At 66.0% G+C, this 49,589-nt stretch carries 47 protein-coding genes and 1 riboswitch; of the genes, 33 read left to right on the forward strand and 14 right to left on the reverse strand.

Annotation, left to right across the window (positions count from 1 at the left end):
• Window positions 1-70 precede the first annotated feature (70 nt).
• Complete coding sequence (locus HCZ97_RS16330; protein WP_167690091.1) at window positions 71-775, forward strand: VCBS repeat-containing protein; 705 nt, start codon at window positions 71-73, stop codon at window positions 773-775.
• A gap of 38 nt (window positions 776-813) precedes the next feature.
• Here the strand turns inward: HCZ97_RS16330 and HCZ97_RS16335 are convergent, their stop codons facing one another.
• Window positions 814-1,374 (reverse strand): hypothetical protein, encoded by a 561-nt coding sequence (locus HCZ97_RS16335; protein ID WP_167690025.1) that lies wholly within the window; start codon window positions 1,372-1,374, stop codon window positions 814-816.
• A gap of 285 nt (window positions 1,375-1,659) precedes the next feature.
• The gene (gene purD / locus HCZ97_RS16340; protein ID WP_167690027.1) at window positions 1,660-2,937 is read right to left on the reverse strand and encodes a phosphoribosylamine--glycine ligase; all 1,278 of its coding nucleotides are present in this window, start codon (window positions 2,935-2,937) and stop codon (window positions 1,660-1,662) included.
• Between the two features lie 398 nt (window positions 2,938-3,335).
• On the opposite strand from purD, the gene HCZ97_RS16345 reads away from it, so the two are divergent.
• A complete protein-coding gene (locus HCZ97_RS16345) occupies window positions 3,336-3,803 on the forward strand; it encodes a CHAP domain-containing protein (protein WP_167690093.1) in 468 nt (155 codons plus the stop codon).
• Window positions 3,804-3,931: 128 nt separating this feature from the next.
• Window positions 3,932-5,479 carry an exodeoxyribonuclease VII large subunit gene (gene xseA, locus HCZ97_RS16350; protein ID WP_167690029.1) on the forward strand — a complete coding sequence of 516 codons (1,548 nt, stop codon included), beginning with the start codon at window positions 3,932-3,934 and terminating at the stop codon, window positions 5,477-5,479.
• Here the strand turns inward: xseA and HCZ97_RS16355 are convergent, their stop codons facing one another.
• Window positions 5,480-5,884: a hypothetical protein gene (locus HCZ97_RS16355; protein WP_167690031.1), complete on the reverse strand. Its 405-nt coding sequence runs from the start codon at window positions 5,882-5,884 to the stop codon at window positions 5,480-5,482.
• Between the two features lie 52 nt (window positions 5,885-5,936).
• Window positions 5,937-7,004 (reverse strand): alkane 1-monooxygenase, encoded by a 1,068-nt coding sequence (locus HCZ97_RS16360; protein ID WP_167690032.1) that lies wholly within the window; start codon window positions 7,002-7,004, stop codon window positions 5,937-5,939.
• A 151-nt stretch (window positions 7,005-7,155) separates the two neighbouring features.
• Here HCZ97_RS16360 and ftsY point away from each other — a divergent pair, with 151 nt between their 5' ends.
• Complete coding sequence (gene ftsY, locus HCZ97_RS16365; protein ID WP_167690034.1) at window positions 7,156-8,487, forward strand: signal recognition particle-docking protein FtsY; 1,332 nt, start codon at window positions 7,156-7,158, stop codon at window positions 8,485-8,487.
• Between the two features lie 86 nt (window positions 8,488-8,573).
• On the opposite strand, the gene HCZ97_RS16370 is transcribed toward ftsY, so the two are convergent.
• On the reverse strand, window positions 8,574-9,053 hold the full coding sequence (locus HCZ97_RS16370; RefSeq protein ID WP_167690036.1) for an MgtC/SapB family protein: 480 nt from the start codon (window positions 9,051-9,053) through the stop codon (window positions 8,574-8,576).
• 223 nt (window positions 9,054-9,276) lie between these two features.
• Between HCZ97_RS16370 and HCZ97_RS16375 the strand changes: the two genes are divergently transcribed.
• The 5 genes from HCZ97_RS16375 to HCZ97_RS16395 all read left to right on the forward strand — a co-directional run bounded on the left by HCZ97_RS16375 (window position 9,277) and on the right by HCZ97_RS16395 (window position 13,452).
• Window positions 9,277-9,849 carry an inner membrane-spanning protein YciB gene (locus HCZ97_RS16375; RefSeq protein WP_167690094.1) on the forward strand — a complete coding sequence of 191 codons (573 nt, stop codon included), beginning with the start codon at window positions 9,277-9,279 and terminating at the stop codon, window positions 9,847-9,849.
• A 198-nt stretch (window positions 9,850-10,047) separates the two neighbouring features.
• The gene (locus HCZ97_RS16380; RefSeq protein WP_167690038.1) at window positions 10,048-11,079 is read left to right on the forward strand and encodes a TRAP transporter substrate-binding protein; all 1,032 of its coding nucleotides are present in this window, start codon (window positions 10,048-10,050) and stop codon (window positions 11,077-11,079) included.
• A 45-nt stretch (window positions 11,080-11,124) separates the two neighbouring features.
• Window positions 11,125-11,625 carry a TRAP transporter small permease subunit gene (locus HCZ97_RS16385; RefSeq protein ID WP_167690039.1) on the forward strand — a complete coding sequence of 167 codons (501 nt, stop codon included), beginning with the start codon at window positions 11,125-11,127 and terminating at the stop codon, window positions 11,623-11,625.
• Complete coding sequence (locus HCZ97_RS16390; protein ID WP_217701801.1) at window positions 11,625-12,977, forward strand: TRAP transporter large permease subunit; 1,353 nt, start codon at window positions 11,625-11,627, stop codon at window positions 12,975-12,977. Before HCZ97_RS16385 ends, HCZ97_RS16390 begins: the two co-directional genes overlap by 1 nt.
• Before the next feature lies 1 nt (window position 12,978).
• Complete coding sequence (locus tag HCZ97_RS16395) at window positions 12,979-13,452, forward strand: MarR family winged helix-turn-helix transcriptional regulator (protein WP_254871575.1); 474 nt, start codon at window positions 12,979-12,981, stop codon at window positions 13,450-13,452.
• Window positions 13,453-13,543: 91 nt separating this feature from the next.
• On the opposite strand, the gene HCZ97_RS16400 is transcribed toward HCZ97_RS16395, so the two are convergent.
• Window positions 13,544-14,248 carry a glutathione S-transferase N-terminal domain-containing protein gene (locus HCZ97_RS16400; protein WP_167690041.1) on the reverse strand — a complete coding sequence of 235 codons (705 nt, stop codon included), beginning with the start codon at window positions 14,246-14,248 and terminating at the stop codon, window positions 13,544-13,546.
• Between the two features lie 23 nt (window positions 14,249-14,271).
• A complete protein-coding gene (locus tag HCZ97_RS16405; protein WP_217701802.1) occupies window positions 14,272-15,186 on the reverse strand; it encodes an alpha/beta hydrolase in 915 nt (304 codons plus the stop codon).
• Between the two features lie 129 nt (window positions 15,187-15,315).
• Window positions 15,316-15,393: riboswitch (SAM riboswitch) on the forward strand.
• 63 nt (window positions 15,394-15,456) lie between these two features.
• Between HCZ97_RS16405 and metZ the strand changes: the two genes are divergently transcribed.
• The 13 genes from metZ (at window position 15,457) to HCZ97_RS16470 (ending at window position 26,314) form a co-directional block, all read left to right on the forward strand.
• Window positions 15,457-16,641: an O-succinylhomoserine sulfhydrylase gene (gene metZ / locus HCZ97_RS16410; protein WP_167690044.1), complete on the forward strand. Its 1,185-nt coding sequence runs from the start codon at window positions 15,457-15,459 to the stop codon at window positions 16,639-16,641.
• Between the two features lie 180 nt (window positions 16,642-16,821).
• Entirely contained in the window at window positions 16,822-17,910 is a 1,089-nt protein-coding gene (gene folE2, locus HCZ97_RS16415; RefSeq protein WP_167690046.1) for a GTP cyclohydrolase FolE2, read from the forward strand.
• Window positions 17,911-18,052: 142 nt separating this feature from the next.
• On the forward strand, window positions 18,053-18,844 hold the full coding sequence (locus HCZ97_RS16420; RefSeq protein WP_167690048.1) for an urease accessory protein UreD: 792 nt from the start codon (window positions 18,053-18,055) through the stop codon (window positions 18,842-18,844).
• A 1-nt stretch (window position 18,845) separates the two neighbouring features.
• On the forward strand, window positions 18,846-19,148 hold the full coding sequence (locus HCZ97_RS16425) for an urease subunit gamma (protein ID WP_167690049.1): 303 nt from the start codon (window positions 18,846-18,848) through the stop codon (window positions 19,146-19,148).
• Between the two features lie 186 nt (window positions 19,149-19,334).
• Complete coding sequence (locus tag HCZ97_RS16430) at window positions 19,335-19,640, forward strand: urease subunit beta (protein WP_167690051.1); 306 nt, start codon at window positions 19,335-19,337, stop codon at window positions 19,638-19,640.
• Between the two features lie 52 nt (window positions 19,641-19,692).
• Window positions 19,693-20,016, forward strand: coding sequence for a hypothetical protein (locus HCZ97_RS16435; RefSeq protein WP_167690053.1), 324 nt, complete (start codon window positions 19,693-19,695; stop codon window positions 20,014-20,016).
• Between the two features lie 76 nt (window positions 20,017-20,092).
• Window positions 20,093-21,802, forward strand: a complete 1,710-nt coding sequence (gene ureC, locus HCZ97_RS16440; RefSeq protein WP_167690055.1) for an urease subunit alpha — start codon at window positions 20,093-20,095, stop codon at window positions 21,800-21,802.
• Window positions 21,802-22,443, forward strand: coding sequence for a hypothetical protein (locus HCZ97_RS16445; protein ID WP_217701803.1), 642 nt, complete (start codon window positions 21,802-21,804; stop codon window positions 22,441-22,443). The genes ureC and HCZ97_RS16445 overlap by 1 nt, the downstream gene beginning before the upstream one ends.
• A 252-nt stretch (window positions 22,444-22,695) precedes the next feature.
• Window positions 22,696-22,923: a DUF1127 domain-containing protein gene (locus HCZ97_RS16450; protein ID WP_167690058.1), complete on the forward strand. Its 228-nt coding sequence runs from the start codon at window positions 22,696-22,698 to the stop codon at window positions 22,921-22,923.
• A 40-nt stretch (window positions 22,924-22,963) separates the two neighbouring features.
• Window positions 22,964-23,524: an urease accessory protein UreE gene (locus HCZ97_RS16455; protein WP_167690059.1), complete on the forward strand. Its 561-nt coding sequence runs from the start codon at window positions 22,964-22,966 to the stop codon at window positions 23,522-23,524.
• A complete protein-coding gene (locus tag HCZ97_RS16460; protein ID WP_167690100.1) occupies window positions 23,514-24,155 on the forward strand; it encodes an urease accessory protein UreF in 642 nt (213 codons plus the stop codon). The genes HCZ97_RS16455 and HCZ97_RS16460 overlap by 11 nt, the downstream gene beginning before the upstream one ends.
• A 50-nt stretch (window positions 24,156-24,205) precedes the next feature.
• Window positions 24,206-24,829 carry an urease accessory protein UreG gene (gene ureG / locus HCZ97_RS16465; protein WP_167690061.1) on the forward strand — a complete coding sequence of 208 codons (624 nt, stop codon included), beginning with the start codon at window positions 24,206-24,208 and terminating at the stop codon, window positions 24,827-24,829.
• Window positions 24,830-24,838: 9 nt separating this feature from the next.
• Complete coding sequence (locus tag HCZ97_RS16470) at window positions 24,839-26,314, forward strand: TrkH family potassium uptake protein (RefSeq protein ID WP_254871576.1); 1,476 nt, start codon at window positions 24,839-24,841, stop codon at window positions 26,312-26,314.
• 110 nt (window positions 26,315-26,424) lie between these two features.
• Here HCZ97_RS16470 and HCZ97_RS16475 read toward each other — a convergent pair whose 3' ends face one another.
• Window positions 26,425-27,519 (reverse strand): choloylglycine hydrolase family protein, encoded by a 1,095-nt coding sequence (locus HCZ97_RS16475; RefSeq protein ID WP_217701804.1) that lies wholly within the window; start codon window positions 27,517-27,519, stop codon window positions 26,425-26,427.
• Window positions 27,520-28,008: 489 nt separating this feature from the next.
• Here HCZ97_RS16475 and cysG point away from each other — a divergent pair, with 489 nt between their 5' ends.
• Window positions 28,009-29,412 (forward strand): siroheme synthase CysG, encoded by a 1,404-nt coding sequence (gene cysG / locus HCZ97_RS16480; RefSeq protein ID WP_167690063.1) that lies wholly within the window; start codon window positions 28,009-28,011, stop codon window positions 29,410-29,412.
• Between the two features lie 212 nt (window positions 29,413-29,624).
• Here the strand turns inward: cysG and HCZ97_RS16485 are convergent, their stop codons facing one another.
• Complete coding sequence (locus HCZ97_RS16485; protein WP_167690064.1) at window positions 29,625-31,349, reverse strand: serine protease; 1,725 nt, start codon at window positions 31,347-31,349, stop codon at window positions 29,625-29,627.
• Window positions 31,350-31,582: 233 nt separating this feature from the next.
• On the opposite strand from HCZ97_RS16485, the gene HCZ97_RS16490 reads away from it, so the two are divergent.
• On the forward strand, window positions 31,583-32,524 hold the full coding sequence (locus tag HCZ97_RS16490; RefSeq protein ID WP_167690066.1) for a glycine--tRNA ligase subunit alpha: 942 nt from the start codon (window positions 31,583-31,585) through the stop codon (window positions 32,522-32,524).
• 80 nt (window positions 32,525-32,604) lie between these two features.
• On the opposite strand, the gene HCZ97_RS16495 is transcribed toward HCZ97_RS16490, so the two are convergent.
• On the reverse strand, window positions 32,605-33,243 hold the full coding sequence (locus HCZ97_RS16495) for a MarC family protein (RefSeq protein ID WP_167690068.1): 639 nt from the start codon (window positions 33,241-33,243) through the stop codon (window positions 32,605-32,607).
• 314 nt (window positions 33,244-33,557) lie between these two features.
• Between HCZ97_RS16495 and HCZ97_RS16500 the strand changes: the two genes are divergently transcribed.
• Window positions 33,558-34,436 (forward strand): DUF1206 domain-containing protein, encoded by an 879-nt coding sequence (locus HCZ97_RS16500; protein ID WP_167690070.1) that lies wholly within the window; start codon window positions 33,558-33,560, stop codon window positions 34,434-34,436.
• A 168-nt stretch (window positions 34,437-34,604) separates the two neighbouring features.
• Window positions 34,605-35,120 carry a DUF6446 family protein gene (locus HCZ97_RS16505; RefSeq protein WP_167690072.1) on the forward strand — a complete coding sequence of 172 codons (516 nt, stop codon included), beginning with the start codon at window positions 34,605-34,607 and terminating at the stop codon, window positions 35,118-35,120.
• 139 nt (window positions 35,121-35,259) lie between these two features.
• Here the strand turns inward: HCZ97_RS16505 and HCZ97_RS16510 are convergent, their stop codons facing one another.
• Window positions 35,260-35,820, reverse strand: a complete 561-nt coding sequence (locus HCZ97_RS16510) for an outer membrane protein (protein ID WP_167690073.1) — start codon at window positions 35,818-35,820, stop codon at window positions 35,260-35,262.
• Between the two features lie 537 nt (window positions 35,821-36,357).
• Here HCZ97_RS16510 and glyS point away from each other — a divergent pair.
• From glyS to folP, 5 genes are all read left to right on the forward strand, one after another.
• Window positions 36,358-38,622 (forward strand): glycine--tRNA ligase subunit beta, encoded by a 2,265-nt coding sequence (glyS, locus tag HCZ97_RS16515; protein ID WP_167690075.1) that lies wholly within the window; start codon window positions 36,358-36,360, stop codon window positions 38,620-38,622.
• 849 nt (window positions 38,623-39,471) lie between these two features.
• Window positions 39,472-42,066: a putative PEP-binding protein gene (locus HCZ97_RS16525; protein WP_167690077.1), complete on the forward strand. Its 2,595-nt coding sequence runs from the start codon at window positions 39,472-39,474 to the stop codon at window positions 42,064-42,066.
• Window positions 42,067-42,223: 157 nt separating this feature from the next.
• Window positions 42,224-42,859 carry a cell wall hydrolase gene (locus tag HCZ97_RS16530; RefSeq protein WP_254871577.1) on the forward strand — a complete coding sequence of 212 codons (636 nt, stop codon included), beginning with the start codon at window positions 42,224-42,226 and terminating at the stop codon, window positions 42,857-42,859.
• A gap of 232 nt (window positions 42,860-43,091) precedes the next feature.
• Window positions 43,092-44,021: a dihydroneopterin aldolase gene (locus HCZ97_RS16535; protein WP_167690080.1), complete on the forward strand. Its 930-nt coding sequence runs from the start codon at window positions 43,092-43,094 to the stop codon at window positions 44,019-44,021.
• A complete protein-coding gene (folP, locus tag HCZ97_RS16540; RefSeq protein ID WP_167690082.1) occupies window positions 44,018-45,034 on the forward strand; it encodes a dihydropteroate synthase in 1,017 nt (338 codons plus the stop codon). Before HCZ97_RS16535 ends, folP begins: the two co-directional genes overlap by 4 nt.
• Before the next feature lie 68 nt (window positions 45,035-45,102).
• Here folP and HCZ97_RS16545 read toward each other — a convergent pair whose 3' ends face one another.
• Complete coding sequence (locus HCZ97_RS16545; protein ID WP_167690084.1) at window positions 45,103-46,356, reverse strand: Hsp70 family protein; 1,254 nt, start codon at window positions 46,354-46,356, stop codon at window positions 45,103-45,105.
• A 292-nt stretch (window positions 46,357-46,648) separates the two neighbouring features.
• Window positions 46,649-47,671 carry a ketol-acid reductoisomerase gene (ilvC, locus tag HCZ97_RS16550; RefSeq protein WP_167690086.1) on the reverse strand — a complete coding sequence of 341 codons (1,023 nt, stop codon included), beginning with the start codon at window positions 47,669-47,671 and terminating at the stop codon, window positions 46,649-46,651.
• 147 nt (window positions 47,672-47,818) lie between these two features.
• On the opposite strand from ilvC, the gene HCZ97_RS16555 reads away from it, so the two are divergent.
• Together HCZ97_RS16555 and HCZ97_RS16560 are read left to right on the forward strand one after the other, a co-directional pair.
• Window positions 47,819-48,274, forward strand: a complete 456-nt coding sequence (locus HCZ97_RS16555) for an Lrp/AsnC family transcriptional regulator (RefSeq protein WP_167690088.1) — start codon at window positions 47,819-47,821, stop codon at window positions 48,272-48,274.
• An 85-nt stretch (window positions 48,275-48,359) separates the two neighbouring features.
• Window positions 48,360-48,818, forward strand: a complete 459-nt coding sequence (locus HCZ97_RS16560; RefSeq protein WP_167690089.1) for an Lrp/AsnC family transcriptional regulator — start codon at window positions 48,360-48,362, stop codon at window positions 48,816-48,818.
• Window positions 48,819-48,825: 7 nt separating this feature from the next.
• Here HCZ97_RS16560 and HCZ97_RS16565 read toward each other — a convergent pair.
• Window positions 48,826-49,589: FAD-dependent monooxygenase (locus HCZ97_RS16565; RefSeq protein ID WP_175581752.1), on the reverse strand; the 764-nt coding region annotated here is incomplete at its 5' end.

Genomic DNA, 49,589 nt, shown 5'->3' on the forward strand with positions numbered 1-49,589 from the left:
GGCAACCGGATCCGGGGCGCGGCGTCTGCCGCTGCGCTCACGGCCCGGTGCCGCCCGCCGCGCCGGTCGGATGGCCCGCCTGTTGCTGGCCGCGCTGGCGCTTTCGGCGCCCGCCGCCCCCCTGGCGGCAGAGATCCTGTCGGCCCGGTTTGCAGGTGAGACGGATCGCTACCCCCACGGCGTTCTGGGGGATAAGATCGAATATTCCATCCTTGAACTGGCGCTCTCTGACGGTCGGGTAAAGCGCTTTGTGCTGCCGCCCCAGAGGGTGTTCGAGGATACCGCACCCCGGCTGCAGGACCTGGATGGCGATGGCGCGCCGGAGGTTCTGGCGGTGGAAAGCAGCGCCACGGCAGGCGCGCGGCTGACCATCTGGACCGAGGAGGGGCTGCTGACGGCCACGCCCGCGATCGGGCGCCCCTTTCGCTGGCTTGCGCCCCTGGGTGCGGCGGATCTGGACGGGGATGGCCGGATGGAGATCGCCTATGTCGATCGCCCCCACCTGGCAAAGACCCTGCGGATCTGGCGCCTTGACGGCAGCCGCCTGACAGAGATCGCCGCGCGCCCGGGCTTCAGCAATCATCGGATCGGCTGGGATTTCATCCCCGGCGGGATCCGCGATTGCCCCGGCCGCGCGCCGGAGATGATCTTGGCCGATGGTGATTGGCAGCGGGTGATGGCGGTGACCCTGACGCCGGGCGGCGAGCTGCGGCAAAGAGGGATTGCCGCCTATGCCGGGCCGGAGAGCCTGCGGGACCAGATGGCCTGCGATTAGGGGGCTACGACTAGGGCCACGTGATTATGGGCCAGAGACTAGGGACCAGTGGGCCGGGTCTGATCGGCGGGAAGGCCCAGCGGCCTTGGCCCGCCCATGGTCCAGAGGATGTAGGGCAGGCTGGCGATCGGCAAGGCATCCGGCTGGCGGAAGGGCCAGAACTTCCAGATCAGCACCGCGCCGCAGACCTTCGTGGCCGCCAGGAAGGGCAGGGCGGCCAGCAGAAGGACGATCCGGTCAAGGAGGCTCAGGAAGGCTGCGCCGGTCAGCGCCAGCCCGATGGTGAGCACCCCCAGCCCGATCAGGAACAGGACCAGCCTGCGGCGGCCCGTCTCTTCCATCTGGTACGTGAGGGTGGGGCGGAGCTCTGATAGGCGCACGGCCAGGGCAGAGAGCATCGCCAGAAACTGCTGCTGATCCTCCTCCGGCCCCCCCGCACGCGGCGACAGGACGACCGTCTGCCGGATCTGCCGCGTCGGGGTGTGCAGGGTAAAGCGCAGAAGACGGCGGCGCCCCCGCCGCATCTGGACCAGTTCTGCGCCGTCAATCCGGGTCAGATCGATCTCTGTTCCCGGGCCGCTCAGGTGGTCCGGCGACAATTTCCATGTCTCTGCCGACCGGCCTGGAGCGGGTCGGAAGACAAAGGTCCTAGCCGGAAGAGGGGGCGGTGAGTCCATTTGCCTGCAGGTTACGCAAAAGCCGTTATCGCGCAAGTTGTGAGAGCGATTAATCGGTACTGAGAGGGTTTTTGCACGGGAATCATGCCGCGATCCTAGCTCTTTCTCGCGTGATCTGACCATGCCCCCATGAAAAAAGCCGGCGCTGTCGCACCGGCTTTGATTGCATGTGGTTCCCGCTATGCGGTCGGGACGGCCCGCTTCAGGTCAGTCAGATGCCTGGCCCAGGGCGCGCCAGCCGATGTCGGACCTGCAGAAGCCATCGGGCCAATCCAAGTCTTCGACCATCGCATAGGCCCTGTCGCGGGCCTCTTGCAGGGAGGCGCCGCGCGCGGTGAGGTTCAGCACACGGCCGCCATTGGCCAGGACCTTGCCGCCCTCTGTCCGGGTGCCGGCGTGGAAGCACATCTGCGTGGCGCTTTCCGGCAGATCGTCCAGGCCCGCGATCACGGTGCCTTTCTCATAGGCGCCGGGGTAGCCCTTCGCGGCCATGACCACGGTCATGGCGTGATCGTCGGACCAGTTGACGCTGGCCTCGGCCAGGCGCCCTTCGGCGGCGGCCTGCAGCAGATCCAGCACCTGGCCGCCCAGGCGCATCATCAGCACCTGGCATTCGGGATCGCCGAAGCGGCAGTTGTATTCCACCAGCCGCGCCTGGTCGTCCTTGATCATGAAGCCGGCGTAGAGCACCCCCTGGTAGGGCGTGCCGCGCCGGGCCATCTCTGCCAGGGTGGGGCGGATGATCTCTGCCATGGCGCGCTCGACGATGGCATCGGTCAGCACCGGGGCGGGGGAATAGGCCCCCATGCCGCCGGTATTGGGCCCTTCGTCACCGTCGAAGACGCGCTTGTGATCCTGGGCGGTGCCGATGGGCAGGGCGTTTTCTCCGTCGCAGAGCACGAAGAAGGAGGCCTCTTCGCCCTCCATGAATTCCTCGATCACGACCTCGGCACCGGCGGCGCCGAACTCACCGCCGAACATGTCGTCGATGGCGGCCAGGGCCTCTTCCTCGGTCATGGCGACGATGACGCCCTTGCCGGCGGCCAACCCGTCCGCCTTGACCACGATGGGCGCGCCCTGCTCGCGGATATAGGCGCGCGCGGGTTCGGGTTCATCGAATTTCGCATAGGCGGCTGTGGGGGCATTGGCCGCGTCGCAGACCGCCTTGGTGAACCCCTTGGAGGCTTCAAGCTGGGCGGCGGCCTGGCTGGGGCCGAAGGTCAGGATGCCCGCATCGCGCAGCGCATCGGCGACACCTGCGGCCAGCGGCGCCTCGGGGCCGATGATCACGAAATCCACCGTCTGGGCTTCGGCGAATTCCACCACGGCGCCGCTGTCTTCGATGTCCAGTTCGGCGCATTCGGCCACGCGGGCGATCCCGGCATTGCCTGGGGCCACGATCAGCCGGTCGCATTTCGGGTTCTGGACAACGGCCCAGGCCAGCGCGTGTTCGCGCCCGCCGCCACCGAGAATGAGAATGTTCATGAGGCCTCCGCTGCGTTCCTGCGCGGTTTAGCGGCAGGCAGCATCCGGGGCAAGCACAGAGGGGCGCGGGCCCGGTGGCACAGGGCTGCGCGGGGTCGGCGGGGCAGGGGCATTGGAAGGATAAGGGGGCGCTGTGGAGCCGATGCGGGGCCCGTCATGAGCCCCCGAACCAGGGCGTGAAATCGGGCGCCGCCGTGGGCGGCTTTGGGGCAATTGTGGCAAAATCCCGCCAACGCCGGGGCAAGCCCCTTGGCAGATCACAATTGATGTCAGAGTGTTTACCAAGCCGGACGGGACATCCGGTCACAAGCACTCGAGGGACAACGGGGAATTAATCCGTGAATTTGACACGCCTGAAGCTGCCCTTGCGCGGCCTGTCGGTGATTGGACTTCTCAGCATGGCTGCCTGCAGCCAGGTTGGGGAGGACATGTCGGGCCTTGACCCGAACCGCCTTTCCTTTGCCATGCAGGAGGTTGAGACCCTGCAATCGCGCGGTGCCCGCGTCTGGTGCGTGCCCTTCGCGCGCAACGCCTCTGGAATCGACATCTTCGGGGACGCCCGCACCTGGTGGTCCCAGGCCAAGGAACGCTTCCACCGCACCGAAGACCCCCATGTCGGATCCGTGATGAGCTTCACGGCCACGCGATCGATGCCGCTGGGCCATGTCGCCGTGGTGTCGGAGGTGATCTCGGACCGCGAAATGCGGGTCGATCACGCCAACTGGCACCGCAACAAGGTGTCCCTGGGGATGCGGGTCGTCGATGTCTCTAAGGACAACGACTGGAGCCGCGTGCGCCTGGAAAGCAATCCCGGTGCGCTTGGCAGTGTCTACCCGGTGAACGGTTTCATCCTGCCCAACGGCTGAGCGCCCCGAAGGGGGATCGGCGCAGCGGGTGCAAGGTTCTGCACCCCAACACCCCCCAACACCGCAGGGCGGGGCTTTTGGTCCGCGCCCGCTCTGGTATGGTGGCACCAAGAGCAAAGAGGTGGGCAGTGGATCTGTTTGAAGAGGACGCACCGGGCAACGCGCCGGAATTCACCGTCACGGAGATTTCCGGGGCGATCAAGCGGGTGATCGAAGGCGAATTCGGCCATGTCCACATCCGTGGAGAGATCGGCCGCGTCAGCTTTCCCCGCTCCGGCCATGTCTACCTGGACCTCAAGGACGACCGGAACGTCATCTCTGCCGTGATCTGGAAGGGCGTCGCCTCGCGCTTGGAAACCCGCCCCGAAGAGGGGCTTGAGGTTGTCGCAGTGGGGCGGATCACCACCTTTGGCGGTCAGTCCAAGTACCAGCTGGTGATCGAGGACCTGAAGCCCGCCGGCATGGGCGCGCTGATGGCCATGCTGGAAAAGCGCAAGGCGGCGCTGCAGGCGGAGGGGTTGTTCGCCCCTGAACGCAAGAAGGCGCTGCCCTACCTGCCAGAGGTCATCGGGGTGGTCACCTCGCCCTCTGGCGCCGTGATCCGCGACATCCTGCACCGCCTGCGGGATCGCTTTCCCCGCAAGGTGATGATCTGGCCGGTGGCCGTGCAGGGCAAGAACTGCGCGCCCGAGGTCACCCGCGCCATCGAAGGTTTCAACCGCATGAGCCCCGGCGGCGCGATGCCCCGGCCCGATCTTCTGATCGTGGCTCGCGGGGGCGGCTCGATCGAGGATCTCTGGGGCTTCAACGAGGAAATCGTGGCGCGGGCCGCGGCGGCTTCTGAGATCCCGCTGATCTCTGCCGTGGGGCATGAGACGGATACCACCCTGATCGATTTCGTCAGCGACCGACGCGCACCCACGCCCACGGCGGCGGCGGAACTGGCGGTGCCGGTGCGCGGTGAGCTCTTGGGCTGGGTGGCCGAACAGGGCGCGCGCCTGGTGCGCGCCGAAACCCAGGCGCTGGACCTGCGCAGCCAGCGCTTGCGCGACCTGGGCCGCGGTCTGCCGCGCAAGGACAGCCTGCTGGAAGGGCCGCAACAGAAGTTGGACCACCTGGGTGAGCGCCTGCCACGGGCGCTGGTCGGCCTGGCCCAGGCCCGCCAGGTGAAGCTGAGTGAAAGCGCCGGCAGCCTGCGCCCCGGTATCCTGACCCGCCGCCTGGCCGAAGATTCGCGCCGGCTGGAGGCCCTGTCGGCCCGGCTGGAACCGGCGCTGTCCCGCGCGGTGGATGCCAAGAGCGAAGCCCTTGGCCGGCGCGCGGACCGCCTGAGCCTGGGGCCGATCCGGCGTGAAATCGACCGGCAGGGCCGGGACTTCGCCCGCGTGGTGCAACAGATCCGCCAGTTCGCGGAAGCTGACCTGCAACGCCGCCGCGACCGGCTGGACAGCCTTGATCGCCTCATGTCCTCGGTCAGCTACAAGGCGACGCTGGCGCGGGGCTATGCCATGGTGCGCGATGGTGAGGGCCGGATCCTGCGCAGCAAGGCAGAGGCCGGCAAGGCCGCCGCGCTTGAGCTTGAATTCGCGGATGGCCGGGTGGCCGTGGGCGGCGGCAAAGCCGCCCCCAAGGCGCGCAAGGGCGATGAACCGCCAGAGCAGGGCTCTCTTTTCTGATCAGACGCCAACTTCCGGCCCCATGCATTGCATGGGCTCGGGGGTTTTCTGGATCTCGTAGAGCTCCGTCGTGCTTTCGCCGCTCTGAAAGCTGGCAGAGATCCCGTCGGGCCCCTGGAAGAAAAGCCAGCACTGCGGATCGCCCGGGTCCTCGTAGACGAAGCAGATCTGCCCGTCCTGTTCATACCAGCTGCCGTCCTTGCAGTCGCCGTCCAGGAAGGACCAGCGCACGCGGCGGCCGGGCAGGTATTCCTCTACCCCGTAGGGCTGGCCGCCGGAGCCATAGTAGAAGGTCTTGCCACGGGAGTACTCGTCAAATTCGCTTGCGGTCATAGGGGATTGCGCTGCCAGCGGCGCGGCACTGAGCAACAGGATCATGGCGGAGCGGAACAGGGGGCGTGTCATGGGCAGAGCCTGACAGAAGCGCGTCGAGTCGGGAACACCCATGCGCGGGGGATCACGCAGTTGGCATGGGCGTGCCGGAATTCCCGGCGGTGCGGCGCCACTCCGCCAATCGGGGATCCATGACGCGCCGCCAGCCCCGGGGCCAGAGCGCCAGGGTGGCCATCACCGGCAGGCCGCGCGGCAGGATCGGCATGGAGCGGTCCAGCTGCAGCCCGGGATACAGTCGCCCGGCATGCAGGTGGTGATCCGAATGGCGCGGCGCGTTCAGCATCATCGCCTGGCTGGCCGCCTGCGGCGCGTTCCAGGAATGGCGCATCGCCACTGGCTCGTAACGGCCATCGGCGCGCCGGGTGCGCTCAAGCCCGTAGTGCTGCACGTAATCAGAGAGCAGGATCTGCCCCTGCGCCAGCAGGCAGAGCGCGATCCAGAGCGCCAGCCCCCGGAGACCGCCAAGCAGAAGCGCCGCCGCCAGGATCCCCACCGCCACGGCGATATCGCCCAGGTAGGGATTGCGCCAGACGGACCGGCCCGCGCGCTTGAGGTCACGCCGCTCTGCCGCCAGGCCGGCGCGGAAGGATCCGACCCAGGCGCGGGGGAAATAGTGCCAGAACCCTTCTCCACGCCGGGCAGTATTGGGGTCTTCGGGCGTGGCCACCCAGACATGGTGCACCTTGGGATGGGCAGAGGCATGGTGCCCAAAGAGCATCGTGGCATAGAGCAGCCGGCCCAGCCGCCGCAGCGGGCGGGCAGGGCGGTGGATCAGCTCATGCGCATTGGGGTGGGTGACCTGGCCGAACCAGTTGGCGAAAGCCAAAAGCGTGGGCAGCACGGCCCAGCCGCTGACGCCCGGGGTGTTGAGGGTGCCCGCGCCGCAGACCCAGACCAGGGCCAGCACCACCAGCCCCAGGTGAGCCAGAGCCAGCAGGAGGGAGAGCCACGCTCCGGCGGTGAAATCAGCCTCTGGATCGCCGTTGTGCCAGTTCGGCGGCAACAGCCGATCCATCAGCGCCACGCCGAGGGTCATCCACAGGAAGGCCGCCCAGCTCCAGCCACCGCCAAGGGCAGCCGCCGCGACAAGCAGCGACAGGGGCAGGCAGGTGGCAATGAGAAAGCGCGTCATGGCCCCCTCCCTGGGGTTGTTTCCGGCTGGGCAAGCCGCATCTTCCGGTCCATCGTGGTTCTCAGCCCCTTGCCGGCCAGATTGCGGTGGGGGGCCTTCCATCACTGGTCATTACGCACTACTTCTTCCTCAAATCACAGGCGGATCCAAGATGGCTCTTTTCACCAAGCTGCGCGAGCGGCTCTTCAAATCCTCTTCCAAGCTCGAAGCCGGGCTGGATGCGATCGTCGAGGATGGCGGAACGACGGAACCGGACACCCGGCCGGAGCCGACGCCTGACCCGGCCCCGGAACCCACGCCGGTTCCCGAACCCCAGCCGGAGCCCGAACCGAAACCGGACCCCGCGCCGCAGCCTCAGCCCGAACCGGATCCCCAGCCGGAACCCGAGCCCACGCCAATCCCGCAGCCCGAACCGGACCTGCCGCCGCGACCCAGCACGCCGCCCGCGCCCGATCTGCCGGAGCCCGAGTTGCCCTCGCCCGGCCCGCAGGAGGTACCCGCGCCGGGGCCTGACATGGTGCCGACACCGGTCCGGGAAACGCCGCGCCCCGCGCCGCTGGAAATGCCCATCGAGCAACCGCAGGAGCTGCCAAGGGAAACCAGCGGGCTGATGTCGCGGCTGTTCCGGCGCGATGGCGGCGTGCCGGTGGTGCGCCGGGAGCTGGATGACGACATGCTTGAGCAGCTCGAAGAGCTGCTGATCGCGTCGGACATGGGGGTGGATACCGCCCTGCGCGTGACGGCGAACATGGCCGAAGGGCGCTTTGGCCAGAAGGTCTCCACCCGCGAGATCAAGACAATGCTGGCGAACGAAGTCACCCGGATCATGGAGCCGGTTGCCCGCCCGATGCCGCTTTATGCCAAGAAGCCGCAGGTGGTGCTGGTCGTGGGCGTGAACGGGTCCGGCAAGACGACGACCATAGGCAAGCTGGCGTCCCAGTTCAACGCGGCCGGAAAGAAGGTGATCATCGCCGCCGGCGACACCTTCCGCGCGGCGGCCGTGGAGCAGCTTCAGGTCTGGGGCGATCGGGCCGGCGTGCCGGTGATGAAGGCCGATCAGGGCACCGATCCTGCCAGCCTGGCCTTCGACGCCATGACCCGGGCCGAGGCCGAAGGCGCGGACCTGCTGATGATCGACACCGCCGGGCGGCTGCAGAACCGCGCCGACCTGATGGAGGAACTCTCCAAGATCGTGCGCGTCATCCGCAAGAAGGATCCCGAGGCGCCGCACAATACGCTGCTGGTGCTGGATGCGACCACGGGCCAGAACGCCCTGAGCCAGGTGGAGACCTTCCGCAAGCTGGCCGATGTTTCCGGCCTGGTGATGACCAAGCTGGATGGCACGGCCAAGGGCGGTGTGCTGGTGGCGCTGGCGGACAAGTTCGGCCTGCCGATCCATGCCATCGGCGTCGGTGAGCAGCTGGACGACCTGGCCCCCTTCGATCCCGATGATTTCGCCCGTGCGCTTACGGGCCTCGACTGACAGGTTTCGACAGACTGGCTCGGCGCCAGCCCCCCAGGCAGATCCGGACAGGGCCAGGGCAGGGCCCGCGCCCTAGATGTTAAGGATTAACCGTTCCGGGCTGCGATGCCGACTTTCAGCAGATACAGAACCACCACCGCCAGAAGAGAGGCCAGCGCGGCCAGGGCGATATTGCCCATCCCGCAGCACAGGCCCACGGCCCCGGCCAGCCACAGCCCGGCCCCGGTGGTCACGCCCTGAACCTTGTCCTCTGCGGTAAAGATCGACCCACCGGCCAGGAAGGCGACGCCTGCGGTCACGGCCTCGATAACACGGATGGGATCCTTGCGGATCGAATCGTCATCCGCCAGCGGGTCCATCAGCAGCCCCAGCATGATCAGCGTGAACAGGCAGGCGGCCAGCGCGACCATGATATGGGTGCGCAAGCCGGCCGATTTACGCTGGTACTCGCGTTCCCAGCCGATCACGCCGCCCAGGATGATGGCGGCCCCAAGGCGCAGGATCACGGTGGACCAGCCAAAGCCGGCGACGGGGGAGGCGAGCTGTACGGTGAGAAATTCTTCCATGCGCAGTCAACGCCGCAGCCCGCCAAGAGGTTTCACGCGATGGGTGCCGGGCTGGCAATCGGGGGGCACCCTGGCCGCCGCCGCGAAGACGTGAACGCCTCCATGTCCCCTTGCGATTGATCCCGGCCCCGCCCGTGGTACTAGGGACATCAGACGGCGGACAACCAAGGAGAGCCACGTGGCCGACGACAGCGCAGCGCGCAAGATCCACCCGATCCTGAAGATGGGCCTGGAACTGGGCCCGATCCTCTTGTTCTTCGCCGCCTATATCAAGGTGAAGGACCAGAGCTATGTCATCGCCGGCAGCAGCTATGACGGCTTCATCCTGGTCACCGCCGCCTTCATCCCGCTGGTGCTGCTGTGCACGGGGATCCTATGGGCGCTGACGGGCAAGCTGTCCAAGATGCAGCTGGTGACGGCGGTGCTGATCACCGTCTTCGGCGGGCTTTCCGTCTGGCTCAACGATGACCGTTTCTTCAAGATGAAGCCGACGCTGATCTACCTGCTCTTCGGGGGGGCGCTTGGCCTTGGGCTGCTGCGCGGGGAAAGCTGGCTGCAATCGGTGATGGATGACGTAATGCCGCTGAAACGCGAAGGCTGGATGATCCTGACCCGCCGTCTCTGCGCCTTCTTCCTGGTGCTTGCCGTCCTGAACGAACTGATCTGGCGCACCCAAAGCACCGAGATTTGGGTCTATTTCAAGACATTCGGCCTGACTGCTGCAATTTTCGTCTTCTTCATGACCCAGGGCAAGGTGTTCCAGGACTACGCGGTCGAGGATGAAGAAACCTCCTGATTTCCCCGGATTTTCCGGAAAAAGGCTTCGCGCTGAAAGGCGGCGGGTGGGCATAGGCCCTCCGCCGCCTTTGTGTTTTTTAAAAATTTAAGTGAACATTCATATGAAATTTCCTCTACCATGAGGGCACGCGGCCGGAACCGGCACAGAGAATCGTCGGAGCGGTCGGACAACGTCCAACAGAACAGAGGTGTCCCAATGTCGCTGAATTCTTCGCTCAAATTCCCCCTCGCACTGGCCTTCGGGGCCGTCATGGCCGGCAATGCGCTGGCCGCTGACAAGATCGACCTGCAATCGGCTTGGCCGCTGACCCTGCCGGCCTCTGGTCAGAACGCCGCCCACGTGGCCGAACAGATCAATGCCATCGGGAGCGACCTGCTTGAGGTCAAGGTCTACGACGCGGGCAAGCTTGTCCCCTCGCTTCAGATCTTCGACGCGGTGCAGCAGGGCACGCTGGATGCCGGCTATACCTCTCCGCTCTACGTCGCGGGCCGCTTCCCCGGCGTGCAGCTGTTCGGCGGCATTCCCTTCGGGCCGGATGCCTTTGATTACCTTGGCTGGATCTACAACGGCGGCGGGCTGGAGATCTGGGAAAAGATCTACGAGGCTCAGGGCGTCCACCCCGTGCCCTGCGGGCTGATGGATAGCGAAGCCGGCGGCTGGTACAACTTTGAGATCGACAGCACCGAAGCCCTTCAGGGCAAGAAGATCCGCTTTGCCGGCCTTGCCGGTGAGGTGATGAAGAAGATGGGTGCCTCCATCGTCCTGCTGGGCGGCGGCGACATCTATCCCAACCTCGAACGCGGCGTAATCGACGGTACGGAATTCTCCATGCCCGCCATCGATGTCGCCATGGGCTTCGAGGACGTGGCCGATTACTACTACCTGCCCGGCTGGCACCAGCCGGCGGCCTTCAACGAGCTCATCATCAACAAGCGCGTCTGGGACGACATGTCCGAGGCCCAGCAAGGCCTGATCGAGAGCACCTGCCGCGAGACCCACGTCTGGTCCATCACCTCGACCCTGCAGAGCAACGGCGAGGCGATCGAGAAGTTCAAGGCGGCAGGCACCCAGATCATGGAGTTCCCGCCGGAGGTGCTGGCCGATTTCCAGACCGCCACGGATGAGGTCATGGCAGACATGGCGGCCTCTGACCCGGAATTCGCCGAGGTCTGGAATTCGCTCCAGGATTACCTGGCCACCACGGCCGACTGGTCCGCGACGCGCTAAGGGGGCAGGGGCCGGGCAACCGGCCCCGCCTTCGGCCAGACCGCCATGCTGACATTCGCCACATTAATCGACCGGTTGGCAGCCGCCATCGGCAAGGCCGGTGCGCTGGTCCTGCCGCTGCTGGTGCTGACCATCTGCATCAACGTGCTGCTGCGCTACGTCTTCAACCTTGGCCTGATCGAGCTTGAGGAACTGCAGTGGCACCTGAACGCGCTGACCGTCATGTGTTGCCTCGCCTGGGCCTACCAATGCGATGACCACGTGCGCGTGGATGCGCTGCACGCGCGTTTCTCTTCCCGGAAAAAGGACTGGGTGGAGCTTCTGGGAGTGATCTTCCTGCTGCTGCCCTTCACCTGGCTGGTGGCGAAGAACGGCTGGACGATCTTCTCCTTCTCCTGGGCGATCAAGGAAGGCTCTCCCATGCCTTCCGGCCTGCCGGCACGCTACCTGGTCAAGGGCGTGATGGCGGCGGGCTTTTCGCTGCTGGTGCTGCAGGGCATCGCCATCGGGCTGCGCGCCCTCTCCCGTATCGTGAGGTCGCAATGATGTCCGAACTCGCCCTGGAAGCCCTGCCGATCTTCCTGATCTTTGCCACCTTCATGGTGGTGCTCTTTTCCGGCTACCCGGTGGCCTTCGTGCTGGGCGGCACCGGCGTGGCCTTTGCCGCGCTTGGCACGGTCATCGAGCCCTTCGACATCTTCCCTGACGTGGCAGAGCTGCGCATGGTGGGCTTTGTCGCCAACCGGATTTTCGACACGATCTCAAGCTATTCGCTGGTGCCGATGTCGATGTTCATCTTCATGGGCTACATGCTGGACCGCTCCGGCATCGCCGAACGGCTGCTGAAGGCGATGCGCCGCGTGCTGGGACCGATGCCCGGCGGGCTGGCGATTTCTGTCGTACTGATCGGCATGGTGCTGGCGGCCTCTACCGGGATCATCGGGGCCTCTGTCGTGCTGCTGGCCACCATCGCCCTGCCGACGATGTTCGAAGCGGGCTACGCGCGCTGGCTGTCGCTGGGCACGGTGGGGGCAACGGGCTGCCTTGGCATCCTGATCCCACCCTCCATCATGCTGGTGGTCATGGGCGACCAGCTGAGGATCTCTGTCGGGGACCTCTTCATGGGGGCGATGATCCCAGGGGCCCTGCTGGCCATGGCTTTCGTGGTCTTTCTGGTCATCGTGGCGCTGGTCAAGCCCTCTGCCATGCCGCCCTACCGCAAGGAAGCCGGCGCACCGGGCGCGATGCGCGAATTCGTCACCGCCCTTGTCGCGCCGCTGGCGCTGGTCCTGGCGGTACTGGGCTCCATCGTGGCGGGCATCGCCTCTCCCACCGAAGCTTCGGGGATCGGCGCGGCGGGGGCGACCCTGCTGGCGTTGGCCAACCGCAAGCTCAGCTGGAACGACTTGCGCCAGGTCTGCTACGCCACGGGGCGCACCACCGCCTTCCTTTACCTGTTGATCTTCGGGGCCTCCTGTTTCTCCGTCGTGCTGCGCGGCTATGGCGGCGACGAGGTGATCGAGGATCTTCTCTATGCGCTGCCGCTTGGCCCCTATGGGCTGCTGGCCTTCGTGCTGGGGGTGATCTTCGCGCTTGGCTTCTTCCTGGACTGGATGGAGATCGTGCTGATCGTCGCGCCGCTGGTGCTGCCGATCCTGACGGCCTCCGGCTTTGATCCGGTCTGGGTGGCGATCCTCTTTGCGCTCTGCCTGCAAAGCTCCTTCCTGACGCCGCCGGTGGGCATGGCGCTGTTCTACCTCAGGAATGCCAGCCCGGAGGTGAAGATGTCGGAAATCTACCTGGGTGCCTTGCCCTTCGTCGCGATACAGCTTCTGGTATTGCTGATCGTGGCATTGGTACCGGGGCTGGCGCTCTGGCTACCGCAGGCAGGGGGGTGACATGGCCGATCCGATGACCGACGCCAGCGGGCAGCTGGCCATCCTGACGCATATGAAGCGCAACTGGCCCTATTACTGGGTCAGTCGCGTCAACGCGGGCTACGTGCAGGTGCTGGAGCGTCGGCTGAAGCCGCTGGGGCTGGACATGCCGCGCTGGCGGGTGCTGATTTCGCTCTACGAAGAGGAATACCTGTCTGTCTCCCAGATCGCGGAGATCTCGACCATGCGGCTCAACACGACCACCAAGGTCGTGCAGCGGATGCAGGCCGATGGCCTGATCACCACTCGGATCAGCCCGCTGGATCGCCGCGTGACCCAGGTGCGCCTGACGCCCGAAGGCGATGTGCTGCGGGTTCGTGGCCTGGAAGAGGCCAACCGGGTGCTGGCAGCGTCTTTCGTGGATGTCTCTGCTGATGAGCTGGCCCAGCTCAACGCGACGCTGGAAAAAGTCTTCGGGCAGTTGCAGCGGATCTGATCCGGGCTGCCCTGGTGGCCCTTGATCGCCCCGCGCAGGCGGGACGATCGGGGCAGGTCATTTCAGCTTGCCTGCGTCAACCTCAATGGCGTCAGCCCTTCTGGCCGAACAGGATCTTCTGTTCCTCTGCGCTGCTGATGCTGGCGCGCTTCTCTTCTGCCAGAGCCTTGCCCTTCTGGACCGCGGGGCGGTTGCCCACCAGGTCGAGCCAACGCTGCAGGTTGGGCTTGTCCGAGATATCCTGCTGCTGGCCTTCCCAGAGGCAGGCCCAGGGCCAGATCGCCATGTCGGCGATGGAGTAGAAATCGCCCGCCACGTATTCGGTCTTGCCCAGCTGGGTGTCGAGCACCCGGTGCAGGCGGCCGACCTCGTTGCGGTAGCGGTCCTTGGCATAGGGCAGGTCCTGCGGGGGTTCCATGCCGGGGGCGTACTTCAGGAAGTGATGCGCCTGGCCGGCCATCGGGCCCAGCCCGCCCATCTGCCACATCAGCCATTGATCCACGGCGATCCGGTCGCGCTGCGTGGGGCCGCAGAACTGGCCGGTCTTGCGCGCCAGGTACTGCAGGATCGCGCCGCTCTCGAAGATGGAGATCGGTTCACCGTCCGGCCCCTCGGGATCGACGATCGCGGGCATCCGGTTGTTGGGCGAAATCCGCAGGAAGGCGGGCTCGAACTGCTCGCCCTTGCCGATGTTCACAAGGTTGAGGTTGTAGGGCAGCTCCATTTCCTCAAGCGCGATGGAGATCTTCCATCCGTTGGGGGTGGGCCAGTAGAAAAGCTCTATGGGTGCGGTCATGAGGGTCCTCCGTTCCCCACCCATCATGAGGCATTGGCGCCCCAAGGCAAGGGGATGGACCAACTGCGCGGCGGCGTAAATGTGCATTCGTGCAGGGTAAGGCCTGTCACTTCGGCGTGAAGGGCCGCGCCGCCCCGCCCGGTCAGGTCGCGGTAGAGGTCGAAAACGCCGGGGCGCAGGTAGCTGGACCAATGGCAGATCCGGCGCTGCGGCGGGGCAATGTCGTAGCCCATGGCCAGCAGCCCGGCCAGGTGCTCCGGCGCGTCGAGCCGCAGGGTGGGCAGGCCGGGCAGGCGGGCCAGTCCCAGCACCATGTCCCCCGGTGCAGCCGGCGGCATGACGGAGCCGAGCATCCTGTCGTAGACCCGGTTTTCCGCGCTGGTGACATGCAGGCAACGCGCCGTGCGCCCGGCGGGGCTGTCCAGGGCCGCCTCTGCTACGCTGGCATATTCGGCCGCCGCCAGCAGCAACACCCGGCCCAGCGTGCCCGGCGCAAGCGCGGGCAGGGCGGAAAGGATCACCCGCGCGCCCAGCGAATGGCCGATCGCGTGGATCTCGCGCTGCGGATCGTGCTCGTGAATGGTTCGCAGCAGCCCGGTCAGTGCCAGCCCGGCGCGCGCGGCTTCCTCATGGGCCTGCCAGATTGATCCTCTTGCGCCCCAGCCGAAGGCCAGCCCGTGGCGCTGCCCACCGATCTGGCCATAAAGCTGCCGCGGGCCGGCACAGTCGATCCCGAGCCCTCGCGGCCAACTGCGCGCCTTGTAGCTGGGGTGGGCGTCGTGACTGGCAAAGATGTGCTGATGCGGGCAGTGACGGGGCTGCGCGGGATCAAAGCGATAGCCGTGCACCATGACCACCAGCGGCCCCGGTGTGCTCAGAGCCTCTTGCGGTAAGGGACCGGCCCCGTGGCGGCGCCCCTTGGTCCCGATTGCGTCCATCCTGATCAAGGCCATTTTTTCATGCCTGCTGCCCGATGCTGACCAGGACATACCGCAAAACTGCAAACCGGTGATGAAGAGGGCGTAACGGTCGGGTGACGCCTTGACCCGACTCGACGGCGGGGGTAATCGACCCCTCGTGGCGCTTTGTTACCGGATTGCGGGCCACGTTAAACACACCGCTAAAGAGGTCGAGGATGGGAAACCCCTTTCGCTTGACCGCGTCTGGGGTTTTTTTGTGCCCGATTTGGCAGGGCTGGAAGGAAGAGCATGAGCACCGATTGGAAGCAAAGCACGAAGCTTGTCCATGGCGGCATCCGCCGTTCGCAATATGGCGAGGTGGCAGAGGCCATCTACATGACCCAGGGCTTCGTCTATGACACCGCAGAGGCCGCTCAGGCCCGGTTCGAGGAAGCCGGACCGGACGAATTCATCTATGCCCGCTACGGCAACCCCACCGTCGACATGTTCGAAAAACGCATCGCCGCCCTGGAAGGGGCAGAGGATGCCTTTGCCACGGCCTCCGGCATGGCGGCCGTCAACGGCGCGCTCATGTCCGTCTGCTCTGCCGGGGATCACGTGGTCGCGGCGCGGGCGCTCTTCGGCTCCTGTCTTTACATCCTGCAGAACGTGCTGGGCCGCTACGGGGTCGAAATCACGCTGGTCGACGGCACCGACCTTGACCAGTGGAAGGCGGCGATCCGTCCGGACACCAAGGCGGTGTTCTTCGAATCCACCTCCAATCCGACGCTGGAAGTCATCGACATCAAGGGCGTTTCGGAACTGGCCCATGCGGTGGGCGCGCTGGTGCTGGTGGACAATGTCTTTGCCACCCCGGTCTATTCCCGCGCCATCGAATTGGGGGCGGACGTTGTGATCTATTCCGCGACCAAGCATATCGACGGGCAGGGCCGGGCCCTAGGCGGCGTGGTGCTGGGCACGCAGGAATTCATCCGCGAGACCCTTATGCCCTACCTCAAGCATACCGGCGCGGCGCTTTCGCCCTTCAACGCCTGGCTGATGCTCAAGGGGCTTGAAACGATCAAGCTGCGCGTCGACGCCCAGTCACGCAATGCCGCCGCCGTGGCAAAGGCCATCCAGGGGCATGAGAAACTGGCCCGCGTGATCTATCCCGGCCTTGAGGACCATGCCCAGCACGCGCTGGTGCAGACCCAGACCAGCGGCAATGGCGGCACGGTGATCGCCATCGACATGAAAGAGGGCAAGGAGGCCGCCTTCCGCTTCCTCAACGCGATCCGGGTCGGCGTGATCTCCAATAACCTGGGCGATGCCAAGTCGATCCTGACCCATCCGGCCACCACCACCCATGCCTCGCTCTCGGATGAGCAGCGCGAGGTCCTGGGGATCACCCCCGGCCTCATCCGTTTCTCCCTTGGGATCGAGGATGAATCCGACCTGGTGGCCGATGTGCTTCAGGCGCTCGAGCAGGCCTGACAGGCCGCTGACAGACGGTCTGGGCGGGCGCCACGCGCGGCCCGCCCTGACCGGCCCCAATCCCGCGATTTAGTGATCCGTTAGGCACTGCCCCCCGTAAGCCCTCTTGAGGTTGGAAATATGTGTTAACCGCGCATATATCTGGGACGGCGCCGGCCGGCGCGCAAAGGAGGGTCACGCATGAACATCCATCAGAGCGATCTGACACCCGAGGATGACGACGCCAAGGCGGCGCTGGATCTGCTGCGGCAATGGGCAAGCCATGCCAGTGACGCAGAGATCAATGCCTTGGATCCCGCGATCGGCCGCCTGCTGCCGGGACAGGGGGATTATCCCCTTCTGTCAAATGATTACCCGGCAGAGTTCACGGCGGGCGCGAACTATCGCGCGACCCTTCCTGACCTTCAGAACGGGCCGGCCAGCCTGATCCGGGGGGCCAACAAGCCGATCCAGCACGTGGGGATTTCGAACTTCCGCCTGCCGATCCGCTACCATGATCCCCAGGGCACGCCGCTGACGCTTGAAACCTCCATCACGGGGACAGTTAGCCTTGAGGCTGACAAAAAGGGCATCAACATGTCCCGCATCATGCGCAGCTTCTATGCCCATGCGGAAAAACAGTTTTCCTTCGCGGTGATCGAAGCCGCCCTTGATGATTACAAGGCGGATCTGGAAAGCCTGGATGCGCGGATCATGATGCGTTTCTCCTACCCGGTGAAGCGCAAGAGCCTGCGGTCGGGGTTGGAAGGCTACCAGTACTACGACATCGCGCTTGAACTTGTGGATGAGGGTGGCACCCGCAACCGCTTCATGCATCTCGATTACGTCTATTCCTCGACCTGCCCCTGCTCTCTGGAGCTGTCCGAGCACGCCCGGCGCGAACGGGGGCAGCTGGCCACGCCGCATTCGCAGCGCTCCGTCGCGCGGATCGCGGTGCAGGTGCTGCCGGGTCAGGTGCTCTGGTTCGAAGATCTGATCGACATGGCGCGCCTTGCCGTGCCGACCGAGACCCAGGTCATGGTCAAGCGCGAGGATGAACAGGCCTTTGCAGAGCTGAACGCGGCCAATCCGATCTTCGTCGAGGATGCGGCGCGTCTGTTTTGCGAGCAATTGCAGGACGACCCACGCATCGGTGACTACCGCGTGGCCGCCAGCCACCAGGAAAGCCTGCACAGCCATGACGCGGTCTCCATCCTGACAGAGGGCGAAAGCTTCCGTTCGGGCAGCCTGGATCCGCGCTTCCTGGCCACATTGCACCACGCCGGCTGACGCCCAAATAGCGGGCATTGCGGCGCTTTTCCGGGCGGGGTCCGGAAATTGCACTTACATCCCCCCGGCGGCTTGCTAGATTGCAAGCCAAGGGAGGCACGCTGCCATCAACGCCGAAGTACAAGACCTGCGCCCGATTGCGATGCGTCAGCCCCGTGCCCGCGGGGTCCTGCGGCTGTCGGCCAAGCCCGGCGCACGCATTGCCGATCTGCATCAATCCGGCTCCCTCAAGGCGCTGTTTCCGGCCTCTCGCCATGGCATCCTGAACGCGGTCTTCCTGAATACCGCCGGGGGGATGACCGGTGGGGATCGCTATGCCATTCAGGCCGAAGCGCTGGAGGGCGCGGGGCTTTGCGTGACCTCGCAGGCGGCCGAACGGCTTTACCGCGCCCAGCCCGATGAGATCGGCCAGATGGAGGTCAGCCTGCGCGTCGGCGCGGGCGGGCGGCTGGACTGGCTGCCGCAGGAAACGATCTTCTTCGATGCCGCCCGCGTGCGCCGCCGCTTCGACGTGACGCTGGACCCGGGGGCCCGTTTCCTGGCGGTAGAGCCGCTGGTCTTCGGTCGCGTCGCCATGGGCGAGGTCGTGCGCGAGGGGCGGCTGACGGACATCTGGCGCCTGCGCCGCGGTGGCAAGCTGCTGTTCGCGGACAACATTTCCTTTGCCGGGGACGTGCAGGCGGTGCTGCAACGCCCCGCTGTCGGGGCAGGGGCCGGCGCCCTTGCATCGCTGCTCTTCTCGGCGCCGGGGGCCGAAACCCTGCTGGCCCCGCTGCGCGACCTCCTTGGCCCCACTGGCGGCGTCAGCCTTGTCGCCCCCGATCTTCTTTTCGCCCGGATCACCGCAGAGGATGGCTTTGAGCTGCGCAAGCGCCTCATCCCCGCCATCACCCGCCTGTCCGGGCAGGACATTCCCAAAACCTGGACGCTCTGACATGCAACTGACCCCCAGAGAAAAAGACAAGCTGCTGATCTCCATGGCGGCAGAGGTGGCGCGCAAGCGGCTCTCTCGCGGCGTGAAGCTGAACCATCCGGAGGCGATCGCCCTGATCACCGACGCGGTGGTCGAAGGCGCGCGCGACGGCCGTACCGTGGCCGAGATGATGGAGGCCGGCGCCAAGGTCATCACCGCTGAGCAATGCATGGAAGGCGTGCCCGAGATGATCCACGAGGTGCAGGTCGAAGCGACCTTCCCCGATGGCACCAAGCTGGTGACCGTCCATAACCCCATCCGCTGAAGGCGGTTCGGGACACAGGTTCACGCGCGAGATGAAGATTCATGAATCCTCGCGCGGCAGATTAGGAAAGGAGCATACCGCGATGACTTTTCTGGAGAAACTCCTCGGCTTCCTGGGCATGATGCCGGAAGCCAGCCCCGTCCAGGTCCGCGCCACGCGCCGCCGGGAGTTCTGGGAGAAACGCCCATGATCCCCGGTGAGCTTTTCCCGGCAGAGGGCAGCCTGACCCTGAACGAAGGCACAGAGGCCCTGACGCTGATGGTGGCCAATACCGGCGACCGGCCGGTGCAGATCGGAAGCCATTACCACTTTGCCGAAGCCAACGAGGCGCTGGATTTCGATCGTGACGCGGCCCGTGGGTTGCGCCTGGACATCGCCGCCGGCACTGCCGTGCGCTTTGAGCCGGGTCAGCGGCGCGAAGTGAACCTGATCCCCATCGGCGGGGATCGCAGGATCTATGGTTTCAATCAGAAGGTCATGGGCCCGCTCTGACGCGGCGGGCCGTGGCGATTTTCAACGGGAGCGTTCACGAAGAGGCGTGGCAATGATGGACCCGACGACACTGATGATCCGGCAGGGCTACATGATGCACAGCGTCCTGCTGGGGGCGGCGCAATTGGCGGCCTGGCAGACTCGCTTCGCTCGGGGCTTCGTCGCGGCGCCGGTGCGGGAGGAAATGTCCCGGCCAGCGCCTGAAGGGTCCGTGCGGCGCGCAGAGGCCCCACAGAAGACGCAGCCCAAGACCGCCACCCGCGCCAGACAAGCCTCAGCCGGGCGCCGGCCCCACCGGGCCATGCGCAAACACGGACCGGCCGCGCAGCGCATCGGCCGGCTGTCCTCGCACCCCGGGCCCGCCCGCCCGCATTAATGCGCCCACCGGCCCAAGCCCGGCGCGCCAATCCATTTCCGGGGGTCTCCCCCGCCCGACCTGTCAGGAGCCTTCAATGCCCACCCAGATTTCCCGCGCCGATTATGGCGCGATGTTCGGCCCCACCACCGGGGACCGCCTGCGCCTTGCCGATACCGACCTGATCATCGAGGTCGAAAAGGATCTCACGACCTACGGCGAAGAGGTGAAGTTCGGCGGCGGCAAGGTGATCCGCGACGGCATGGGCCAGTCCCAGGCGACCCGCGCCGAAGGGGCGGTGGACACGGTGATCACCAATGCGCTGATCGTCGACTGGAGTGGCATCTACAAGGCAGACGTGGGCCTGCGCGACGGGCGCATTCAGAAAATCGGCAAGGCGGGCAACCCCGATACCCAATCCGGCGTCGACATCATCGTCGGGCCTGGAACAGAGGTCATCGCGGCAGAGGGCCGGATCCTTACCGCCGGCGGAATCGACAGCCACATTCACTTCATCTGCCCGCAGCAGATCGAAGACGCGCTGCATTCCGGTCTGACCTGCATGATCGGCGGCGGCACCGGCCCAGCCCATGGCACGCTGGCGACCACCGTGACCCCCGGCCCCTGGCACATGGGGCGGATGTTGCAGGCCGCGGATGCCTTCCCGATGAACCTGGCCTTCGCGGGCAAGGGCAATGCCTCTCTTCCTGCCGCGCTGGAAGAACAGATCAAGGGCGGGGCCTCCTGCCTGAAACTGCATGAGGATTGGGGGACCACGCCCGCGACCATCGACAACTGCCTTTCGGTCGCCGATGACTACGACGTGCAGGTGATGATCCACACCGACACGCTGAATGAATCCGGCTTCGTCGAGAACACCGTGAAGGCCATGAAGGGCCGCACCATCCACGCCTTCCACACCGAAGGGGCAGGGGGCGGCCACGCGCCCGATATCATCAAGATCTGCGGCGAAGAGCACGTTCTGCCCTCCTCCACCAACCCCACGCGTCCCTTCACCCGCAACACCATCGATGAGCACCTGGACATGCTCATGGTCTGTCACCACCTCGACAAGGCCATCCCCGAGGACGTCGCCTTTGCCGAAAGCCGGATCCGGCGCGAGACCATCGCGGCCGAGGACATCCTGCACGACATGGGCGCCTTTTCGATCATCGCCAGCGACAGCCAGGCCATGGGCCGCGTGGGCGAGGTGATGATCCGCACCTGGCAGACCGCCGACAAGATGCGCAAACAACGCGGTCGACTGCCCGAAGAGACCGGCGAAAACGACAACTTCCGCGTCCGCCGCTATATCGCCAAGTACACGATCAACCCCGCGCTGGCCCACGGGCTGTCCCACCAGATCGGCTCGATCGAGGAAGGCAAGCGCGCCGACCTGGTCTTGTGGAACCCGGCCTTCTTCGGCGTGAAGCCGGAAATGGTCCTGATCGGTGGCACCATCGTCTGTGCGCAGATGGGTGATCCCAATGCCTCCATCCCGACGCCGCAGCCGGTCTATACCCGTCCCATGTTCGGCGCCTATGGCCGCTCGGTCGAAAACTCGGCCGTTACCTTCGTCTCTGCCGCGGCCCAGGCTGAAGGCATCCGCGACACGCTGGGCCTGGCCAAGCAGACCGTGCCGGTTCTCAACACCCGCAGCATCGGCAAGAAAGACCTGAAGCTGAACTCCGCGACGCCGAAGGTAGAGGTGAACCCCGAAACCTACGAGGTGCGCGCCGACGGAGAGCTGCTGACCTGCGAACCGGCAGAGGTGCTGCCGATGGCGCAGCGCTACTTCCTGTTCTGATGCCGGCCCGCCCCGTGACCCGCCTGCTGAAGACCGCCATCCATGCCATGCCCCTGGCGCTGCTGTTGCCGGCGGCTGCCCAGGCGGCCTGTCCGATGTATTCCGATCTTGAGATCGGCATCGTCCTGGTCACGCGGGAAGAGGACAACGTGCTGACAGAGGTCTTTCGCAGCATTTCCTCGCAGCTCATCAGCTATCACATGATGAACGACGGAGTGGCCGGCTATACAGAGCTGACCGGCCACGGCGTGCATCCGATGGTGACCACCGATCTCTATGACGGCAAGGTCCTGTCTTCCGTCTACAGCTACGACACGCCCTTCCCGCAGATCCCCGAGCCCGCACCGGGACTGGAATGGCAGGGAAGCTATGACGTGGTGGATGCCGACGGCAGCGCCCGTGGCACCCGGCAGATGACGGTGGGCGATTACGAGACGATCTCTTTCGGGGACTGCACCTATCGGGCGCTGCCCGTGCGCTTCGATATCGTCGAAGGCGATGACGAAGCGACTCACGATGTCTTCCTCTACCTGCCCGAAATCGCCGTCTCCGTGCTGGTGAGCGGTGGCGTGGGGGAAGAAAGCTATGACTATGAACTGCCCGGCGAAATTCGTGTGCTGGGCGACGGAGCATCGGAATGACCGGAATTTCAGCAGCTGGCGCGGGGTTTGCCGGCTCTTGCCGCACTGCGGAAACCACGAGAGGCGTAGCCATGCATCCCTTGCAAGGCGGACCTGCAAGGGCTTCAATTAACAGGCTTTTTACCACATTTTCTGCATTGCAGCGGGTGCATGGCGGCTCTTCTGCAATGGCTGTAGTAAGGACGCAATCACTGACCTATCTCTTTGGCAACGGAGCGAAACGCCCCGAAGCAACATCGAAAGAGGTCTCCCATGGCAAACGCAACGCATATCTCCCCCGCCCATACGTCCGGTTTCGGCGCGAAGCTGAACAGCTTCTTCGCTGGCCTGAGCAACGGCATGGTTGCCTACATGGAGCGCCGCACGCGCTTCGATCAGATCGCGGCCCTGCAAGCCAAGTCCGACGCGGAGCTGGCCAAGCTCGGCATCAATCGCGACCAGATCCCCGCGCACGTCTTCCGCGATCTGTTCTACGTCTGATCGCCGCTCCTGATGTTGCTTTCGGGGCAGGGGGCGCGGCATGAACCGCGCTCTCTCCACCCTCCGCAAGGGCAGCATCCCAGAAGACGCGAACGTCGCCGATAGCGTGACGCTCGACTACGAAGCCCGGTTCATCCGGCGCAAGGGCCTTCAGACCGACGCGGGCGAACGCCTGCTTGTCGACCTGGCTCAGACGACATCGCTGGAAGACGGCGATGCCTTGCAGCTGGAGGATGGCCGCCTGATCGCCATCCGCGCTGCTGCCGAACCCCTGCTACGCGTGACCGGTGACCAGATCACCCGCCTCGCCTGGCATATCGGCAACCGCCATACCCCCTGCCAGATCGCGCCGGACCACCTTCTGATCCGCCAGGACAAGGTGATCGCCGCCATGCTTGCCCACCTTGGCGCGCAGGTAGAGCCCGTGACGGCCCCCTTCATTCCCGAGGGTGGCGCCTATGGCCACGGCCGCACCCATTCCCATGAACATGGCAAGACCCTGCATGACGGCTCCGCGCATGATCATGACCACGGGCATGACCATGATCACGCCCATGATCACGGGCACAGCCATTCCCACAGCCATACCCATGACCACTGACCCGGCGCTGATCCTGCACCGCTGGCTCTCTCCGGCCTACCCGGTGGGGGCTTTCGCCTATTCCCACGGGATCGAGGCGGCGGTGGCCGAAGGCTGGATCGTGGATGCCGTTACCGCGGGTGACTGGATCACCGATGTGCTGACCCACGGGGCAGGGCGCAACGATGCGATCCTGCTGGCGGCGGCCTTCCACGCCGAAACCGCTGCCCTGCCGGAGATCGCAGAGCTTGCCACGGCGCTTGCGCCCTCTGCCTCCCGTCGGCTCGAGACAGAGGCCCAGGGCGCCGCCTTCGCCGCCACCACGGCAGAGATCCACGGGCTGACACTGCCGGCCATGCCCTACCCGGTGGCGCTTGGCCGCGCGGCGCGGCTCATGGGGCTGCCGCTGGACCTGACGCTGCGGCTTTTCCTGATGGCCTTCGCCTCCACGCTGACCTCTGCCGCCATTCGCCTGGTGCCCCTTGGGCAGACCGATGGGCAGCGGACCCTCTCCGGGCTTGAACAGCTCTGCGAAACACTGGCACAAGAGGCCAGGTCCGGCGATCTGGACGGGCTGGGCTCCCGTGCCGTACTGTCGGATATCGCCGCCATGCGGCAAGAGGCCCTGACCACGCGGATCTTCCGCTCCTGACCCTGACCAGCGGTCCCCGGACCGCCCCGCACCACAAGGATCGCTCGCGCATGCCCTCACCCCATGGTCCCCTTCGCATCGGCCTCGGCGGCCCAGTCGGCGCTGGCAAGACCACGCTGACTGCCGCGCTGTGCCGCGCGCTGCGCGATCGCCTGTCGATCGCCGTGGTGACGAACGACATCTACACCCAGGAAGATGCCCAGGCCCTGGTGCGGATGCAGGCGCTGACCTCTGACCGGATTCGCGGCGTGGAGACCGGCGGCTGCCCCCATACGGCGATCCGCGAAGATGCCTCGATCAACCTGGCGGCCATCGCGGAGCTCAACCGCGATTTCCCGGACCTGGACCTGGTGCTGGTGGAATCGGGGGGCGACAACCTTTCGGCCACCTTCAGCCCGGAACTGGTGGACATGACGATCTACGTCATCGATGTGGCCGCCGGCGAAGAGATCCCGCGCAAGGGTGGCCCGGCCATCACCCGGTCCGATATCCTTGTCATCAACAAGACCGACCTTGCCCCCCATGTCGGCTCTGACCTCTCGGTCATGGAGCGCGATGCCACCGCCCAACGCCAGGGCCGGCCCTTTGTCTTCACCAATCTCAAGACCGGCGCGGGGATCGACCAGATCCTGGCCCTGATCGAAGAGATCGGTGGCCTAGCCCACGCCGCCTGATCCAGCGCCATGGCCAGCGCCACAACCAGATCGCACCTGATCGACATCCGCCCCATCGGCTACGTGATCGGCCTGCTTGTCGCGGTGCTGGGGCTGACCATGCTCCTGCCGCTGATCGTCGATATCGTCGAGGGGCGCGGCCATTGGCATGCCTTTGCTGAAAGCGCCATCATCACCTTCGTCGCCGGGTCGTTGACGGCGCTGGCCTGCCAGAACGGCACCCGCGAGGGGCTGAGCCTGCAACAGACCTTCCTGCTGACCTCGGGCGTCTGGGCCACGCTGCCGATCTTCGGCTCTCTGCCCTTCATGCTGGGCGCGACCGAAGCCAGCTTTACCGATGCCTATTTCGAGGCCATGTCGGGCATGACCACGACCGGCTCCACCGTGTTCTCCGGGCTGGACGAGATGCCCCGCGGGCTGCTGCTCTGGCGGGGGATCCTGCAATGGCTGGGCGGGATCGGCATCATCGTCGTCGCCATGGTCTTCCTGCCTGAACTGCGGGTCGGGGGGATGCAGGTGTTCCGCTCCGAAGCCTTTGAAACCATGGGCAAGATCCTGCCCCGCGCCACGGCCATTGCAAGCCAGATCTCCGTGATCTACGTCGGTCTGACCCTCGCCTGCCTGCTGACCTACATCCTGCTGGGCATGGGGGTCTTCGATGCCACGGTCCATGCGCTGACCACGCTGTCCACGGGCGGATTCTCCACCAAGGATGCCAGCTTCGGCGCCTTCTCGGGGCGGATGGAATACGCGGCCTCCATCTTCATGGTGCTGGCCGCGTTGCCCTTCGTGCGCTACGTGCAGATGCTTCACGGCAACAAGATCGCGATCTTCCGGGACGTCCAGGTCAGGGGCTTCATGCTGACCATCGGCGTGCTGGTGCTGGTCTCTTCCGTGGCGCTGCTGCACATCTTCCCGCACCACTGGGAACAGGCGGTGCGCGAAAGCCTGTTCAACATCGTCTCCATCATCTCGGGCACGGGCTATGCCTCGGTGGACTACATGCAATGGGGCCCCTTCCTGATCACGATGTTCTTCTTCATCGGGCTGATCGGGGGCTGTGCGGGCTCAACCGCCTGTTCGGTAAAGATCTTCCGCTACCAGATCCTGCTGGCCTCCATCGGGGCGCAGATCCGCCGCATCCATGCGCCCCACGCGGTCTTCCAGCCGCGCTACGAGGGGCGCTCCCTGGATGAAGAGGTCCTGGGCTCCGTGATGTCCTTCTTCGTCTACTTCACGGTCTCGCTTGGCGTCTTTTCGGTGCTGCTGGCGCTGACGGGGCTCGATTTCGTCACGGCGCTCTCAGGCGCCGCCACCGCGCTGGCCAATATCGGCCCCGGGCTGGGAGAGATCATTGGTCCGGCCGGCAATTTCGCCCCGCTGAACGACACCGCGAAATGGATCCTAAGCATCGGGATGTTCTGCGGCCGGCTTGAGCTGATGGTGGTCTATGCCATGCTGACAGTGCAGTTCTGGCGCGGCTGACGCGGGGCGGTTTCGCCCGGGCGTGACGGGCCCGCGATGCCCTGGGGCCCACGGGCCCGTGTCATTCCGGCAGAGGTGCCCCTGCCGGAATGGTCTTCATCTGGTCGGGATCAGAATTCAGAGGTCCGGTCGGTCACCACGAAGCCGGTTTCCATCTTCAGGGTCGCCGGTTTGTCCAGCCCTTCCAGGACCTTGCGCACATCGATGCTTTCCACCGACTGGCTGTCGTAGGTCTTGTAGTAATAGACGCGGTTCTTGGTATCCGACGCCGAGGTCCAGATCGTGTAATCCGTGATCACCTGGCCCTGGTCCTCCTGGCGGATGGAGCCCTTCGGAATGTCGAAGTTGTTGAGGATGTGGAAGGCATCGAAGATCGCGTCATCGGCAGTTGCCGCCGGCAGCGCCGTATTGGCGAAGGCCACGGCCCGCACGAAGCGCGAGGGCGAGGTCGAATTGCCCGGCAGTCCCACAAGGCCGGTGCCCTGGCCGAAGGGTTTCAGCGTCTGTCGCCCGACGGTGATTTCCTCGAAGTTATCTGCCTGCAGGCCGATGTAGTTCTGCAGGTTGGTCAGGTGCCAGTCATAGGGCGGGTTGTTGGTCATGACGTTGACCGTGTTGTCGAAGATCCGCAGACCGTCCTTGGTGTACTCGATCACGATCGAGTCGCCGGAAGCATCCGTCACCCCGTAGTGGACAGGGGCGGGGCCGCCGATCTGCTCGATGTCGGTTCCCACGACGGTCAGGGAGGGGATCGCCTTGCGGACTTCTTCCACCGTGGCGAACTGACCCAGGATCCAGTTGCCCATCTCTTCAGAGGAGATCGCGTGTTCACGGTTGTCATCCGTCAGCTTCGACATCACTGCCGGGCCGGCGAAATAGAACACCCCGAAGTAGAGCCCTTCGGAGTTCATGCCGTCCACCACGATCGGTGCGCCAAAGCCGTTTGCGCCGGCAAAGCCGTACTTCGTCTCGTAGGTGAAGCCCGATTCCTTGGGGTTCATCACAAGCGTCGTGATTTCGGTGCCAGCGGGCACGGCCACGAGATCCGAATGCAGGTTGAAACCGAATTCCATCGTGCGCGCGGGCACCGTCGTGCCATCCTCCGCATGCAGAATGATCGCCGTACAGGCGGTTGCAGACTGGCCTGCCAGGGCCACTGAAATGGCGGCTGCCGCCACCCGAGACATGAATTTCCCGAATTTCACCTTCTAATCCTCCGTTTCACGCCGCCCCTCCAATCATTGGACGACTCAAATTGATGCAGGTTTCTTGACCGTAGCGTCAGCTATATTGATGTGCGATTTAAATCATGGGGATACGAAGGATTGTGTTTTTTTTGTCGCGCTGTTTCGGCACCCCCTGGCACGCTTCGACGGCCAGGATGCTCGGTCTGGAGGCAGCACGGACCGCGGCCCTCTGTCGAAGGGTTCCCGCGCTCGGCAGTCCGGGGAACGCCCTGCAACTCGTCCCGGTGGCGGCGTCGAAAACATGCGCGGAGGACATGCTTTTTGCGAGCCCTGCTGCCAAATCTCTTGCGTGGCCCGGTCCCGGAATGGCATAATTGACCTACGCAGCGGCAACGGAGCCGGGCGCTCTCCCGTCGATTGGGATTTCCTGAGCATGGCCGCTCGACCCGCGTTCGCGTCGCGTGACGTGTGTCGATGGCCCTTTTCCCGATCCGGCAAGAGGCTGATATGAAAACCTTTCCGATCTTCCTGACCATGGCCGGCCGGCGCGTGGTGATCTGCGGCTCCGGTGCGGAAGCCGCCCGCAAGGCCCGTCTTGTCCTCAAGACGGAGGCAGAGATCCTGCTTGTCGGCCGTGACCTTGATCCTGAACTCTCGGGCCTTGTTGCCAGCGGGCGTGCGCTGCACCAGCCCGAAGCTGACACCCACACTTTCACAAATTGCGCACTCGCCTTCATCGCCACGGGGGAAGAAGACATCGACCTTGCGCTCGCCGCCCAGGCGCGCGCCGCCGGCGCGGTCGTCAACGTGGTCGACCGCCCCGAACATTGTGATGGCTTCACGCCCTCCATCGTGGATCGCGACCCGGTCGTCGTGGCCATCGGGACAGAGGGCAACGCGCCCGTCCTGGGGCGGATGATCAAGACAGAGATAGAGACGATGCTGACCCCGCGGCTTGGGTCCTTCGTCGCGCTTGCCGGTCGCCTGCGCGACGCGGTGGCAGAGGCTGTCCCGCCGAAATCACGCCGGGGGTTCTGGGAATGGGTCTTTACCGGAGAGGCCTTTGCCAAGCATCGGCGCGGCGATGAACATGCCGCCGCCGACATGCTGAAAGCGGCCATCGCGGCGGGCGAGGCACCAGAAGAAAAGGGCCTGATCTCTCTTGTCGGGGCAGGGCCTGGCGCCCGCGATCTGCTGACCCTGCGTGCGGTGCGCCGCCTGCAGGAAGCCGATGTGATCTTCTACGACCGGCTGGTCGAACCGGAAGTGCTTGAGCTTGCCCGCCGCGATGCGGACCGCGTCTATGTCGGCAAGGAGGTCGGCGCACATGCCTGGCCCCAGGCCCAGATCGACCGCGTGATCGTGGCAGAGGCCGCCAAGGGGCGCCGCGTTGTGCGGCTGAAATCCGGGGATCCTTCGATCTTCGGTCGCGCGGCAGAAGAAATTGCCGCCGCCCGCGAGGCCGGGATAGAAATAGAGATCATCCCCGGCATCACGGCCGCCGCCGCTGTGGCCGCCGCCACGACGCGGCCCCTGACCGAACGCGGAGAGACCGACACCCTGGTCATCACCACCGGCACCTGCCGCCCCGGCGATGACACCCCGGACTGGAGCGCGGCCGCCCGGCCCGGCACGGCCATGGCCTTTTACATGGCGGTGGAACGGGCGGCCCTCGTCGAAGAGGAACTGCTGCGCGCGGGCGTTCCGCCCCATTGCCCGGTGGAGGTCATCGCCTCTGCCAGCACCCCGCGCGAACGCCGTTTGGACCTGACGCTGGAAGGTCTGGCAGAGAGCATTGCGCGCGAAGAGGTGCAGAGCCCAGCGATCCTGTTGCTGCGCTATTCCAAGAAACTGGCGGCTGCGGATGTGCCCTCTGCCGCGATGCTGGAAAGCGCGCCCAGACGAGCCTGATCGGGGGCTGACAGCGGCGCTTTTGTAACGGGTGCGGGCTTTGGAGTGTGGACGAAAAAAGGCCCCGGGAAGGGGCCTTTTTGTTTGATCGCCGCGGGGGCTGTTGTTTGTGGTGTGGGCTTGGATGCTGCTTGGGCGGGCCGGTTGGGGCTCCGCTCGTTCGCACCTCAAACGCGCCACTGGCACGTTTGCTGGCTATGCCGGATCGGTGCTCACTCCCAACAGCTCACGAGGGCCGTCATTTCACGCCCCTCCCGCGCCAGGGTCAGGGGCTCGATCGCAGCGGCATTGACGGCGGCGTTGGCGGCGATCCCGGCGTCTGAAAGGAAGCTGGCCAGCACCGTGCCATCCACGGCAAAGGCCACGTCGCCGGGCAGGTCGCGGCCCGCGGTGGTATCGCCCATCAGCAGACCCACGACAGAGCCGGAGCCATCCAGCACGGGGCCGCCCGCGTCACCGGCAAGCGTGGTGATCTCAAGCCGGGACAGGCCGGTCTCTCCGTCAAGGCCACGGACATCGGCGAGCGTGCCATAGGTCACGCTGGCAGCGCCCAGCAGGCCTTCGTAGGAATAGCCCGCTACGGCGATTTCCGATCCGATCCGGGGGGCAGAGGCCGCGATCTGCGCCACGCCCATCGGAGCAAGCGCCGCCTCGGGCCTCAGCAGGGCAAGACCGGAGGCCGCGTCAGAGGTCGCGATCCGTGCCGCATGTTCACCCGCCAGGGTGATCTGCCCGCAGCTGTCCAGCCCATCAAGCAGGGTCGCCACGGCGCCGTCGCGCGTCACGTAGATACCGGAGCGGGAGAAGGCCGGCTTGCGGATCTCAAGCCCGGAAACCAGGTCCACGCTCTGTTGCGCGCCGGCGCTTTCGTCGAAGGGCAGGGTGCCGGGCAGGCGGGTGAAGCTGGCCTGCATCTCTGCCAGAAGGCGGGTGCGGCGCTCTTCGTCCCCGGTGGGCCAGACAAGGATGAAGCCCTTGATCTCTCCTCCCTGCAGGCTGGCTTCCGCGTGAGAGATGATGCGGCTGTTACGGCCTTCCATCGTGAAGCCTTGGGACGAGCGGTTACGCGCGCCGCCCTCCGGCATGATGGCGACGGTTTGCAGGATCTCGTAAAGCGCGGCCAGGCGGCTGGAATCCCCGGCCTGGGAAATCAGCAGCACCTGCGCCGGCAGGTCGCTGTCGACCGGGTCGAAATGCACGAAGGGCGCCTGGTAATCGGTGAAGGAAACGACCTCCAGCGGCAGTTTCACGCGGATCCCGGCCTTGTCGTCAGAATAGGCTTCCAGCCCAAGGCCATCCAGGATGGCATTGTATTGGCCGACCAGCGCGGCCCGTTGCGCCGTGGTCAGGATGCCGGTTGCCTCGAACCCGTTGGCCGATTGCCAGGAGGCCATGGAATTGCGGGTGCCGCGCCCGAAGGCACCGTCGATGCCGCCATTGTAGAAGCCGGCCCATTTCAGGGCGATCTGGATCTGGTCACGTTCCGCGCGGCTCATCTGTGCTTCGCTGGCGCGGGCCTGTGCCGGGGTTTCCTGCGGCAGGCTGTCGTCCAGGACCACCTCCGGCAGGGGCTCTGCCTCGGGCGCGGGCTCTGGAGCGGTGGTATCGCTCTGTCCGTTCCAGAATTCGCCGTCATACCAGGCCCGGTAAGAGATGTAGCTGTCGCCCGGGATCTGGCCGGAGGCGCGCAGCTGTTGCAGCCGGCTCACGGCCTCATCGCGCGGGTAGGGGCCCAACACGGCGGCGAAAAGCCCGTTGCCAAGCGAGAAGCCCGCGACATCGGGCAGGTAGGAGGCGTAGTTTTCCAGCCCCGCTTCTGCGGCCTCGGCCGTCGGCCAGGCCTGGATCTGGATATAGGCCGGAAGGTCCTGGGCCTGTGCCACCCGCAGGGTGGCGAACACCGCGAAAAACAGTGTCACGATCGTTCGGATGGTCATTGGAACCCCTTGCCTGCTCGTCCATGGGCGCTGCGCGCCACTCTTCGCGGATTTACTATCAAATCCCCTGTTACATGCACCCTAATATTGCAGAATGGGCGGGCTCTTCGTGGAATGGATGCCCTTTGGCCTCACCTTGACCTCATCGCACCCTGCCGGTAACCAGCCTGAGACCGGAAATCCGCCTTTTGGGGCTGCTTTTCCAGACCGCTTTCGCAGACCAGGGGCCCCCCATGTCACAGACCATCGCCGACCGTCCCAAGAGCTTCCAGGAAATCATCCTGCGCCTTCAAGCCTACTGGGCCTCCAAGGGCTGCGCGGTTATGCAGCCCTATGACATGGAAGTGGGCGCAGGCACCTTCCACCCGGCGACCACGCTGCGCAGCCTTGGCTCCCAGCCTTGGGCGGCGGCCTATGTCCAGCCCTCGCGCCGTCCCACGGATGGCCGCTACGGTGAGAACCCCAACCGTCTGCAGCATTACTACCAGTACCAGGTGCTGATCAAACCCAGCCCGCCCGATCTTCAGGCGCTCTACCTTGGTAGCCTTGAGGCCATCGGCATCGACATGGAGATGCATGACATCCGCTTCGTCGAGGACGACTGGGAAAGCCCGACTCTGGGCGCCTGGGGCCTGGGCTGGGAAGTCTGGTGCGACGGCATGGAAGTCAGCCAGTTCACCTATTTCCAGCAGGTTGGCGGCCATGACTGCAAGCCCGTCTCGGGCGAGCTGACCTATGGGCTGGAACGCCTGGCGATGTACGTGCTGGGCATCGATCATGTCATGGACATGCCTTACAACGATCCCCAGGCACCCATCGCGCTGACCTATGGCGATGTCTTCCGCCAGACAGAGCAGGAATACAGCCGCTGGAACTTCGACGTGGCCAACACGGAGGTTTTGCTGAAGCACTTCGAAGAGGCCGAGGCGGAATGCGAGGCGATCCTGTCGCAAGCCCATGAAGACCCCAAGACCGGCAAGCGCATCATCATGGCCCACCCGGCCTATGACCAGTGCATCAAGGCATCCCACGTCTTCAACCTGCTGGACGCGCGCGGCGTGATCTCTGTCACCGAACGCCAGGCCTATATCGGCCGGGTGCGCGCGTTGGCCAAGCAATGCGCCGATGCCTTCGTGCAGACCGAAGCCGGGGGATGGCGCGCCGAGGCGCAGTAAGACCCTGTCAGAAAAAAAGAAACCGGCGCCCTGCGGAGCGCCGGTTTTTTCATGCCCGGGTCATTCCTGGCCCGGCTGGGTCAGGTGCCGGCCAGCGCGGGGAAGAGCGCCTTCAGCCCTTCTGCAATCATCTCGACCGCGATGGCGGCAAGGATCATCCCCATCAGCCGGGTCATGATCACGCGCGCCGTCTGGCTCAGGTGCTTGCCGATGAAGTTCGCGCAAAGGAAGACCACCAGCAGCATCGCAAGGATCGCGCCGAAGACCAGGCCGTATTGCATCAGCTCCGTCGTGCCCTGTGCCTGCTGGCGGTAAAGGATCAGCGTGGTGATCGTGCCGGGGCCGACCAGGATCGGGAAGGTCAGGGGGTAGAAGGCCACCGCGTCGCTGGCCTGGAAGTTGCCCTGTTCCTTGGTGGTGCCGTGGTGGGCAGAGCTGTCGTGCCCGTTCAGCATGCCCAGCCCGATCAGCAGCACCACAAGGCCGCCGGCCACGCGGAAATCGTTCACGTCGATGCCGAAGGCCTTGAGCAGCGCATCGCCCACCAGCGCGAAGACCCCGCCCAGCACCCCGCAGTAAAGCGCCACCTGGATCGCCGTGCTACGCCGTTGGCCGGGCTCCATCCCATCCGTGGCGCTCAGGAAGACGGGCAGGTTCGTCAGCGGGTTCATGATGGCGAAGAGCGCCCCGAAGAACTTGACGGCGTCGAAGGTGGTCATGCGTGCTTCCCCATGGTCATCAGTGCCGGGATCTCCTAGCAGCTTCGCAGCGTACTGCCTATAGGCGAGCGCGCGATTGCCGGACGACCGGCCTTTTGAAGCCCCTTGCCCAGCTGCCCTGCGCTAGTCGTGCTGGGATGGCCCGTGATGCACCGCGCGGGCAGGGCGGGGCCTGTCCTTGCAAGGCAAGGCCAAGGTTTTCAGGCCGATTGCCCCTTGGGACGGAACCTGCCCCGATCTGAAACATTGGTTTTGCACAGAATGAAACCGGGCGGCGGCACATGCCCCACGCCCCGGTCCCTGAGGAGGTCCAGATGTCCCAATCCCGTGCCCCTGCCTGGGTGGTTCCGATGATGCGTTTCGGTTATTCCGCCCGTGGCTTTACCTACGTGCTGCTGGGTGGGCTTGTCCTGTCCGCGGCGATGACCGGCGGCCAGGCCGAAAGCACCCAGTCGGCGCTGGCGACCCTGCGCGGTCAGCCCTTCGGGCCTGCCCTGCTGTGGCTGCTGGCCATCGGCTTCCTGGCCTATTCCGCCTGGCGCTTCATCTGTGCCGGTATGGACCTTGAGCGGCGCGGCACCGATGCCAAGGGCATCATCGCCCGCATCGGTCAAAGCGTCTCCGGCCTGGTCTATGGCGGTCTTGCCGTGACCTCGGCCCGTCTGGCCATGGGCGCGGGCGGCAGCGGCGGGGGCGGCAATGGCACGCGCACGCTGGCCTCCTGGTTGCTGGAACAGCCCATGGGCAAGTGGCTGGTCGTCGCGGCCGGCCTGATCACCATCGGCGCGGGCGCCTACTATGGCGTGAAAGCCTGGAAGGAAAGCTACAAGGAACACATGGCCGCAACCCCGACCAGTCAGAAGCTGGACCCGGTCATCAAGGGCGGCCTTGTCGCCCACGGCATCGTCATCGCCATCATCGGTGGCTTCCTGGCCTATGCCGGCTGGACCTCTGATCCCAGCGATGCCGGCGGCATGACGCAGGCCTTCGAAGCCGTGCGCGCCCAGCCCTACGGGCAGGTCCTGCTGGCAGCGCTTGCCGTCGGGCTGGTCGGTTTCGCGGTCTACTGCTTCGTTGAGGCACGCTACCGGATCGTTCCGGCGCGGGCAGGCGACGATGTGACAACCCTTGCCGCCCAGGCGCGCAACAAGGTTGAGCAGGAAGGACGCAAGGCCGCTTCGCACGTGAGCTGAGCTTCGCACGCCGCACAGGATGACAGGACGCGCCCGGGCAGCCCCCGGGCGCGTCCTTTCGCATGAGGGGTCTGCGACCTGACGGGGCCATGAACCGCTGGAAGAACCCCGAACATCTGCCTATAGGGAAGGGGATATTCCGACGCTCTGAAAGGCAGGTATCTTCTCATGATGGGACGCATCGCCATCCTCGCCATCCTGCTCTGTGCCCTGCTTGCCGGGGGCAGCCTGTGGTATCTTCAGGTCTACGGCTATTACGACCGTGTGACCCCGACGCCGGGGCAGGACGTGGCGATGGTCCCGCTGGAGGAAAGTGCCGCCGTGCCTGTGCCTTACGCGGATTTCCAGGCGATTGACGCGGACAGCTCTCCGATCCGGTACCGCGCCTGTTTCACAACCACCCAGGACCTGCCGGCGCTTGAGGCCACATTCGAACCCTATCCTAGGGCAGAGCCGCTCAACGCGCCCTTCTGGTTCGATTGCTTCGATGCAGAAGAGATCGGCACCGCGCTCGAAGAGGGAACCGCCCGGGCCTTCCTGGGGGGCAAGAACGTCCATTACGGGGTGGATCGCGTGCTGGCCGTGATGCCCGACGGGCGCGGGTTCATCTGGCACCAGCTGAACAATTGCGGTGAGACCGCCTATGATGGCAGCCCTGTCGGAGAGGCCTGCCCGGAGCGCTGATCCTACGCCATTGACCCTTGCGGCATGGCAAGGGCTCGCATCGCCGTCAGCACATACGAAAAGACCCCCGCGGCCTGAGCTGCGGGGGTCTTTCCTTTCAAGGTTCCGATGGCCGGGGCCATCGGCGACCTGGAATAGATCAGAAGCGGTAGTTCACACGCGCTGCGACCGTGTTGCCGGTCAGATCGGTTTGGGTGTCGTTGTAATCGGAAATGTTCTCGTAGAGGTATTCCGCGCCAACGCTCCAGTTGGAAGTCAGCATGTGCTCTGCGCCGAAGCCAACGTTGTAGCCCCACTGGTCGTCGATCATGGAGCCACCGGCAACGCCGTACACCATGGTTTCACCCATGTCGTAACCGAAGCGTGCCTTCAGGCGGGTGGAGTCGGCAGCGTTGTTTTCCCACATGTCGCGGGCCATGTATTCCGCTTCACCACCCATCACGAAGGTGCCGAAGTCGTAGTCGTAACCGGCGTGGACGCCGTACGTCAGCGCGTCGTCGGATTCGGCGAAGTCGAGGTTGCCGTAGCCCAGGCTGCCACCAGCGTAGAAGCCGGTCCAGTTACCCGTTTGGGTAACGACCGGTGCGGGGGTGATCACGACGGGGTCTGCGGGGCCTTCAGTGTAGGCGCCTGCGAAAGCGGGGCCGGCGGCAATCAGGGAGGCTGCTGCTGCGGCGGTCATCAGTTGGAAACGTTTCATGGACTGGTCCTTCTTTGTCGAAACTATGACCCGGTTTGTAGATTGCAACGCTCGCAAGCGCGCTTTCCGTTCCCGGTTCCTGTCACAGAACGTATGCCGAATAATTCGGTTCCCAACCCCGTGAAGAAAGTTTGAGTGAGGGCGGCGCTTTCCTGCCGGTCTGTGGCGGAAGATGGCCTGAATTCCTTACAGGACAAGGGGTTTCACGTCAGAAACGTGATCCTGGCTCCCTTGAAAAGGGCCTGGGAACGCCGGTTTGAGCGGTGTTTTGCCGGTCTGGATCGGTTCCGGGTTCCCAGAAAAATGACCGCGCCGGAGGTCCGGACCGGATCCTGGCCGTCGTCAGCCGAATCCAGGGGCGAGGGCCAGCCCCTGGGATCCGTGGCGGGAGCCTGTGAACACCTGCCGGCAAGGGCAGGCGGGCCGCGGGCGCTCTTTCCTGCCCTCACCCCCTAGACCCTTGCGCGCCCCTCCGCTATTCCCCAAAGGCCAATCGCGCCCGGGCCCTCCCGGGCCCAGACCCGGACGGACCGACATATGCCCGATCTCCTGATCGAACTCTTTTCCGAGGAAATTCCCGCGCGCATGCAGGCGCGCGCCGCAGAGGACCTCAAGAAACGCGTGACCGACGGGCTCGTCGAAGCGGGGCTGACCTATGGCGGTGCCGCTGCCTTCCATACCCCGCGCCGGCTGACGCTGACCGTGCAGGGCCTGCTGGCCGAAAGCCCCACCATCCGCGAGGAACGCAAGGGCCCCCGCGTGGACGCCCCGGAAAAGGCGATCGAAGGCTTCCTGCGCGGCGCTGGCCTGAGCCGTGACCAGCTGGAAGAGCGCGACGACAAGAAGGGGCGTGTCTTCTTTGCGGTGATCGAAAAGCCGGGCCGCCGCGCGCCAGAGATCGTGGCAGAGGTGCTGGAAGGCGTGCTGCGCAACTTCCCCTGGCCCAAGTCCATGCGGTGGGGCACCGGCACCTTCCGCTGGGTGCGCCCGCTGCATTCGATCCTTTGCATCCTCAGCGATGAGGCCGGCACCGAGGTCGTGCCGATGGATCTGGACGGGATCACCACCACCGACACGACGGAGGGCCATCGCTTCATGGCGCCGGGGCGTTTCACGGTGAAGGATTTCGACAGCTATGCCACTGAGTTGAAACGCCGTTTCGTGGTGCTGGATGCCGCCGACCGGGCCGAGCATATCTGGCAGGACGCCACCAACACCGCCTTCGCCTCTGGCCTGGAGGTGGTGGAAGACAAGGGCCTGCTGGCAGAGGTCGCGGGTCTGGTCGAATGGCCCGTCGTGCTGATGGGCGAGATCGGCGCGGATTTCCTGGGGCTGCCGCCGGAGGTGCTTCAGACCTCCATGAAGGAGCACCAGAAGTTCTTCTCCGTGCGCAATCCCAAGACCGGGCGGATCGAGCGCTTTGTCACCGTTGCCAACCGTGAGACGCGCGACAACGGCGCGACCATCCTGGCGGGCAACCAGAAGGTGCTTTCTGCCCGGCTGTCGGATGCCAAGTTCTTCTGGGAAAACGATCTTCGCATCGCCAAGACCGAGAAGATGGCCCCCTGGATCGCGCAGCTGTCCAACGTGACCTTCCACGCCCGCCTGGGCAGCCAGGCAGAGCGGATCGCCCGCATCGTGCGCCTGGCCGGAGAGATCGCGCCGGCCTTGCGGGCGGATCCCGCGATGGCAGAGGAAGCCGCGCGGGTGGCCAAGGCCGATCTGTCCTCTGAAATGGTCTATGAATTCCCTGAACTGCAGGGGCTGATGGGGCGCTATTACGCCGAAGCGGCGGGCCTGCCCGCGCGCGTGGCGGCGGCCTGTGAAGAGCATTACTCGCCCCTGGGGCCGACGGATGACGTGCCCGAGGCGCCGGTGTCCGCCACCGTGGCGCTGGCGGACAAGATCGACACGCTGGTGGGCTTCTGGGCCATCGACGAGAAGCCGACCGGGTCCAAGGATCCCTTCGCGCTGCGCCGCGCCGCCCTTGGGGTGATCCGCATCATCCTGACGAATGGCGTGCGGCTGGAGCTTCTGTCGCTCTTCGATGATCTGCTGATGCGCCATATTTTCAAGGCCTTGGATGCCTCGGAAACCGAGAAGCGTGCGCGCCTTTCGGACTTTGCCGCAGAGCGCGACATGCCCGAAGAGGAATTCGCCCAGCTGCTCTCTGCCATCGCAGAAGAGGAAGAGGCGCGCTCCGAGGATCGCGACCAGATGCAGACGGTCCTGGCAGAGGCCTTCGGCGCCGTGGGTCAGGAGGCGCTGCCGAAAAGCGTCAACCTGCTGTCCTTCTTCCATGATCGCCTGAAGGTGCACCTGCGCGACGAGGGGCTGCGCCATGACGTGATCGACGCCTGCCTTGCCATGGAGGGCAATGACGACCTGCTGCTGCTGGTCAAGCGGGCGCAGGCGCTGTCGGACGTGCTGGGCACCGAGGACGGGGTAAACCTGGTCCAGGGCTTCAAGCGCGCCAACAACATCCTGAGCCAGGCCGAGGAGCGCGACGGGGTGTCCTACGAGTTCGGCGCCGATCCGAAATTCGCCGAAGCCGAGGAAGAAAAGGTGCTTTTCAATGCCCTCGAGGCTGCGGCCCCGCGGATCGAAGAGGCTCTGAAGGCAGAAGATTTCGCCGCCGCGGCCTCGGCCCTGGCGGGGCTGCGGGCGCCGATCGATGCCTTCTTCGAGGCCGTGCAGGTGAACGCGGAAAACGAGATCGTGCGGCGCAACCGGCTGAACCTGCTGTCCACCATCCGCAGCACCGTTCTGAAAGTCGCCGACCTGACGAAGATCGAGGGGTAAATTCCCGAACCGGGCCATAGGCCCGGCAAAAGGTCCAGTGGACCTTTTGGGGAATTTACGGGCGGAGCCCTGGGATATCCGCACCGGGCCATGGGCCCGGCAAAAGGTCCGGTGGACCTTTTGGGGAATTTACCGGCGGAGCTCCGGGGGATCTGCCGGGTGGCTTGCCCGCAGCAAGGTACGATTTGAAAGGGCCCCCCTTGGGGGTCCTTTTTCGTTTGATTGTGCGGAGTTGCACAGTGATCCGGGGCTGCCGTGGGGCGTCGGTGGAACGTCTGTTTCCTGTCGGTATCGCGTCGGTATGACGTCGGTGCGCTCCGCGCGGTGGAGCAGGGAATTCTTTGTGCATTTTTGCGAAGGCCGGGCGGTGCCTTTGGCGCTGGGTGTTGGGAGCCTGTTGCTGGGGGTTGGCGGGAGTGGCGGGGGGCGGGGGCGGGGGGGGGGGGGGGCCCCGGGGGGGGGTTTTTTGGAAGAAAAAAAAAAGGGCGGGGGGGGGGGTGTTCCGGGGGGGGGGTTGGGGCGGGGCGGGCCGCGGGGGGGGGGGGGGGGGGGGGGGGGGGGGGGGCTGGGGGGGGGGGTTTTTGGGAAAGAAGAGGCGGGGGCGGGGGGGGGATCTGTCCAGGTGGGGGCTTTGGGCCGGGCCGACCTGCGGGACGCAGGGAGACGGGCGAGGAGCGCTCGATGCGGTCCGAGGGCGTTTGCGCCGGGCGCGGGGATGGAGTAGTGCGGAGCGTTGGTGGCAGGTGGGGCTATTTAGCGCGGGGAAACAAGGGGATAGCATTGCGGGCACAGGGGCGGACTTCCTTTGGCGGGGGTGACAATTTCCTTGCTCTGTCTCCCGCCCCGGTTATGCTGCGACCACTCCCGAAAGGTGCCGCAGTGCAGCAAGACGATCCTGACATCACGCCGATCACCCAGACCGCTCCGGTGGCCACCAAGACCCATGGTGGCCGCGCGAAATGTCTGCAGCGGCTGATCCGGCTGAGCCTGCCGGTGCCGCGCACCACGGCGCTGTCCTTTCGCGCGGTGAAGCGGATCGCCGAAGGTGAGATGCCGGATATCGACGAAATCCTGGCGCCCTTCGGGAAGGATCCGCTGTTGTGCGTGCGCCCCTCGTCGGAGGATCCCGACTGGGGCGGGCCCTCGGCGGTGCTGAACATCGGGATGAACGACACCACCCATGCGGCCCTGTCCGAGCGTATCGGGGAGGAGCCGGCGACGCGGCTTTATATCCGCTTCGTGCGCAGCTACGCGGTGCATGTGGAACGCCTGGATCCCGACATCTTCGAGGATCTGCCCAGCACCGGGATGGAGGCCTTGCAGGAAAGCTTCCGCGCCTACCAGGAAGAGACCGAGGACGATTTCCCCCAGGATCCCGGCGTGCAGCTGGCGGCGGTGCTGAAATCCATGGCGCGGGCCTGGCGCGGAACGACCGCGCGGCTGCTGCGCCAGGCCAAGGGCGCGCCGGCGGATGCCGGGCTGGGCCTGGTGGTCGAGGAGATGGCCCTCGGGCTGGGCAAGCTGGGGGAATGCGGATCGGGGGTGATCCAGCTGGCGTCCTCCTCTACCGGCTTGCCGCGGATCACGGGGCGGTACCTGAGCCAGTCGCAGGGGCGCGAGGCGCTGCAGAGCGGCAGCCGGTCGCTTTACCTGGCCAAGGACAGTCGCGGCCCCTCGCTGGAGGAGTTGGCGCCGGAGGCCTATGCGACCCTGGTCGAATATGCCGAGCTGATGCGCTTCCGCCTACGCGAAGAGATGCAATGCGAATTCACCATCGAGAACGGCAATGTCCATGTGCTGGACGGGGTGCGCGCCAGTCGCACCTCTCGCGCCGCGGTGCGCATGGCCGTGCGCCTGGCCGAGGATGGGATCATCCCGCGCGAAGAGGCGCTTTGCCGCGTCGATCCGCGCGCGCTGAACGAGATGCTGCACCGCCAGGTGGATCCGGAGGCGGCGCGCGACCTGGTGGGGCAGGGGATTGCCGCCAGCCCCGGCGCGGCCACGGGCCGGCTGTGCTTTTCCGCCGCCGCCGCCCAGGCCGCTGCCGCGCGGGGCGAGCCCTGCATCCTGGTGCGGCGGGAGACCGGGCCGGAGGATATCCGGGGCATGCATGCCGCTGTCGCGGTGCTGACGGAGCGCGGCGGCGCGACATCTCATGCGGCGGTGATCGGGCGCGGGCTGGGGCTGCCCTGCGTCGTGGGCGTCACCGGCCTGACCTTCGACATGAAGGCCAGCCAGCTGGTCACCAGCGACGGGCGCCGCTTTGGCGCGGGCACGCTGATGACGGTGGATGGATCCCACGGGGATATCCTGGCCGGGGAGGCGCCGCTGCTGGAGGCCTCTCAGGATGCGGCTTTTCAGGCGATGCTGAGCTGGGCCGAGGAATTCTGCGACATCGGCATTCGCGCCAATGCCGATACGCCGGAAGATGCCCTGGTGGCGCGCAAGTTCCACGCCCAGGGGATCGGCCTGTGCCGGACGGAGCACATGTTCTTCGAACCCGGCCGCCTGACCGTGATGCGCGAGATGATCTTTGCCGATGGTCCTGATGACCGGCGCACCGCCATCGAACGCCTGCTGCCCATGCAGCGCGCCGATTTCACGGAGCTGTTCCGGATCATGGAGGGCCAGCCGGTCTGCATCCGCCTGTTCGATCCGCCGCTGCATGAATTCCTGCCCACGGATCGCGCCGGGATGCGCGAGCTGGCCGAAAGCCTGTCGCGCCCCCTGTCCGACATCACCCGGCGCACCGAGCAGCTGACCGAGTACAACCCCATGCTGGGCATGCGCGGCGTGCGCCTGGGGATCACCGTGCCCGAGATCTACGACATGCAGGCCCGCGCCATCTTCGAGGCGACCATCGCCGCCTCTGAGCAGGGCGCGCCCGTGGTGCCCGAGATCATGATCCCGCTCGTCTCTGCCCGCCGCGAGGTGGAGCTGGTCAAGACCCGCGTTGATGCGGTGGCCGCCGCCGTACGCAACGAGACGGGCCGCGATTTCACCTACCGCCTGGGCGTCATGGTGGAGACCCCGCGCGCCGCCCTGCGCGCCGGAGAGATCGCCCCCTTTGCCGCCTTCCTCAGCTTCGGCACGAACGACCTGACGCAGATGACCTACGGGCTGTCGCGCGACGATGCGGGCAAGTTCATGTCCGAATATGTCAAGCAGGGTGTCTTCAAGGAGGACCCCTTTCACACGCTCGACCACGAGGGCGTGGGAGAGCTGCTTACGATCGGGGCAGAAAGAGGGCGCGCGGCGCGGCCGGACCTTGTGCTTTCCATCTGCGGGGAACACGGGGGAAATGCCGAATCAATCGCCTTCTGTCGCTCGGCGGGCTTTGACTACGTCTCTTGTTCGCCCTACCGGGTGCCGGTCGCTCGGCTGGCTGCCGCTCAGTTGAACGTGCGGCCGACCCTGCCACCCCGGGCCTTCAAAACCTCCTGATAACAGAAGTTTAGAATGTTTCCGAACGCGGGCGTCCGTCTTTGGCGGGCTCGTGAACACTTCCTTAACGCCTCCGAGGGTGGACGGTTCCGCCACATTTCGTTAGGGAACCGGACCGGTCGCGACCGAATGGACGCCCCGCCAGAGGACACGAATGATGAAAATTGCTGCCCACCTGCTGATTGCCAGCCTTCTTCTCGCCACGCCCGCCGTGGCGCAAAACCCGATGGCTGACGCGATGGACGCTGAGCAGAGCGCGATGAGATCTGTACCCCAGGGGCGCCTTGCGGCCCTTCTGAAGGCGCCGGAGGCCGCGGCCTCGGATGCGCTGAAGATCACCTATTCCCGGGACTGGCTGGCCCGGCAACCTGCGGGCAAGGGGGGCGACAGCTTCCGCTGCCTGGCCGAGGCGCTGTACTTCGAGGCGCGCGGCGAAAGCGTGAAAGGCCAGTTCGCAGTGGCAGAGGTCATCCTGAACCGGGTCGACAGCCCCGATTTCCCCAATTCGGTCTGCGGTGTCATCAACCAGGGAACGGGGCGCAAGTTCGCCTGCCAGTTCACCTATACCTGCGATGGCCGGGCCGAGACGATTTCAGAGCCGCGCGCCTATGCCCGCGTGGCCAAGGTGGCCGCGATCATGCTGGACGAGGCATCGCCGCGTGCGCTGACCGAGGGCGCCACCTATTACCACACCCGCCACGTGAGCCCGCGCTGGTCGCGCAGCTTCGACCGGACGGCCTCCATCGGGGTGCATGAGTTCTACCGCGCCCCGACGCGCACGGCCTCCAACTGATCCCGGCGCCCGGACGGGCGGCGCGGGGGACCACGGACCCGACTTTGGAAAGACCCGGCCCGCCCGACGCGGTGCCGGGTCTTTTGCTTTCTGGCCCAAGCCCGGGCCGCGCCTGCCGCCGTGCGCGGCGCGATGTCGCCCGCCGGGGCCGGAGCGCCGCAGCGCTAGCAGACAGGACTTTGCCTTTCCGTCACCAGTCTGACATGAAGACGCCGAAAGACGGGGGGCGATGATGAGCGACGAGATTTCCCAGGCCTTCGGGCCGCTGGCCGAGCGGTCCCAGGCGCTGTCGGGCGATCACCCGGCGGATCGGATCGCCCTGCGCGATCACCTTGAATCGGTGGAGATCGGCGCCTTCCAGGAAGAACGCGGCACCCATCAGCGCCTGCGCTTCAACATCGTGGTCGAGGTGCGCAATCCCGCCGATATCGCCGATGACGTGGACCGGATCCTGTCCTACGATACGCTCACCGATGCCATCGCCGCAGAGCTGGCCGCCGAACGGCTGAACCTGCTTGAGACCCTGGCCGAACGGATCGCCGCCTATATCCTGCGCGAACCCGCCGCCGAGCGTGTCTTCGTGCGGATCGAGAAGCTGGACCGTGGCCCGGGATCGCTGGGCGTTGAGATCCTGCGCACCGCCAGCGATGCCCTGCCGCTCAGCCAGGCCGCCCGCGTGCAGGAGGGGCCCGATCCGCTGGTGGTCTACCTGTCCGATGCCGCCACCGGCTCTGCCCAGCTGCCCGCCTGGCTGGACCAGCTGGAAGGCCAGCCGCGCCCGGTGATCCTGTGCTGCGGCCCGGCGGCGCATTCCCATGCCGCCCATCCCCTTGTGCAGCGCCGGATCGACCTGCTGGCCATCGAACAGAACGCCTGGCTGCTGGCGGCGCGGGATCGCCGCTGCGTGGTCGTCGCCAGCCGGACAGAGATCGACTATGCCATGAAGACCCGGCAGATCTGCCTCTGGGCGCCGTCCAAGATCGTGCTGGATGCTGCCGGGGACCGCCCGGAGCGGATCGACGGCGCGGCGCTGGCGCTTTGGCTGGCCGGTCTGCTGGGGGCCTCGGACATGCTGGTGCTGGGCGGTGCGCTGCCCGCGCCCGAAGGGGCCACCCGCCTGATCCCCGCCGACCCCGAGACGGAGCACCTGCCGCTGCCATGATCTACTATCGCCCGCTGCCCCAATCCGGCCCCCGACCCGAGGGCGCGCTGCCGCTCTGCGGTGGCCCGCTGTGGTTTTCCCAGGTCGAGGCGCTCAGCCGCGAGGGCGCGCGCCTCCTGCCCGCCTCCGAGCTGCCCGAGGATTGGTCGCGCCGCCTCTGCCGCCCGCGCCCGGCGCTGGCCGGCCTGGCGATGGATCGCCCCCGGATCATGGGCATCCTCAATACCACGCCGGACAGTTTCTCTGACGGCGGGGCCTTCACGGAGCTTGAGGTGGCGCGCGCCCATGCGGCGGCGATGGCCCGCGCCGGCGCCGACATGATCGACATCGGCGGGGAAAGCACCCGCCCCGGTGCGCCCGACGTGCCCCCCGAAGAAGAGATCCGCCGCACCGCCCCGGTGATCGAGGCCTTGCAGGGCCTGGGCCTGCCCCTGTCCATCGACACCCGCAAGGCCGCGGTCGCTAGCGCCGCCGCCCGCGCGGGGGCGGCGCTGATCAACGATGTCTCTGGTTTCACCCATGATCCGGCCCTTGCGGGGCTGGCCAGCGCCATGGGGCTGCCGGTCTGTGTCATGCACATGCGCGGCACGCCGGGGGACATGCACCTGGATCCCTCTTACGACCATGCGCTGCTGGACACCTACGACGAGCTCGAGGCGCGGATCGCGGCGGTTGAGGCCCAGGGCATTCCCCGGGCGCGCATCCTGGCCGATCCCGGCATCGGCTTTGCCAAGACGGGGGCGCATAACCTGGAGATCCTGCAGCGGATCTCGCTTTTCCACGGGCTGGGCTGTCCGATCCTGCTGGGCGTGTCGCGCAAGCGCTTCATCGGGGCTGTCGGCAAGGCCCCACAGGCCGAAGAGGCGCCAGAGGCCCGCGACCGCGCGCCGGGCTCGATCGCCGTGGCCCTGGCCGGGATCGCCCAGGGGGTGCAGATGGTGCGGGTCCATGACGTGGCCGAAACCGCCCAGGCCATCCGCCTGTGGCAGGCGGTGCGCGACGGGGCAGCCTGAGGGGGCCTTGCTTACCGGTCCCGGGGCGCGCTCGCACGGCCGCTTGGGGGCTGGGGTCGCCCCGCGCCCTAAAGCTCTGCCGCGGCCAGGGCCAGACCGTCGACCACGGCGGTAAAGGCCGCCGCCCGCTCGACCCGCGCGGCGGGGCACAGCGCCTCTGCCACCTCGCTGACCATGCCCATCAGGCTGGAGCCGCCCACCAGCACCACGGCCGAGATCTGGTCCGGCGTGACACCGGCCATCTTCAGGCTTTCGGCGGCAGAGACTTCAAGCGCGTGGCGCTGCTCTGCCAGGGCCTCTGCCATGGACGAGCGCGAGATATCGGCCGAGAGCCCGCGCTCCACCATGGTCAGGCGGATCTGGGCCAGCTCATGATCATTGGCCGCGATCTTGCCGCGCTCGACCGAGAAGGCCATGTCGTGGCCCAGCTCGTTCTCAAGCACGCTGGCCAGGCGCGCGACCTTGGCCGGTTCCACCGCCTGGCGCAGCATCCCGGCGACAAGGCGGCGGGTCTCTGGCGTATAGAGAAAGGGGATCTTGGCCCAGGTCGCCAGCTCCACGAAGATCGCGGTGGGCATGGGCAGAAGGCCCGCGCCCATCTCGCGCTTCAGCTGACCGCCCTGGCCCAGCAGCGGCATGACATGGCTCTGGGAGAGGGCGGCATCGAAATCCGTGCCCCCCAGCCGGATGCCGTGGCTTGCCATGACCTCAAGCCCCGCCGCGCCCTGGCGGAAGACGGTGAAGTCGGTGGTGCCGCCGCCGATATCGACGACCAGCCCCGTTTCGCCCGTACGGTCCCGGCCCATGGCGGCGCGGGCGGCGGCCTCCGGCTCTGCCATGAAGCGGATCTCTTCAAAGCCGGCGGCGGCGTAGCAGCCGCGCAGATCGGCCTCTGCCTGGGCGTCGCGCTCCGGGTCGCGGTCATGGAAGTGGACGGGGCGCCCGGACAGCACGCGGGTCACCGGGTGGCCGAGCTCTGCCTCGGCGGCCTGGCGCAGCTTGACCAGGAAGGCGGTGACGATATCCGCAAGGGTGCGCCGCCGCCCGCCGATCAGCCGGCGTTCATGGAACAGCCCGGTGCCCAGCACGGATTTCAGCGCCCGCATGTAGCGGCCTTCCTCGCCCCCGATCAGCGCCTCTGCGGCGGCCTGGCCGATCAGCATGGCGCCCTGGTCTTCGGGAAAGAAGACGGCGGTGGGCAGGGTGGCGGCATCGCGCTCGACCTCTATCCGACGGATCGCGCCCTGCTGCACCACGGCGGCCGCCGAATTCGACGTGCCGAAATCCACGGCCAATACCTGTCCCGGACCTGTCCCGCCCATGGCTGCCTCCTGCTGCTCTCTTTCTTGGGAAACCCGCCTGCTATCCAAAGCGGGCTGGCACCGCAACCGGGAAAACCGGCCAGCGCGCGCCCTGCCTCTTCTTCTTGCCGAAGATACTCCGGGGGAGAGGGGCGCAGACCGCATCGAGCGGTCTGCGCCCCTCGGGGGCAGAGCCCCCGGGCACGGCCGGACAGCGGGCACGAGGCCGGCCAGCTGGCGCCAGCGGCAACGAAAAGGGGCCCCGCCAACCGGCAGGGCCCCCTGATGTCTGAACGCGTGATCCCCTGCGGGATCAGTTCTTGGACTTGTCGACCATCTTGCCGGCAGAGATCCAGGGCATCATGGCGCGCAGCTTCTCGCCCGTTGCCTCGATCTGGTGCTCGTCGTTCAGGCGGCGGGTGCCCTTGAAGAACGGCTGGCCAACGGTGTTTTCCTGCATGAAGTCACGCACGAACTTGCCGGTCTGGATGTCGCGCAGAACCGCTTTCATGCGGGCCTTGGTTTCGTCGTAGGGCAGGATGCGCGGGCCGGAGACATATTCGCCGTACTCGGCCGTGTTGGAGATCGAGTAGTTCATGTTCGCGATGCCGCCTTCGTAGATCAGGTCCACGATCAGCTTCACTTCGTGCAGGCACTCGAAATAGGCCATCTCGGGCGCGTAGCCGGCTTCCACCAGGGTTTCGAAGCCCATGCGGATCAGCTCGACCAGGCCACCGCAGAGCACGGCCTGCTCACCGAAGAGGTCGGTTTCGCATTCTTCGCGGAAGTTGGTCTCGATGATGCCCGAGCGGCCGCCACCGATGGCGGAGCAATAGGACAGGCCGATTTCCAGCGCCTTGCCGGAGGCGTCGTTGTCCACGGCCACCAGGCAGGGCACGCCGCCGCCCTTGGTGTATTCGCCGCGCACGGTGTGGCCGGGGCCCTTGGGCGCCATCATGATGACGTCGACGCCGGGCTTGGGCTCGATCAGGCCGAAGTGCACGTTCAGACCGTGGGCAAAGGCGATCGCGGCGCCGTCCTTCAGGTTGTCGTGGACGTATTTCTTGTAGGTTTCGGCCTGCAGTTCATCGGGCATGGTGAACATGATCAGGTCGCACCAGGCTGCCGCTTCCGCGATGCCCATGACCTTGAGGCCTTCGCCTTCGGCCTTCGCGGCAGAGGCGGAGCCTTCGCGCAGGGCGACGACGACGTTCTTGGCGCCGGAATCGCGCAGGTTCAGCGCATGGGCGTGGCCTTGCGAGCCATAGCCCAGGATGGCGACCTTCATGTCCTTGATCAGGTTGATGTCGCAGTCGCGGTCATAATAAACGCGCATGATCTCTTCCTTCCATATGCCCTTTTCCGGGCTTTATCTCATGCTGGGCAGCATAGGGGTTTCCACGCGCTGTGCGTTGCAAATCTTGCAGATATGGGGCATGGGAAGAAAACTCTATTCGCCAGATTGCGGAATGTGTGAAAATCCATGCTTGATGATACGGACCGGCGCATCCTGCGCCATTACCAGGCCGATCCGGCGGCCAGCGCGGCGCAGATTGCCGAACGGGCCGGGCTGACACAGGCCACCTGCTGGCGCCGGCTGGAGCGGATGCAGGAAGAGGGCGTGATCCGCGGATCCCATGCGGTGATCGACTGGCACGCGCTTGGCTACACGGTGGAGGTGTCGCTGCGCGTCACCCTGGACAAGTCCCAGCCCCGCGCCTTCGAGGAATTCGCCGCCGCCGCCCGCCTGATCCCCGAGGTTCTGGAGATCCAGTCCTTCCTGGGGCAGGTCGACGTGCGGCTTGGCCTGATCGCGCGCGACATGGATCACTACCAGGAGATCTACCGCCACCGGATCCTGACCCTGCCGCATATCTCTGACCTGGATGCGCTGATGCATATCGCGCGCATCAAGTTCGAGGAGTCGGTGCCGCTATGACGCCTATCAAGACAGGAATGACCGCTTGGCCCGTGCCCCCGGCGATCCCGGGCGGCGGGGGCCCAATTCGCAGGAGGCAACCGGCATGATCGATCTGGACGACACGGACCGCCGCATCCTGCGCGCGCTGAGCGAGGACGCGAGCCTGAGTTCCGGCGCGCTTGGCCGCCGGCTGGGCCTGTCCCAGCCCGCCACCTGGCGGCGCATCCGCCGCTTGCAGGACGCCGGCGCGATCCGGGGGCGGCGGCTGGACCTGGACCTTCAGCGGCTTGGCTTCGGGGTCACGGTCTTCCTGGGGATCAAGCTGGCGGCCAAGGGACGGCTGAGCCTTGAGGACTTTGAACGCGCTGTCTCTGCCATCCCGGAGGTGCAGACGATCGAGCATATCCTGGGCGCCTATGATTACCGGCTGCGGGTCACGGCGCGGGATATCTCTGACTTTGAGCGGGTCTTGCGGCGGCGGATCATGACCCTGCCGGGGATCGGCAATGTCGATGCCAACGTGATGCTGTCAGAGGAACGGCTGCCCGGCCCGCTGGGCTAGCGCGCGGTCATTCCCGCGCGCCAAGGCCCATCTGCATCATCATGCGGCGCACCGGGGCGGCGCCGTAGAGCACCTCAAGCCCCGCGGCGCGCAGGTCGCGCAGCGGCTGGGCCGAGACCTGGGAGGCCCGGTTCAGCATGTCGATGCCGGCAAGGCGGATCTTCACCTCGCGGTGGCGCGCCCGGTCATAGGCCGAGAGCATCGCGGCCGAGCCGAGTTCATGCGTGCGGGCCAGGTCGCGCAGGCTGCGCAGATCGCCCAGCGACATGTTCAGCCCCTGCGCCCCGATGGGGGGCAGCACATGGGCGGCCTCTGCCATCAGCGCCAGGCGCTGGCCGGACATGTGATCCGCCACCTGGGTGATGATGGGCCAGACGGAGCGGCGCGTTTCCAGCTTGAGCGGGCCAAGCAGGCCGGTGCTGCGCCGCATCAGGGCCGCTTCGAAGTCTTCCACCGGCATCGCGGCCAGCTCCTGCGCGCGCGGGCCGTCCTCCATCCAGACCACGGCAGAGCTGTGGCGGCCTTCGTAATCGGGCAGGGGCACCAGGGTGAAGGGCCCGCCACGGCGGTGGATCTCTGTCGAGATGTTGTCATGCGGGAGGGGATGGGTGACGGCGAAGGCCAGGGCCTTTTGCCCGTAGCGCGTTGTCTTGACCCCGATCCCGGCGGCCTCCCGCATGGGAGAGCCGCGCCCGTCCGCCGCGATCACCAGCGCGGCGCGGGCCCGGGTGCCATCGCTGAGCCCGACGATCGCGCCGGTCTCACGGGTGA

Origin of the sequence: Pseudooceanicola sp. HF7 (assembly GCF_011806405.1) — a bacterium.
Classification (GTDB): domain Bacteria; phylum Pseudomonadota; class Alphaproteobacteria; order Rhodobacterales; family Rhodobacteraceae; genus Pseudooceanicola.

Coding starts and splice junctions, on each gene's coding strand:
- HCZ97_RS16330 (WP_167690091.1), top strand. CDS start 71: ATGGCCCGCCTGTTGCTGGCCGCGCTGGCGCTTTCGGCGCCCGCCGCC.
- purD (WP_167690027.1), bottom strand. CDS start 2,937: ATGAACATTCTCATTCTCGGTGGCGGCGGGCGCGAACACGCGCTGGCC.
- HCZ97_RS16345 (WP_167690093.1), top strand. CDS start 3,336: ATGGCTGCCTGCAGCCAGGTTGGGGAGGACATGTCGGGCCTTGACCCG.
- HCZ97_RS16355 (WP_167690031.1), bottom strand. CDS start 5,884: ATGACACGCCCCCTGTTCCGCTCCGCCATGATCCTGTTGCTCAGTGCC.
- HCZ97_RS16360 (WP_167690032.1), bottom strand. CDS start 7,004: ATGACGCGCTTTCTCATTGCCACCTGCCTGCCCCTGTCGCTGCTTGTC.
- ftsY (WP_167690034.1), top strand. CDS start 7,156: ATGGCTCTTTTCACCAAGCTGCGCGAGCGGCTCTTCAAATCCTCTTCC.
- HCZ97_RS16370 (WP_167690036.1), bottom strand. CDS start 9,053: ATGGAAGAATTTCTCACCGTACAGCTCGCCTCCCCCGTCGCCGGCTTT.
- HCZ97_RS16375 (WP_167690094.1), top strand. CDS start 9,277: ATGGGCCTGGAACTGGGCCCGATCCTCTTGTTCTTCGCCGCCTATATC.
- HCZ97_RS16380 (WP_167690038.1), top strand. CDS start 10,048: ATGTCGCTGAATTCTTCGCTCAAATTCCCCCTCGCACTGGCCTTCGGG.
- HCZ97_RS16385 (WP_167690039.1), top strand. CDS start 11,125: ATGCTGACATTCGCCACATTAATCGACCGGTTGGCAGCCGCCATCGGC.
- HCZ97_RS16390 (WP_217701801.1), top strand. CDS start 11,625: ATGTCCGAACTCGCCCTGGAAGCCCTGCCGATCTTCCTGATCTTTGCC.
- HCZ97_RS16395 (WP_254871575.1), top strand. CDS start 12,979: ATGGCCGATCCGATGACCGACGCCAGCGGGCAGCTGGCCATCCTGACG.
- HCZ97_RS16400 (WP_167690041.1), bottom strand. CDS start 14,248: ATGACCGCACCCATAGAGCTTTTCTACTGGCCCACCCCCAACGGATGG.
- HCZ97_RS16405 (WP_217701802.1), bottom strand. CDS start 15,186: ATGGACGCAATCGGGACCAAGGGGCGCCGCCACGGGGCCGGTCCCTTA.
- metZ (WP_167690044.1), top strand. CDS start 15,457: ATGAGCACCGATTGGAAGCAAAGCACGAAGCTTGTCCATGGCGGCATC.
- folE2 (WP_167690046.1), top strand. CDS start 16,822: ATGAACATCCATCAGAGCGATCTGACACCCGAGGATGACGACGCCAAG.
- HCZ97_RS16420 (WP_167690048.1), top strand. CDS start 18,053: ATGCGTCAGCCCCGTGCCCGCGGGGTCCTGCGGCTGTCGGCCAAGCCC.
- HCZ97_RS16425 (WP_167690049.1), top strand. CDS start 18,846: ATGCAACTGACCCCCAGAGAAAAAGACAAGCTGCTGATCTCCATGGCG.
- HCZ97_RS16430 (WP_167690051.1), top strand. CDS start 19,335: ATGATCCCCGGTGAGCTTTTCCCGGCAGAGGGCAGCCTGACCCTGAAC.
- HCZ97_RS16435 (WP_167690053.1), top strand. CDS start 19,693: ATGATGGACCCGACGACACTGATGATCCGGCAGGGCTACATGATGCAC.
- ureC (WP_167690055.1), top strand. CDS start 20,093: ATGCCCACCCAGATTTCCCGCGCCGATTATGGCGCGATGTTCGGCCCC.
- HCZ97_RS16445 (WP_217701803.1), top strand. CDS start 21,802: ATGCCGGCCCGCCCCGTGACCCGCCTGCTGAAGACCGCCATCCATGCC.
- HCZ97_RS16450 (WP_167690058.1), top strand. CDS start 22,696: ATGGCAAACGCAACGCATATCTCCCCCGCCCATACGTCCGGTTTCGGC.
- HCZ97_RS16455 (WP_167690059.1), top strand. CDS start 22,964: ATGAACCGCGCTCTCTCCACCCTCCGCAAGGGCAGCATCCCAGAAGAC.
- HCZ97_RS16460 (WP_167690100.1), top strand. CDS start 23,514: ATGACCACTGACCCGGCGCTGATCCTGCACCGCTGGCTCTCTCCGGCC.
- ureG (WP_167690061.1), top strand. CDS start 24,206: ATGCCCTCACCCCATGGTCCCCTTCGCATCGGCCTCGGCGGCCCAGTC.
- HCZ97_RS16470 (WP_254871576.1), top strand. CDS start 24,839: ATGGCCAGCGCCACAACCAGATCGCACCTGATCGACATCCGCCCCATC.
- cysG (WP_167690063.1), top strand. CDS start 28,009: ATGAAAACCTTTCCGATCTTCCTGACCATGGCCGGCCGGCGCGTGGTG.
- HCZ97_RS16485 (WP_167690064.1), bottom strand. CDS start 31,349: ATGACCATCCGAACGATCGTGACACTGTTTTTCGCGGTGTTCGCCACC.
- HCZ97_RS16490 (WP_167690066.1), top strand. CDS start 31,583: ATGTCACAGACCATCGCCGACCGTCCCAAGAGCTTCCAGGAAATCATC.
- HCZ97_RS16495 (WP_167690068.1), bottom strand. CDS start 33,243: ATGACCACCTTCGACGCCGTCAAGTTCTTCGGGGCGCTCTTCGCCATC.
- HCZ97_RS16500 (WP_167690070.1), top strand. CDS start 33,558: ATGTCCCAATCCCGTGCCCCTGCCTGGGTGGTTCCGATGATGCGTTTC.
- HCZ97_RS16505 (WP_167690072.1), top strand. CDS start 34,605: ATGATGGGACGCATCGCCATCCTCGCCATCCTGCTCTGTGCCCTGCTT.
- HCZ97_RS16510 (WP_167690073.1), bottom strand. CDS start 35,820: ATGAAACGTTTCCAACTGATGACCGCCGCAGCAGCAGCCTCCCTGATT.
- glyS (WP_167690075.1), top strand. CDS start 36,358: ATGCCCGATCTCCTGATCGAACTCTTTTCCGAGGAAATTCCCGCGCGC.
- HCZ97_RS16525 (WP_167690077.1), top strand. CDS start 39,472: ATGCTGCGACCACTCCCGAAAGGTGCCGCAGTGCAGCAAGACGATCCT.
- HCZ97_RS16530 (WP_254871577.1), top strand. CDS start 42,224: ATGAAAATTGCTGCCCACCTGCTGATTGCCAGCCTTCTTCTCGCCACG.
- HCZ97_RS16535 (WP_167690080.1), top strand. CDS start 43,092: ATGAGCGACGAGATTTCCCAGGCCTTCGGGCCGCTGGCCGAGCGGTCC.
- folP (WP_167690082.1), top strand. CDS start 44,018: ATGATCTACTATCGCCCGCTGCCCCAATCCGGCCCCCGACCCGAGGGC.
- HCZ97_RS16545 (WP_167690084.1), bottom strand. CDS start 46,356: ATGGGCGGGACAGGTCCGGGACAGGTATTGGCCGTGGATTTCGGCACG.
- ilvC (WP_167690086.1), bottom strand. CDS start 47,671: ATGCGCGTTTATTATGACCGCGACTGCGACATCAACCTGATCAAGGAC.
- HCZ97_RS16555 (WP_167690088.1), top strand. CDS start 47,819: ATGCTTGATGATACGGACCGGCGCATCCTGCGCCATTACCAGGCCGAT.
- HCZ97_RS16560 (WP_167690089.1), top strand. CDS start 48,360: ATGATCGATCTGGACGACACGGACCGCCGCATCCTGCGCGCGCTGAGC.